Raw genomic sequence first — 56,100 nt, 5'->3', positions numbered from 1 at the left:
GCCCGTCCAAAAAGGACGGGCGGGACGCCCATCCCACTTTCAAGAGTGGAAGTTATTTAATTCTCATTCCTAAACTGTATCTCACTCGACCTCTCTAGATTAGCTATATATTCACCTATAGGCCATCAAACATTTTTTGACTCTAAGCTGTATCTCACCCCTAATTCGGACGATCGCCCGTAACACCCCTGACAAGCGAATTTCAAAGGTGGTACAAGCCCCCCGGATTTATCCGTGGAATCAATCCCAAATCTCAAATCTCAAATCCTCAAGCCCCCGCATTTATCCGTGGGGTCAATCTAAAATCTCAAATCGAAAATCTCAAATCGATTGACCGATCGCGCTACAATTATGGATCGGGATAAAAACGGCTGATTACGAAAGTAGAGGAGTAGGTGCTATGGCTACAAGTCGTCGCATTGAGCGTGTAGCTTCAATGGTTAAACGGGAAGTCAGCCTGATGTTGCTGAATGGAATCAAGGACGACCGGGTAGGTGCCGGTATGGTTAGCGTTACCGATGTAATTGTTTCGGGAGACCTTCAGCATACAAAAATTTTTGTCAGCATCTACGGTACTGATGAGGCAAAGGCAGAGACTATGGAGGGTTTGAAATCTGCAACTAGCTACGTCCGCAGCCAGTTGGGCCAACGATTGCAACTGCGTCGGACGCCGGAAGTGATTTTTCTCGAAGACCATTCTTTGGAACGGGGCGATAAAATGCTGATACTGCTGAATCAGCTTTCGGCCGATCGCAAACCGGATCTTCTAGATGCGGAGGAAGAATTTGCTGACGATGAAATTGACGAAACAGATGAGGATTAGTGTCTCAAGCCAGTCAACAGTCAACAGTCATTAGTTAACAGTCATTAGTTAACAGTCATTAGTCATCAGTCATTAGTCAACAGTCATTAGTCATTAGTTAACAGTCAACACTCAACAATTACCAAGACGATGAAATTGACGAAGCAGATGAGGATTAGTGTCTGAAGCCAGTTAACAGTCAACACTCAACACTCAACAGTTAACAGTCAACAATTACCAATTACCCATGATTGACAATCTTTCCTTACCAGAACTGGTGGCCCAGATGTTTGTGGTGCGCGCTTCAGGCTACTTGTTCGACCACCAAATTCGGTATCCCGAATGGGAACCAACTGCTAGCAAACTCCGCTATTATCTGGAAAAGTTAGGCGTCGGCGGTGTGATTTTGGTGGGGGGAAGTGCTGCGGAGTTGGCGGTTCGATCGCACCAATTGCAGTCTTGGGCTAAGTTTCCGCTGCTGCTGGCGGCTGATATTGAGGAAGGTGTCGGCCAGCGGTTCGCGGGGGCGACTTGGTTCGGGCCGCCGATGGCAATTGCCCAAGTGGCGCAGCATGATTTAGAAGCGGCCGATCGATATGCTGAACAAATGGGCGCTGTCACTGCGATCGAAGCTAGGGCGATCGGTCTCAATTGGATTCTGGCACCAGTGGTTGATGTTAACAACAATCCCGACAATCCTGTGATTAATGTGCGCGCTTTTGGCGAGACACCGTTCATAGTCGGGAAATTAGCCGCTGCTTTTATTCGCGGCGCAGCCCTACACCCGGTTTTGACTACAGCTAAGCATTTTCCCGGCCACGGAGACACGGCGGTTGATTCTCACTTGGAATTGCCGGTTTTGCCGCATTCGCCAGCGAGATTGGCAAAGGTTGAGTTGCCTCCTTTTGTTGAGGCAATCGCCGCCCGGGCCGATGCTGTGATGAGTGCTCACTTGCTGATTCCGGCTTGGGATGCCGAGTTTCCTGCTACTCTTTCTCGCAAAATTTTGATCGGGAAGCTGCGACAAGAGTTGGGATTTGAAGGTTTGATCGTGACTGATGCTTTGGTGATGGGGGCGATCGCCAATAAGTACGGCCCTAATGAAGCTGCTGTTTTGGCGGCCCAGGCTGGTGCTGATGTTTTGCTGATGCCGCTTGACCCGGAAGGGGCGATTCTCGCTGTCTGCGAAGCTGTCACTCAAGGGCGGCTCTCCATAGCACAAATCAAGGAATCTGTCAAGCGAATTTGGTCGGCTAAAGCTAAAGTCGGTTTGCCGATTTCTGACCCCCCCCAACCCCCCCAAGCTTCGGGGGCGAGCAGGAATCTAGAATCGATAGACTTAAGTTTGCTGGCAAATCCACAGGCAAGGTCAACTGCTGCTGATATTTTGCGAGATTCTTTGAAATTTGGAGGTTCTCTGCCTTTAATGGCGAAAAAGCCCCCAGAAAACCAGCTTTTGCGGAATTTGATTATTGTAGATGATGTTTTGGGGTGCGAGTTTTTGGGCAAGCACACTCCGGCGATTGCCCTTCCCGAACAGTTTGGTTACGAATTGCAACTGATTGACGATCGCACAGGGGCGATCGCTGATAATACAGGTGCAGAGAATTTTTCTCCGACACTGCTGCAAATTTTCATTCGCGGCAATTGCTTCCGAGGCAGTGCAGGTTTGACCCAAGCAGCTCAAGATTGGTTTAAGAAATTATTAAACACGGGAGAACTGCAAGCTTTGTTAATTTACGGCAGTCCCTACGTTTTAGAGCAATTTTTGCCACACTTGCCTCCGAGTATTCCTTATGTATTTTGTTTTGGGCAGATGCCGGCCGCGCAATCTCTAGCGATAGAATTGCTATTCGGCATGGACGCAACGGGCAATGCTTGAGCTGGCGGACTCCTGAATCCTTTCTCTGCTGCTGCGTCAGGACTTAAATTTATCAACCCGGTTTCTCGCAAGAAACTTTGCCTTTGGGAGGGAAGCATCCAGAAACCGAAAATCGGGCTCTGGTGCCTAAGTCCTGAAGTGATACCAGTTTCAAAAAAGAATGCAACTGTAGGCCCATGCTGCAAACCCATATCCAGTCAGTCATTCCCAATTCTCAAATCTAAAATCCTTCGACGGGCGCGCGACTCGACGGCTGTGTGCTCGCGCTCGCCGAAGGTCTCACGCCGAAGTCGAAAATCTAAAATGCTATGAGCTTTGCAACAGATTTGTCTGTTAGCCGGGAAAATGGGTCGCGTCTCTCAATCTTTAGACGGAGCCGCTCCCTTACTCATCATTGCTAGAATTTTTAACTTAAGCGTAATGAATTGTATACCTATATACTGAAAAAATTTAACTTACATATTCGGAAATTTGGATTATATTATTAAACAGGTCATAATTTTTTTTTTACTAAAACCTTGAGGGCGCATTATGATTCAGTCAACTATCAAAATCCAATACTCTTTAGATGTCATCCAAGATGAAGCCCGCCACCTCGTGCACGAGGGCGTGCTGAGCCGGCAACAGCCTATCTACACGCTCTGCCAATTCATTCCGCCCCGGGAATGGGCTTGCGTGGAGTGCGAGTTAGAAAAATGCGACTTCTTGCTGCGCGATCGTATCGCCGACCTGATCGGTTCTGAAAAATGGGACAACGATTAAATTTTGGTTTTCTTAAATAAATTTGCCAGTCAGTTTCCAAGTAAATTCCCGCTGTGTTAAAGACTCTTGATTCTTTAATCCTGGGAATTTTCGGATCGCAAGTTTTCCAACTCGACCCTCAGCGCTGCAATGTGTGCAGTTAATTCTTGAATCTCTAGCTTTACGTCAGGTTGTACAACCGAGTCGGGAGGGTGGTCAGTGGCTGCATCGGATTGCTTGGGCGAGACGGATTCGCTGTCTGCATTCTCCCGATTACCCGGTTGGGAGAAAATAGTATCTACAAAATTTCGGGCTTCTCGATCGGTCATTTCTCCTTTTTCCAGCAGCTCCGATGCTAGCTGACCCAAATCCGACTTCAGTTTGTGAAGATTTTCTTCTCGCTTTAGCGGATCTTGCAATGTCTCAATTAAAAAGGAAGTTGCACCTAAAGTTAGGTGAAATCCTGTTTGCAGCATTTGAGGCAGGTTGTCGGGATTCATCTAAAAATGCCGCTAGAAGTTTTTCTAAGTTTTTGGTTCGCCAGTTGCTCCCCTGTCGGCGCGTCAGGCCGCTTGGGAGCGGGAAGATGCCCAGTTGTGGGTCGCGCTCGCGCGCCCGCCAGGAACGATCGACCTTTGAGAGAATACTTTTTTTTGGGCGAATACTAATTTTATCATTACTTCGTAAATAGAAATAGATAAAAGTCAACTGTAAATTTTTGTAACTATAAATAGAAACCTCCCCACTCGAAAAGTCAGTCGATTTTAGATTTTAGATTGAATAGGAATTACGCACTGCCACCCTGAGAAACCGGTTTTTTTACCGAGACTTGGCTGCTGCAACGAAATATTGCTGTCAAAAAACCGGGTTTCGGGGCACCAGTGCGTCTAGAAATAATGTTGAATCCGGTTAGGGATACAGCGCCTCGCCTGTGGATGGGTCAAATATAAATAGTCGATCGAAGTCAAGCTTTACCCTCAGCCGATCGCCCGATCGCCAGCGAACACTCGCAGGTACTTGCACCTGTACAGTAGTTTCAGCGCTCGATAAAGGCAAACTCGCCCGGATTAAAGTTTCTCGCCCCAGAGGTTCCACTACTTTTACCTCTAAATCGAGAGGGACTTTTTCTAATGCCCAAACATCGGCCTTCAAATCATCATCTTCTGCTGTTTGTGGCCTAAAGATTTCTATATTTTCTGGACGGATGCCCAATTCTAATCCTTGTCCTTCTCTCGGCTGCAATTTTTTATGAATCGAGGGAGGACAGGCTAAATGTTGATTTCCCACTTGAAAAGATTCGTTAGTATAAATTGCCGGTAAAATGTTCATGGCGGGATTGCCTAAAAATGTGGCAACCATGCGGTTAGCTGGTTTCGCATAAATGCTTTGCGGGTCTCCAATTTGTTGAATTTTTCCCTTATTTAAGACTACAATCTTATCAGCTAAAGTCATCGCTTCCACTTGGTCGTGGGTGACGTAAACTGTGGTAATTCCCAGCCGTTGATGCAGTTGTTTTAGTTCGGCTCTGGTGTCGTCTCGCAGTTGAGCATCGAGGTTAGAAAGCGGTTCATCTAAAAGGAATACTTTCGGTTCGCGGGCGATCGCCCTTCCCAGTGCTACCCGCTGCTGCTGTCCGCCTGATAGCTGTTTGGGCTTACGCTTGAGGAGGTGGTCGATCGAGAGCGATCGGGCTACTGTTTCAACTCGTTCTTGAATTTTAGTCTGGTCAACATTCCGCATCCGCAATCCAAAAGCCAGATTTTCCGCGACAGTCATGTGCGGGTAAAGCGCGTAATTTTGAAACACCATGGCAACGTCCCGCTGTCTCGCCGGAATGTTGTTAACTAAATTATCTCCAATGTAAAGATTACCGGAAGTTGCTGTTTCTAAACCTGCAATTGTCCGCATAATTGTCGATTTTCCGCAGCCGGAGGGCCCGACTAATACCCAAAATTCCCCGTCCGGGATTTTGAAGCTGATGTTTTCGATCGCGGTGACGTTTTGGTAGCGTCGGGTAATATTTTCTAAGCGAACATTTGCCATTTTGTGACTGTAATTAGTAATTGATAATTAGTGATTTTTACCTTCAGTCTTCAGCCTTCAGAAAACTGTTCCAATTCTAAAAATGTGCGGTCTAATTCTTCAACTATAGGCGTTAACTCAGCTTGGCGGAATGCTTCTACTAAAGAACGATAATACCAGAGAGAACCGTCTTTGCCACCTTTGAAGCGTTCCCAAACACAGTCGCCCAATTGACGGTAATCTTTCACGATCGATCGAACATTATAAAGTTTATCAGCAGCCGAGACTAATCTCACAGAGCCAGAAGCTGTAGAAATGCGATCGATATAAGCTTGTTTTCGCTGTCGCCAAGGGGGTTTCGGCGTCTCGTCACTGTCGGTACAGCCGTCTACAATCGCTGTGACGGTATCGCCTGCATCGGCGGCGGATGGCTTCGGGGGTGGTGGCGCCGCCTCGATCTTCGATCGCCCGAGTGAAGCAAAGCGGAGATCGCCTCATCTTCATTTGCCCCCTATTCTAAAGCTATACTAGCAGTCCCCAACAAATGGGCAATGTAGGGAACCCCGGAACCTTTGCGGACTTGGGTAGCGTGCAATTGGGCGCCATAGGTGAGGGCTTCAGAAAAACGGTTTGAGAGAATCATGAAAGTCACCTTTCTGAATTGCTATGATATATAAATTGTCTGGCTAACTTGAAAAAACCCAATCTACCAAGTTCAATAAGCTCGTAAAGATGCGACCGAGAGCGATCGTGTGTAAACTTAAAATCATCAAATACAAATAGAGGTTGTGCTTGTGACAGTTACTACAATTTCACCCAAAAATACCGACAAAAAATTAGAGCCAGAATCACAGCCAAAATTAGAAGTTATAGCAGAAATACACCCCGAACCTGAGCAAGGAAAAGTCATACCTCTTGAAGAGTTTTTAGTCAAGCCTGCTGATAGAATGGAATGGGTTGACGGCAACTTAGTGGAGAAAACAGGAATGACATTCAAGCATGGTCTCGCTCAAGTTAATCTAGCTACTTCCTGGAAAACTTACAAAAATTCCAGCGGACAGAGAGGAGAAGTTGTTACAGAAGTCCTTTGCCGCACTAGCAAGCAAGGTCGCCGTCCCGATGTTGCTTACATTACTCCTGAACTGCTTCCAGAATCAGGCAATTTTACAGCATTTTCCCAAAGTTTTCCTTTGATAGCGGAAGTTGCTTCCCCCGAAGATAGCGGCGAAGAGTTATTTGCGAAAGCTCAGGAATATTTGGAATCGGGATGTTTAGAAGTTTGGTTGCTATTTCCTGAAGCGAGATTAATATTTGTGAATGCAGGGCAACGTTGGCTGTTGTTTAATGCGGATGAAGTTGTTAACACTCAAACTGTACTTGCAGGCTTTAGCGTAGCCGTCAGTGAACTGTTGGCTTGAGGAATTTGTTAAACTAATTTATTAAAACCATAAAAATTAAATAAAAAAATAAATTTCAGGGTTAACTTTCTAGGTTAAGAGTTGGTTGAATGAGAAGGTGGGAGGGTTTAAGATAGCTCAAACTACAGGTAACGAAAGAAGTATTGATACAGTCGATCGCGCTCGATATAGCCATCCTAAATCATTTGTCAATTTCTTACTCCCTCCCCGCGGTTTCGGGGAGGGTTGGGGTGGGATAAAAAAAATACGACTCCTGCAATGATTGCTATATATAAATTTCCGCTTTTGCCAATCAACGTCAAAGACATTTTTATGGATTTGAATGAGGCGGCAACTCGGGTTCATGATAATGGACAGGTAATCAAGTTTTCTTCGTCTGTTACCCGTTTGATTTTGTCGAGTTATGGCCTTTACTCAGGAACCAAAGCAGCGGTATAGTTGTTAACAGGGGTGTTTGCAAAAGAAGTCGGAGCGCGGGGCATCACAGTTAAAAATTTTTCTCCACAACCTACAAATACTGACTTGTTTCTAGAGGGTAAAGTGGTTTAATACCGTACCCACTATAATTAAGGTATCTCTAAGGGTGCTATCTATCCATGCCCGAGCCCGATGTATTTATTACGTTTGGCGTCACTCAAGAAGAAAAAAATTTACTAAATAAATATTGCCAGCCAGAAGTGAGAAATCAAACCTGTTGTGCTAAGAGCTCGGATTAGGGAACTGACGCGTAGACTTTAACAAACTGACCCTTTATGGTCAGCAGATTCCTCCCAGGACTAGAAGCCCTGGGCTTTCTATCCGATTTTCTACAAGCGGTAGTCTTCGAGGGGAATGGGGTGTAGAGATTTTTGGTGGAATGCGATCGCCTTTAAATTTGAGCCAGAACGATCGCCCGATTGACTAAAAAAAAACACTCCGCTAACAGCTCGCCCGCCGATGGCAGTCTCCGGGCCACTCCACCAACCAAGGGAACATCAACCAACTCAGCAATTGTTGCACTTCCGCGAACAAGAGAAAACCACTCGCAACTTGCTAATGCGACTGCTTGTTGGAGGTACGACATTAATTGTTAGCGTCGGTGTGTAGCCAGGAATTTAAGCGCCTTGAAAGCTCTACCGAGGTTGATTGAACATCAAGCTAGCAATTCCTCAAGTCTATTTTCCATACAAGCCACTAGCATTTCTATGTCAAGCTCATCCCTGAATCTATCTAAACCTAAGTACAAACTTTCCCTGCGATCGCTCTTGATTGTCCCGTTTGTACTACAAATCTTCGTAGCAGTGGGACTAACGGGATATATTTCCCTCCGGAATGGACAGAAGGCAGTCAATGATGTTGCCAGTCACTTACGTCAAGAAATGAGCGATCGCCTCAACCTGCAAGTTCTAAACTATTTGGAAAAACCTTATATTGCCGGACAAGTGATCGTAGCTGCGGCCCAAGAGGGTCAGCTTGATTTAACAGATTTCACCAAACTGGAACGAACGTTGTGGCGGTTAGTCAGCCAAAATACCCTCGAAGACGTGCAAATTGGTTTTGAGGACGGCATGAATATTGCCCTTGATACAACAATCAATGACGGCATCGTTTCTCGCCTCAGTGACAAAGCGCGTCTACCTCAACGCCAATTCTACAAACTTGATAATCGAGGTCAACGGGTGGCACTGCTCAAAACTCAGGCAGACTTTGACCCCCGGATTCGACCCTGGTATCAAGTTGTACAGAAAGCCGGAAAACCAGCATGGACATCTGTACCCTACGTTAGCAGTTCGTATCAATCGGCTACCATGGCTCTATCCCAGCCGATTTACAAAAGCGATGGAACGTTACTAGGGGTGCAAAAAAGCACCTTTCGGCTGGACAAGATTCATCGTTTTCTGAGCGAGTTGAAGGTGGGTCAAACCGGACAAACGTTTATCGTCGATCGATCGGGCAATCTGATTGCTAGTTCAACGATCGGCCAGCCTTACATTATGGATCTTAAAAATGAGGAGTTGCAACAAATTCCTGCCGTCAAGTCTGAAAGTTCTGTAATTCGTGGGACAGCGCAAGCCATCGTCGATCGATTTGGCAACTTCAACGCTATTGCACAGAATCAACAGCTTGATTTTATGCTGGCAAACCAACGGCAGTTCGTGCAGGTTTCCGCCATTCGAGACGGACGAGGTATCGATTGGTTCAGCGTCGTTGTGGTGCCTGAATCAGATTTCATGGAACAAATCAATGCCAATACTCGCACCACAATTTTGCTGTGTCTAGGGGCTTTGGCAGTGACGACTATACTGGGTCTTTTTACTTCGCGTTGGATTACCAAACCGATTTTGCAGCTACAAAAAGCCAGTCAGGCGATTAGTTCCGGACAGTTGGATCAAACACTTCAGGTGCAAGGCATTAGTGAATTAGAATCGCTGGCAGATTCCTTTAACCAGATGGCAGCGCAACTCAAAACCTCCTTCATCGAACTCGAAAGCCGTGTTGAGGAACGCACGGCCGAACTGCAAGAAGCAAAACTTGTAGCCGATGGCGCAAACCAGGCAAAGAGTGAATTTCTTGCCAACATGAGCCACGAACTCCGCACTCCCCTCAACGGTATTTTGGGCTACGCTCAAATCCTCAACCGCAGCAGCGCATTGCCAGCGAAGGAACGTCATGGGGTAGAAATCATTCACCAGTGTGGTTATCATTTGCTGACGCTGATTAACGATGTGTTGGACTTGTCTAAAATTGAAGCCGGTAAATTAGAACTCACACCTCAAGCGATTCACTTTCCCTCATTCCTCCAAGGTGTCGCTGAAATCTGCCGCATTCGTGCCGACCAAAAAAACATTGACTTCGTTTACAATCCCGATCCACATTTGCCTGAAGGGATTTTTGCCGATGAAAAACGGCTGCGTCAGGTGTTACTCAACTTGGTGGGAAATGCGATTAAATTCACCGACAAAGGTTCTGTCACGCTCAAGGTTGCCCTAGTTGAGAATCATCCCAATCCGTCCACTCGCTCTTTCAAATTTCAAGTTGAGGATACGGGTGTAGGAATTGCGCCAGATGATTTGGATAAAATTTTCCAGGCTTTTGAACAAGTGGGCGATCGCCAGCGCCAAGCTGAGGGCACCGGTTTAGGACTGGCGATCAGCCAAAGGATTGTCCAACTCATGAACGGACAAATCCAAGTTAACAGCCAGCCCGGAGTCGGGAGTGAGTTCTTTTTTGAGGTGGAACTGGCGATCGCCACCGATTGGGTGCAGCAAAACTCCTTCACAACAGGAAAACAAATTATTGGTTACGAAGGACAACGACGCAGCATACTTGTGATAGACGATCGTTGGGAAAACCGAGCCGTTCTCGTCAACTTGTTAGAGCCACTAGGATTCCAAGTTAGTGATGCCGAAAATGGACAAGCAGGATTGGAAAAAATACGCCAGTCTCAACCTGACTTAGTGATTACAGACTTGGCAATGCCAGTCATGGACGGCTTTGAACTGCTCAAACAAGTTCGCAGTGCAAAGGATTTGCAACACCTGAAGATCGTGGTCTCTTCTGCATCCGTGGCACAAGCCTATCGAGAGATGAGTTTAGATGCAGGGGGAAATGATTTCCTGGCAAAGCCAGTGGAAGTCAGTGAATTATTTAACCTCTTAGCCACTCATTTGGAATTGGAATGGAAATATGAAATGATAGGCTCAAACGACTCTGAACCATCCACTCCAACGACTGGATTAGAGGACCCAGAAGGGATGATGATTCCTGACTATGTAGAGTTAAAAACCTTACTAGAATTGGCACAGCAAGGCAACTTAAAACGGCTCCGCTCGCACACAGAGCATCTTGCTCACTCTAACCCTCGCTACGCTAATTTTGCCTCACAAATTCTTCAGTTAGCCAAGCAATTTAAAGCCGAAGAGATTGAAGAGTTGCTACAACAACACCTCACAGAGAAGAAAGCCGATGTCTAGTCCTGAATTAATTCTGGTGGTGGATGATACCCCTGCGAATTTAGAAGTGGTTTGTGAAACCTTAAGTGATGCAGGGTACGAAGTAGCAACCGCAATCAACGGCGATCGCGCTCTTAAGAGAGTCCAAGCTTATCCTCCCGATCTGATCTTGCTCGATGTTCAAATGCCAGGAATTGACGGCTTTGAAACCTGCAAACGTCTGAAGGCAGAGCCGAAAACAGCCAGTATTCCAATCATTTTTATGACCGCTCTCTCCGATGCTCAGAGTAAGGAGAAAGGATTTGACTTGGGTGCTGTGGACTACATCACCAAACCCTTTCAAGAAAAGGAGATGCTAGCACGGGTGAAAACTCATTTGCAGCTACGACAGTTAACTAAAAATCTCGAACAGCGTGTAGCTGAGCAAACGGCTGATTTAGAAGCAGCACTTACACAACTGCAACTGTCTCAGCTTCATTTAGTCCACAGGGAAAAAATGTCGGCTTTGGGCAATTTAGTGGCGGGTGTCGCCCACGAGATTAATAATCCGCTTGGCTTTATTGCTGCCAATCTGAAACCAGCTCAAAACTATATTAAAGACCTCTTTCAAGTGATAGCTCTCTACCAAAAAGAACTCGCAGATCCAAGTGCCACGCTACAGGAATTCCTGGAGGAAGTAGACTTGGATTTTTTACAAGAGGATTTACCTAAGTTAATCGATTCGATGCAAAAAGGAGTCGCTCGCATTAACACAATCAGCACCAGTTTAAGAACTTTCTCGCGTTCGGATTGCGATCGCCCCATTCCTTGCAATATCCACGACGGCATTGACAGCACGATCTTGATTCTCAAGCATCGCCTCAAAGCCAACGAATATCGCCCAGAAATTCAAGTCATCACAGACTATGGCGATCTGCCACAGGTAGAATGCTTTGCCGGACAGTTGAATCAGGTATTTATGAATCTGCTGGCAAATGCGATCGATGCCCTTGAGGAATCAAATACTGGACGCAGTTTTGCTCAGATCAAAGCCAAACCCAACCAGATTACTGTCAAAACCCAATTGTCCCAATCTCAGGCAGTGATCCGAATTCACGATAATGGGATTGGCATGACGGATGCCGTGAAACAAAAAATCTTTAAGCATCTGTTTACCACCAAAGGCGTGGGGCAAGGAACAGGGCTCGGATTGGCGATCGCTCGTCAAATCGTAGTCCAGAAACACTCTGGAACTCTAGAAGTTAACTCAACTTTGGGTGAAGGTACAGAGTTTGTGATTTCAATTCCGGTAAAGGCGATCGCTGTAAAAGATATTCAGGCAAAGATCTGCGTTGATGCAATATAACAAATCGTTGCAGCGACGGCATAAAGATGATGGGTGATACTGCAAAGGCGATCTGTCGCCACTTAACTCAACCGTTGTTATCCATACCATTAACGGAACAATCCCAGTATGCCAGAGGAATCATCGCCTCCTTTCTTCCCCAAGCTGTTTAAATTGCCATTACAGGCGATCCTAATTGTCCCATTTGTTGTTCAAACGGTGGGGACAGTGGGTATTGTCGGTTATCTTTCCTTTAGGAATGGACAGAAGGCAGTGAACGATGTAGCTACTCAGTTACGCAACGAGACGAGCTCGCGCATCGCCCAAAATCTAACTCAGTTGGTTGCCAGTCCTTTTCAAGCGTTTGAAAGTTATGAAGCTGCACTCAGCCAAAACCGGATCGACGTTAATAACGGAAGGGATATAGAGAAGTTCCTGTGGCGACAACTTCCTGCCTTTAGGAATCTCAGCCTGACAGCGTTGATTACAACCAACCAAGAATTTTTTGGTGCTGAGCGGCAAGATGATGGTGCGATCGTGATCCGCACTTCTTCCGTAGAAAATAACCGTGCGCTGACAACCTACCGTACTAACTCAAGTGGCTCACGACTCGAAGTCATCAACGCTGGCAAGCCGAACTTTGACCCGCGCAAACGGCCCTACTACCAAATTCCAGTCCAGCAGAGGGAAGCAACCTGGGGAAAAGTGTTTCCGCACATCACGGGCAAAACGATGTATATTGCCCCTGGTAAACCCATATACAACTGGGCAGGCGAGCTGCAAGGCGTGTGGATGGCGAGCTTAAACTTGTCAATGATTGGGGATTTTCTCAGAACCCTCAACATAGGAAAAACCGGACAAAGTTTTATTCTAGAGCGCTCTGGAAAATTGATTGCCACCTCTACAGGCGAAAAACCGTTCCGATATTATGCAGACAAAGTTGTGCAACTGCCAGAAGAGCGGGTTGAACGACTCAATGCGATCGATAGCGAAAATTCCACTACTCAGAAAACCAGCCAGTTTTTGCTAGAGAAGTTTCAAGATTTCGACCAGATCCAGGGATTTCAGCAGCTTGAGTTTTGCATTAACGGTACACGCCACTTAGTGCAAGTTACTCGTTTTCAAGATGGCAGGGGCATTGACTGGCTGGTGGTTGTCACTGTTCCAGAATCAGACTTTATGGCACAAATTAATGCCAATACTCAAAGTACGATTTTGTTAAGTCTACTGGCCCTAGCTATTTCTCTAGGAATTGGCATACTCACCAGTCGCTGGATTACTCAACCGATTTTGCAGCTAAATCAAGCATCTTCGGCAATGGCTGCCGGATCTCTGAGCCAAGGGGTGACAGAATCATCGGTGTATGAGTTGCAACAACTCACCCAGTCCTTTAACCGTATGGCTCAACAGTTACAGGAATCATTTAACACGCTGGAACAAGCCAATGAACAATTAGAGCATCGAGTCGAAGAACGCACGGCCGAGCTAAAAGTGGCAAAGCATGAAGTTGAAACTGCCCTCAGAGAACTACAACTGGCCCAGACTAAACTGATTCAAAGCGAGAAAATGTCGAGTTTGGGGCTGCTAGTTGCCGGAGTTGCCCATGAAATCAATAACCCAGTGAATTTCATCTATGGCAATCTCGGTTATGCCGATGAATACGCTCAAGAACTCTTAAAACTCGTGCAAGCCTACCAGACTTATTACCCCGATCCTCCAGCAGCGATCGCACAGCAGTCAGAGGCGATGGATTTAGATTTTATGGTTAACGATCTATCTAAGCTGATCGAATCCATGAAAGAGGGGGCGCGACGAATTCGACAAATTGTCTTAGCATTACGAACATTCTCTCGACTGGATGAAGCAGAAGTTAAATCAATCAACATCCATGATGGCATTGATAGCACCCTGGTTATTCTGGGCAACCGTCTGAAGCCCAAGCCGAATCATCCACAAATAGAAATCCTGCGAAACTATGGTTCTCTTCCCCTGGTGGAGTGCTATCCGGGACCGCTAAATCAGGTTTTTATGAACATCTTATCTAACGCCATTGACGCTACTGAAATCGCGATCGAGCAGGGAAAACAAATGACTCCCGCAATCTCCATTCATACGGCCCTCATCGACGAGAGTCGGGCCCAGATCCGAATTAGGGATAACGGCAACGGCATTCCAGAAGCTATCAAACAGCAAATCTTTGACCCCTTCTTTACAACCAAGCCGATTGGAAGTGGCACTGGCATGGGGCTGGCAATTAGTTATCAAATCATCAGCGATCGGCATCAGGGCGCTTTAAGTTGCAGCTCACAATCTGGAGAAGGTACGGAGTTTGTAATTGAAATTCCGCTCACACAGAAGTTGAGACATTAGATGAAGTTGTTAACACTCCAAGGGTACTTGTCGGTTTTAGCGTAGCTGTCAACGAATTGTTGGCTTGAGAAATTTGTTAAAATAATTTATTAAAATCCGAAACTTTAGCTGAGGATAGGGTTTAATGAGAATGCGGGAGCGATATAATCGAGTTTAAGAGCGAGAACAGGTAATTTTCAAGTATTGCTACCGATGTAAATTTACGCATCACGCAGGACATGACTAATTTGGCAGCTTGGTATTTCGATGAATTAAAAATGGCTGGTGTGGACTTTGAAGATGTAGCACAGGTTGAAGCTTTTGACCTCAAGCAACTATCCAGCACACCAGAAAAAGAACAGGCTTTGGTGTCTCGATTGGGCATTTCTTCAGGACATACAGTTATCGATTTAGGAGCGGGAACAGGAACATTTGCAATCCAAACTACACTCGCTGGAGCATTTGCACACGCAGTTGACATTTCTCATGCAATGTTGGCTTATGCTCGAAACAAAGCTCAAAAAGCTGGCGCGACTAATATTCATTTTCATCGTGCAGGCTTTTTAACTTACGAACACACCAGCAGTTTGGCTGATTTTGTCGTTACCAAATCAGCGCTGCATATTCTGCCTGATTTTTGGAAAATGGTAGCATTTCTGCGAATTTCCTCGATGTTGAAACCGGGCGGACACTTCTATTTACGAGATGTAATATTTTCATTTCCACCTGCTGAGTATGAGATGTCTATCAACAAATGGATTGAACGCGCTGCTAAACCTGAAGGTGAGGGTTGGACAGCTAAAGATTATGAGATGCACGTGCGGCAGGAGTACAGCACTTTTGCGTGGATTGTTGAAGGTATGCTGCAACAAGCAGGGTTTGACATTCTAGAAGTTAATTATCTTTCACCCGTTACTGCCGAGTATTTGTGCAAAAACACCGCATAACAACTGCGGTGCAGCGGACTTTTGCAAGCCGCTAGTAGTGTTGGGCTCGTTAGCGTAGCCCGGGCGAGACGATCGCTCCTTCAAACTATCCAAACTATTGATATAGTAGTACGCGGTGCAAAAAACGGTAAACCATGACAGCCACAAATCTAGTCAATAAATTTGAGTACAAACCCCTATACAAACCAAATCAATTAATTTGCGGAACGGGGCAAACAGCTATTGTCAGCGGTTGGACAGTAAAAAGTGCGATCGGCAAAAAATTACAGCCCAACGAATTTGCTGTCATCGGACAACTGTACTCTCCTACTCGCGGCATCAACTTCTTAATTAGAAACTTGCTGTGCAATCCCCACGTCCGCTTTTTAGTAATTCTCAACGCTACCAAAGAAGATAGCAACTCCGGTGCATCAGCGTGCTTGCTCGACTTTTTTCGCAACGGCTTTGAAGCCGGCAAAAGCGATACTGGCAGAGATTGCTGGCTAATTAAATCTTCAATATTTGGCTACATCGATATTGAAATAGCAGCAGAAGCCTTAGAACTATTGCGTCATTCCATCGAATGGAAAGAAGCCAATAAAATAGCAGAAACAGTGACCTTTGTCAAGTCTTTTGCCCAAAAAGAATCTGTTGAACCTTGGGGAGAACCCGTAACTTTTCCGCTAGTAGAAATCGTCCCGACTGTACTCCCCGGTCAGAAATACGGACACAGAATTGAAGGCAAAACTATCGCCGAAACTTGGGTAAAAATCATCCACCGAATTAAGACCACCGGCACCCTGCGGCCGACTGGTTACGACGGACAGTGGCAAGAATTAATCGACTTAATGGCAGTGATTACAGATGAACCTGCGGAGTTCTATTTTCCTGAACCGAATTACTTACCAATAGACCGTGATTTCCTCGAACAGTACAAACCGCAAATGCTCGAAGATGCCCCGTATAGCGAAGGCATTAAATATACCTACGCACAGCGGATGAGGTCGTGGTTTGGACGCGATCAAATCGAAGAAGTTATTACCAAACTAATTAAGGAAATTGACGCGGCAAGTGCTGTAATTAGTTTGTGGGATGCCGGGGGAAATATTAACAGAAGGCCAGACGGTTCCTCAGACCACCAGCACAGTGGCAGTCCTTGTTTGAATCATATTTGGGTGCGTGTTGTGGACGGTGAAATATCGCTAACCGCAACTCTCCGCAGTAACGATATGTTTGCGGCTTGGCCGGCAAATGCCATGGGTTTGCGGGCTTTGCAGCAGCACATTCGAGATGAAATTGCGAGGCGTTCCGATTATAATTTGACGATGGGCCCGTTGGTAACGCTGAGTCAATCGGCTCACTTGTATGACGATACCTTTGAAAATGCCGATCGACTAATTCAAACCCAATATGCTAAAATCTGCGAAGAGCGAGACTTTTTCGATGCAGCGGGCAATTTTTTAGTTGAAGTAGCGGACAATCAGATAGTAGTCACGCAAACCACCCCGGGCAGCGGCGAAGTTGTCACCTGTTATTCTGGAAAAAACCCTCTCAAGTTAGTGCGAGAAATTTGTGCGGCTTCCCCGGCCATCCAACCCGAGCATATTGGTTATTTAGGAATAGAATTGCAGAAGGCGGCCGAGTGTCTGAAAACCAGCGAGCAATACATTCAGGATCGAAGATGAATTTAGAAGAAGACAGACCGACTTGGGATGAATACTTTTTAATGTTGGCAAAATTGGCTGCTACTCGATCGACTTGTCTGGCTTTTCCTGTAGGCGCGGTGATAACTAAAAACAGGCAAGTTTTAGCAACGGGTTACAACGGTTCGCCGTCAGGTTCGGCACACTGTACAACTCAAGGCTTCTGCTATCCTGGTTTGAGCAGTTGCGACGCCAGTAAAATTTTGCCATCAAGGGCGGTTCACGCCGAAGCAAATGCGATCGCCAAAGCCGCCAAACATGGTATAGCTACTGCTGGATCTACCATTTACGTCACCCTAGAACCCTGCATTTATTGTTTGAAATTAGTCATTGCTGCTGGTATTCGAGAAGTGTTTTACGAAACGACTTTTAATAGCGGAGAAAAAGCTGCTTTGAGAGATACTTTTATCAGTGAAGGTATTGTTGAACTTAAACAAATTAAGCTATCTGAAGATACAGCAAAAAAGGCCGCTCTATTTTTGTTGAATCCTACTTCTGTGCTCAAAGATACTGTAACAGGAATTGTAGGCCCAGGCAAACAATAAAACCGAACCCCCCCAACCGCTCTTCGGAACAGGAGAGGGGTTGGGTAAAGGTTTGTTAAAGGCTCAGGAATTACGCAGGCACGGTATATTGTGCTTGCATAATTCCTGATTGTGCTAATTAATAATAGCGAAATTTATATTTAGAAAATACCAAGTGCTCATTCCTTAAACTTCTGTTTTATAGGCTATGGGATTACCGTCATCATCTGAGGTTATAACATATAATTGACAACCTTGCAGGGGCTGAGGAGCAAGAGGATATCGGTTTTTAGTTTTGTACTGTTTGGACCCAATTTCCTCAGTGTAGAATTCCCCTATCCAATTAACTACGGCTGCCTCAAAGTTTATCATCTCATCCATAAGTTGATTTTTGTTAGACGTTTTCGTTTGCTTAAAAAACTTTCTAGATATCTTCTTATCAACTTGGGCAAACGCAAAATAAGCTCCCTTACTTGGATCTATACTCACCATGAATATTGCGTCCCATATCCTTGATGCTCGTTCTCTAGCCCGAGTATATGTGTGGTGTATTTTGGGATGATAAGGCTTGTCTCGTTTCGGTCGGTAACAAAATACCTCAAATCCAGAGGAAACTGTGGTAGGGTCCTTATTATCAAGATCGAGATTTTTCAGCATTTCTGTAAGTCCTGAATCCTTAAAGTCGATCATCTCAACATAGGTTACCTCAGTCTCGAAATCAACTTTGTGGATTTTCACCATCATGATACCCTGATGTTGCCAAACAATAAGCCCTATTTCGTCACTTCTGAGTATTTCACCAACAAATAAGCCAAGGATATTAATGAATCCTGCCCTAGGATTAGAGTCTAGTTTTTTGCTGTAAGCCCATTTAATATCAGATACTTTGATTGTTTTAGTCACAGTTCACTTTCTCATTAAAGCAATTACGGTAACGTGATAACACTGAAAACGTATTATTATAGTTTGGGATAGATAACCTGATTATGCTGTACGCTTAAAGGCAGTGAACGCAGGTTAAACTGAAAAAAAGTTGGCCGCCATCTTCATGTCTACCCCACCGACTCCACCTAGATATCCTCCATCCAAGATACCACTTACACCACGCGAAAAGGCAGAGAAAGCCCTGGCAGCAGTCTTTGACCCGGTAGATGTCATCGGCAAGGCTTTCATGGGGGACCTATGGAAGACTTTTTACGACTCTGTACGGGATGCAATCGCACTTAGTCTGTTACTCCAGATTCCTGGCTTAATTGGAACATGGATTTTGGGTAAAGAGTTTTCAGGGTTTGATGCTTGTATGCAGGAAAATCCTTTTGGGGTCAATCGTTTCGCCTGTTTCATTATTGTTGCGTCCGACTTTTGCCTTTGGATCGTTCTAGCAGGTCGGATCATTAGCCGCTTCCTGCAAGATATTAACCAACTTTTTGCAAAGAAGGGAGGTAAACGTGCCGGCAATCCCTAATCCATCAATGCTTGCAGGGCTTAAAGCCAGCTTGAAATCATTAGTCAACCAGGTGTCGTTAGTTTTCTTGGGGTTCGTAGTTTTGCTGCTAGTAACCGGAGGTCATCTGCCATCCTCTTGGTTGGCTACGTATATTGTCATGGGAGTTATTTTTGTTGCCTGGGATGAGTACAGACGAAATTTTCACTATTCAGAACCAACTGAGAAACTTGTTGAGCTAACTGAAAAAGATTTTCAACTGGCAATACTGCGGCGAAGCATCCGTGAATGGAATGCCTGGAGACAAGAAGCATCGATAGAGATCCATCTCAGCGGAGCGAACCTTCGTCAAGCTAACCTTTCTGGGGCTGACCTCTCTGGGGCTGACTTTCGCAGAGCGAACCTTCGTGAGGCTAACCTTTCTGGGGCTGACCTCCAAGATGCCGATCTTCGAGATGCCCCCCTAAGCAGAGCTAACTTTCACGCTGCCAACCTCTTTGGTGCCAACTTTAGCCGAGCTAATCTTAGCGAAGCCAACTTTAGCGGAGCTAATCTTACTGAAGCCAACTTCAGCCGAGCGCATCTTGGCGGAGCTGATTTTAGCGAAGCCCATCTCAGCGAGGTCAACTTCAGCAGAGCCCATCTCAGCGAGGTCAACCTCAGCAGAGCCCATCTCAATGAGTCGAATCTTATCGGGGCTGACCTCAGTGGGGCTGACCTCAGCGGGGCTGACCTCAGTGGGGCCAACTTTCTTGGGGCTGACCTCAGCCGAGCTAACCTCCATGAGGCTAAGCTTAGTGGAGCCAACCTTTACAGGGCTGATCTTTGTGGGAGTAATCTTCTGAATACCATCCTTAGCTACGCTAACCTTATCGGAGCTAACCTTAGCGAGGCTGACTTCACGAGCACTGTTGTAGACAGTACTATCTTTGGGGACAACCGTGGCTTAACAGAAGAAGATAAAGCTGATTTACGTGCCCGTGGAGCTATTTTTCGGAACTCTCCTGACTCAAACGTTTCCGTCCCTGTAAGAACGTAACACCAACGTCACCGCCCTCGCTCACAACATCTCGATAGTTTAAAAGTCAACAGTTAACCGTCAACCGTCAACATTTAATCAAACTCATTCACAGCTTGCAAATAGTCGATCGCCGCATCTATCCTCGAAGAATACTTAAAAGCAAACTGATCGAACCAATATCCCTCATCGGAATTTTTATCCAACTTTTTCAGCCAAACCTGAGCTTGCCTAACTTTCTGTCTGTGCGTTTCTACGTCCAACTGCGGCGCCGCGACTTTTTCTGCTGGCTGCGGTTCCAGTGAAGCCACTTCCTGAACTTTACTTTGTGCTTCGTACTCAGCCTTAATAGGATTTACGCAGGTGGGTGCAGAAACCGGGTTTTTTGCCGAATCTGCGGGCGCGAGCGAAGTATTTTCGTAAAACAACCCGGTTTCTTTGGTCGGAGTGCGTAACTCCTGCTTAATTTCAGCTAAATCCTTGTCCAAAGCATCAGCATACAAATCTATATCTAATGTTTTAAATGTGGGATTTGACGGCACTGCTGCTGGTTTCAAAGGCGCGTGTGCTGGCACCAGCGGCTGACTTTTCAAATCATCAGCTTGTTTTTGAGATGCTTGATACTCTGCCTTAAGTTCAGCTAACAGGCGATCGATCGACTCCATAACTTAAACCCCCCTAAAAAATGCTGCTCAGCCAACTGGCACAAATATAATCGCATGAACTTCGCCCGCCCCTTAATCAGTTATTGCATTCACCAATACCTCTGTCAGGGTCATTCCTTCCATATCATCCATCGTGACAGTATCAACGATATCGAATTTAGCCCCGGCGCTTTGCAGTTCGTCATCCAATATTTTGAGAAACTTAGTAGCTTCCGGCGCATTCCCTACTTGAATGAAAGAAATCGCCAACTCTTCATCTCGATCGAGCTTCCGCGAAGCTTCTATAATCGTTTTCATCACTTCTTTGCGCTCGTCCGGTTCCCCGTCCGTCACCACTAATATTGTTTCCCCATTTTGCTTAGTCTTACCGGATGCTTTGCGCTGAAAAAAATTGTTCAGAGCGTCTTGCAGGACAGCAGCTAAATTCGTAGTCCCAGAAGGTTCGTTTTCTTGGAAAATTTGCACGACTTTAGCGGATGTTACGTTGTCGTAGCGCTTGAAGCGACCGGAAAACAAATAAACTGTTATGCCATCGGGATCGAGTTCTTCGCATTTATTCGCCAATGCGATCGTCGATTCTTGCATGAGCGCCCACCGACTTTTACCGCCCACATGGTCTTTCGTGTACATACTGCCGCTTTTGTCAATAATGATGGTATAATCCCGGTTCTGAAGCATATGATTTTTCCTGTTAATTAAGTTTTTCCCAAAAAGAGCAAAACCAGCGAGCAGAAGCTGTTGAGCTTTAGTTGCTCGCTGCGTTTTTTAGTTGATTTGCGATCGCAAATACCGGAATTTAAGCTGCAACTAAAGCATCTTTAAGTGGCTTCCAGCTAAAAGCTCGATCGCCCCCCATCTCCACTGCTATTTTAACTCGCGGTTCTAAGGTCGGCAAAACAGTCAAATACTCAATCTCCTGACTCGACAAAATGTGCCCTTCAATAATCCACAGCACCAGTCCTTTTGCTTTCGGCGGCAAATTGTCTAATTGAGTTTGCAAAATCGGCGGCACGTAGTACGTATAACCCACAGCCGATTCATTGCCAGTAGTTTTTTTGCCCAAATGCGGCGGCCGCACCCCGTGAACCCCTGTCAAATACATCGCCAAATCACCCAAACCCCGGGCAGAAATCGTGTGTGCACCGTAACCGGCAGCCCTCAGCCGCCGCAGGTAGCGCCCCTCAAATCCTCCCTCTAAAGGAACGTACAGGGCCAGCGACCCCGACTTTTCCAAATCCCGAATCACATCCGATCCCGTCGTAATCAGTCCCATAAATTTGTGTTGCCTGCTATGTTAAATTTGGTCGATCGCTGCTTGCGAGCTTGAGATATTATAAATCCTCGTTTCTGAGGCGATAAAGTTATCTTCGCGGCCTTGACAAAGAAAGAACACTTCATGTACCATAGTGAATTGTCGCCGTAAAGGATACTGAGTGGTTTGCTGCTCAAGTCCTGGCACAAACAAGCAAGACCGAGATAAAACTCGGAGATCGAACAGGTAAAAAGCCACGAATCTCAACCCTTGCAAGACTTCCACAAGCTAGCTCCCAAATTTAAAACTCAAATTTTAAACACCGAGGAAGGCTGTTGGTTGATAACAGTTAATTGCAGGAACACTGAAATAAATGTTTCTGCACAAGAGCAAGCGGATTGACGTAAATTTCGCAATCCGAAACCTCTTGCGTAAATAAAAGGAAAAAAATCCGTGTCTGTAGGCATTCTTGGCACCAAACTAGGCATGACTCAAGTGTTTGACGCCGAAGGGAGAGCCATCCCCGTCACCGTCATACAAGCAGGGCCTTGTACAGTAACTCAAATCAAAACAAAACAAACTGACGGCTACGGTGCCGTTCAAGTTGGATACGGCGATGTTAAGCCGAAGGCTCTCAACAAGCCAGAATTGGGACACCTGGGCAAGTCGGGGGCGACACCATTGCGCCACTTGCAGGAATACCGATTGGAAGATACCAGTTCCTTTGAATTAGGCCAACAACTAAAAGCAGATACCTTTACACCGGGACAAATAGTAGATGTCATCGGTACGAGCATCGGTAAAGGTTTTGCAGGCTTCCAAAAGCGCCACAACTTTAAACGAGGCCCCATGTCTCACGGTTCCAAGAACCACCGCGAGCCAGGCTCGATCGGACCTGGAACTACTCCGGGTCGCGTTTATCCCGGGAAAAGAATGGCGGGACGCATGGGCAACGTTCAAGTCACCGTCCGCAAACTAACAATTGTCCGGGTGGATACAGAGCAGAATTTGCTGCTAATTAAGGGAGCAGTTCCCGGCAAAGCTGGCGCCTTAGTCAATGTTGTGCCTGAGAAAAAAGTAGGACGTTAGTCAGTAGTTATGAGTCAGTAGTCAGCAGTCAGTAGATAGTCGTTGGCCGTTAGTAGCAAGCAAGAACTAAGAGCCAAAAACTAAGACCTGAGAACAGACAACAGACAACAGACAACAGACAACAGACAACTAACAACAGACAACTAACAACAGACAAAGGACAAAAGATATGGTTAATTGTGTAGTGCGAAATTGGCAAGGCGAAGAAGTTGGGGAAACAACTTTAGAACTGCGCGTAGCCAAAGAAGAAAATGCGTCTCACATCGTTCACAGAGCATTGACGCGGCAAATGAATAACGCCCGTCAAGGAAATGCTTCCACCAAAACTCGATCGGAAGTCAGAGGCGGTGGCCGCAAACCTTGGCGTCAAAAAGGCACCGGCCGAGCCAGAGCAGGTTCGATCCGTTCTCCGCTGTGGCGGGGCGGCGGTGTCATCTTCGGACCAAAACCGAGAGACTTTGAAGTCAAAATGAACAAAAAGGAACGCCGTCTCGCTTTGCGGACAGCATTCCAAAGTCGCACCGAAGACATGATTGTGGTTGAAGAATTTGCAGAGCAATTTCCGAGACCCAAAAGCAAAGAATTGCTGAGTGCGATCGCCCGCTGGGGCATCGAACCAGATACAAAAGTTCTGTTAATCTTGCCAGAACCGCAACTAAACGTCTACTTATCAGGACGCAACATCGAATTAGTAAACGTCATCTTGGCAAGTTCCCTGAATGTTTACGACGTTCTCGCGGCTGACAAAATTATCGTCACATCTACAGCCCTAGCTAAAATTCAGGAGATTTACGGTGAGTAAAATCGACCCCCGCGACTACGCAGATTTGATCCAGCGTCCGATTCTCACCGAGAAAGCTACCCGAATGATGGAATTAAATCAATTCACATTCGACGTAGCCCCCAAAGCGACCAAGCCTCAAATCAAAGCTGCAATCGAAGAACTATTTAAGGTTAAAGTCATCGGCGTCAACACCCAAAACCCGCCGCGCAAAAAGCGTCGAGTTGGCAAATTCGTCGGCTTTAAACCTTCTTACAAGCGAGCAACCGTAACTCTGACCGACGGAGACTCGATCCGCAAACTCCTATTCCCAGAAGTCTAGACGATTTTGGATTTTAGATTTTAGATTTTAGATTTTAAATTGCGGTTAACTGGTGGAAATTCTCAAACCAGAAAACTCGTAAGTTAACCAAAGATCGCCAATCTTCAACCTAAAATCTAAAATCGATAAACGTCAAATCCAAAATCCAAAATCCAAAATCTAAAATAGATCGATTATGGGCATCCGTTCTTACCGACCTTATACCTCCAGCACCCGGGAACAGACAGTCTCGGACTTCGCTGAAATTACCAGATCAGAACCAGAAAAGTCTCTCACCAGCAACAAGCACACCAAACAAGGCCGCAACAACCGAGGCGTCATCACCTGTCGCCACCGCGGAGGCGGTCACAAACGGCTGTATAGAGACATCGACTTCCGCCGCGACAAACACAGCATTCCCGCTACTGTCAAGGCGATCGAATACGACCCCAATCGCAACGCCCGCATCGCCCTGCTGTTCTACAAAGACGGCGAAAAACGGTACATCCTGCACCCGCTCAACTTAAACGTCGGTACAGTAATTATCTCAGGCCCCGACGCGCCGATCGAAATCGGCAACGCCCTCCCCCTGAAGAACATTCCCCTCGGTACCAGCATCCACAACGTCGAGCTAGTACCAGGTAAAGGCGGACAAATCGTTCGTTCAGCAGGTTCCAGCGCTCAGCTAATGGCAAAAGAAGGTAGCTACGTCACCCTCAAACTGCCCTCCGGCGAACAGCGCAAAGTCCGCGCCGACTGCTACGCCACCATCGGTCAAGTCGGCAACACAGACGCCAGAAACATCAGCCTCGGTAAAGCAGGCCGCACCCGATGGAAAGGTCGCAGACCCACCGTTCGCGGTAGCGTCATGAACCCGGTAGACCACCCGCACGGCGGCGGCGAAGGCAGAGCTCCTATTGGACGTCCGGGGCCTGTCACTCCTTGGGGTAAACCAGCATTGGGTGCAAAAACTCGACGCAAAAACAAGCGCAGCGACGCTTTAATCGTCCGGCGCCGCCGCAAAGCTTCCAAGCGCGGCAAGGGCGGCAGACAAAGTTAAGGAAGAAGGAAGAAGGAAGAAGGAAGAAGGAAGAAGGAAGAAGGAACAACAAAAAAGTTTTCCGCGCTCTTTTATTCCTCCGACTTTCTTCCCAATTCAATTCCAACTGCTAATTACTAATTACCAAAATCATGTCTCGATCTCTAAAAAAAGGTCCGTTTGTCGCAGATAATCTGATGACAAAAATCGAAAAACTCAACGCCGCCGGCCAAAAACAAGTAATTAAAACTTGGTCGCGCTCTTCCACAATCCTGCCCCAAATGGTAGGCCACACGATCGCCGTTCACAACGGCAGACAGCACGTACCAGTCTACCTCACAGACCAAATGGTAGGCCACAAACTCGGAGAATTTTCCCCCACTCGTACCTTTAGAGGTCACGCTAAAAGTGGTGATAAAAAGGCAAAAAGATAGCCTAATTAGGTGACAGGTAAGAGGTAGTCGGAAAAAAAAAATTACCACTTACCAATTACCAATTACCCAATTACCAATTACCAATTACCAAAATCTTCATGGCTATAGATACCACATCCGAAATTAAGGCGATCGCCCGCTACATCAGAACATCCCCGTTCAAAGTGCGCCGCGTCCTCGACCAAATTCGCGGCAAAAGCTACCAAGAAGCGCTGATTTTACTAGAATTCATGCCCTACCGCGCCTGCGAACCAATCGTCAAAGTTTTGCGGTCGGCAGTAGCAAACGCCGAACACAACGCAGGATTAGATAAAGCCAAGCTGGTAGTTTCTCAAGCTTACGCAGACCAAGGCCCAGTCCTCAAACGATTCAGACCTCGCGCTCAAGGTCGTGCCTACCAAATCCGCAAGCCAACTTGTCACATTACCGTAGTAGTGGCTCCGATCGTAGAAAACTAACCAGGGAAAACGTAATAGGTAATAAACAGCTTAAAGTTGAAAAAAACAGGTAATCACCAATTACCAATTACCAATTACCAATTACCAATTACCAATTAACTCATCAACTATTATGGGCCAAAAAATACATCCAATTGGTTTTCGCCTCGGCATTACCCAAGAGCACCGCTCTCGCTGGTTTGCCGACCCGAGAAACTATCCAGAACTCTTGCAAGAAGACTATAAAATTCGCAAGTACGTCCGCAAAACCCTCAGCAATGCTGGCATTTCCTCAGTCAAAATTGAGCGCAAAGCCGATCAAATCGACCTAGAAGTGTTCACCGCCAGACCGGGCGTTGTCGTCGGCCGCGGCGGAGCAGGCATCGAAACATTGCGCGTCGGTTTGCAGCAGCAACTCGGCAGCAACCGCCAAATCCGCATCAACGTCGTCGAAGTCCAGCGAGTAGATGCCGATGCCACACTGATCGCCGAATACATCGCTCAGCAACTAGAACGGCGCGTATCATTCCGCCGAGTAGTCCGCCAAGCAATCACCCGCGCCCAAAAAGTAGGCATCCAAGGCATCAAAATTCAAGTCAGCGGACGCCTCAACGGCGCAGAAATCGCACGTACCGAATGGACGCGCGAAGGAAGAGTCCCCTTGCACACGCTGCGGGCCGACATCGACTACTCCTACTGCACCGCTCAAACCATCTACGGTATTCTGGGCATTAAAGTTTGGGTTTTCAAAGGCGAAATTATTCCCGGACAGGAACAGCAGGAGGCTGCACCAAATGCAGCAGTACCCCGCACCAAACAAAAGCGCCGCCGCCAGAACTTTGAAGATCGATCGAACGAAGGCTAGCTAATTGTTAACTGTTAGTTGTCACTTGTTAAGTGTCAGTGGTTCCAAACCAATTAGCAATTAACAATCACCAATTACCAATTACCAATTACCAATTACCCAACTCCCTTTCGCCATGTTAAGCCCTAAAAGAACCAAATTCCGCAAACAACAGCGCGGGCGAATGAGCGGTGTTGCTACCCGCGGCAACACAGTTAGCTTTGGCGACTTCGCGCTCCAAGCCGTCGAACCCGCCTGGATAACTTCCCGCCAAATAGAAGCCGGACGGCGCGCCATGACCCGCTATATCCGTCGGGGCGGCAAAATCTGGATTCGCATTTTTCCCGACAAACCAGTCACCCAGCGCGCAGCAGAAACCCGGATGGGTTCCGGTAAAGGCGCACCTGAGTTTTGGGTTGCCGTAGTCAAACCCGGTCGGGTAATGTTTGAAATTGGTGGCGTAAGTGAAGAAACTGCGCGCGAAGCAATGCGTTTGGCATCTTTCAAATTACCAATTAAAACCAAGTTCATCACCCGCGAAGAAGACCAGTCATAGCGATAATCGAAGGTAGAACTAGGTCGGCATTGGTCAAAATTTTAAACTGCTACAGTAATTTAAAATCTGCCATTCATAACTTTTCTTTCCTTCGACATTCAGCATTTAGACAATTCTGTCTTCTGTCATACCGCTCGCTAACGAGAAAGCACACAATTATGTCTTTGCCCAAGATTAAAGAAGCTAGAGAATTAAGCGATGCAGCACTAGCAGAGCAAATTTTAGCCGCCAAGCGCCAATTAATGGAATTGCGGCTCCAGCAAGCTACCGGCCGCATGGAAAAGCCTCACCTGTTCAAGCACGTCAAGCACCGCGTCGCTCAATTGATGACAGTTGAACGCGAGCGCCAAATCGCTGCTGATGCAGAAGCGGCAGAAAAATTAGCCGCATCTAAAGACGCAGCACAGCCTGCTACAACCGCAGCAGTCTCCCAAGAGTCAGAAGCAGCCTCCCCGACGATCGCACAGTAGCTAAAAAAACTCAATTGAACAATAAAAATAGGTAGCTATGGCAATTAAAGAACGAGTGGGCGTAGTAGTCAGCGACAAGATGGATAAAACCGTCGTGGTAGCAATCGAAAACCGCTCCTCTCACACCAAGTACGGCAAAATCGTAGTCCGCACCAAGCGCTACAAAGCTCACGACGAAGAAAATCAGTGCAAATCGGGCGATCGTGTCCGCATCACTGAAACTCGCCCACTGAGCAAAACCAAACGCTGGACGGTTGCTGAGATTTTTGGGACAAAAAACGGCTAACAGTTAATTGCGATCTTGCGATCGCCCGATCGAAAATTAACAATCAACTAGCAGTCAACAGTCAACAGTCAACAGTTAACACTCAACAGTTAACACTCAACAATCACCATGATTCAACCCCAGACATACCTCAATGTCGCCGACAATAGCGGAGCCCGCAAACTGATGTGCATCCGCGTATTGGGAGGCGGCAACCGCCGCTACGGCGGAGTCGGCGATGTGATCATTGCCGTCGTCAAAGACGCCATCCCCAATATGGCCGTCAAAAAATCAGATGTCGTCCGGGCCGTCATAGTCAGAACCCGCAAAGGCCTGCGCCGCGACAGCGGCATGAGCATTCGTTTTGACGATAACGCCGCCGTTATTATCAACGTAGACGGCAACCCCAAAGGTACTCGCGTGTTCGGTCCCGTAGCCCGCGAACTGCGCGACAAAAACTTTACTAAAATCGTTTCCTTAGCCCCGGAGGTACTTTAAAATGTACGGAAAAAAGGGTAAAGCAACTAGCGAACTGCAGCGCTACAGAATGCACGTCAAAGCAGGCGACACCGTGCAAATAATTACTGGCAAAGAGAAAGGAAAAGTCGGACAAATCTTAAAGACATATCCTAAAGTCAGCAAAGTAGTTGTTAAAGGTGTAAATATCAGAACCAAGCACGTCAAGCCCCAGCAAGAGGGAGAATCAGGCAAAATAGTCACGTTTGAGGCTCCCATACACAGCTCAAATGTCATGCACTATTCCGAAAAAGAGAAAATAGCGAGTCGCGTTTGCTATACATTTAGCGAAGATGGTCGGAAACTGCGACAGCTCAAAAAAACCGGAGAAATCATCGATTAATAGTGATTGGTTATCAGTCATAGCGTCATTAGTCCGCCTTCTGACAATTGATTTCTCAACTCATAACTAACAGCTAACATCGGTGGAACACACAATCGACAAATTCCCTGACCAAGCCCAGGGACAGTTAACGAAAGACAAAAACTATGCCGGACAAACTCAAGGTTGTTTATCAAGAAAAAATCGTTCCGACACTGATGGATCAGTTTAAATATACTAATATCCATCAGGTTCCCAAACTCGTCAAAGTCACAGTGAACCGCGGTTTGGGAGAAGCATCTCAAAACGCTAAGGCACTGGATTCGTCGATCAACGAAATTGCCATCATCACCGGGCAAAAACCAGTAGTGACGCGGGCGAAAAAAGCGATCGCCGGCTTCAAAATCCGCAAAGGAGTACCCGTCGGCGTTATGGTGACGCTGCGCGCCGATCGGATGTACGATTTTCTCGATCGGCTGATCAACCTCGCACTCCCCCGAATCCGCGACTTCCGCGGCATCAGCCCCAAAAGCTTTGACGGGCGCGGCAACTACAGCTTGGGTCTGAGAGAACAGCTAATTTTTCCAGAAATAGAATATGACCGCATCGATCAAATTCGAGGCATGGACATTTCAATTATCACCACAGCAAACACCGACGAAGAAGGACGCGCCTTGCTTAAAGAAATGGGAATGCCGTTCCGGGACAACTAAGCACTAGAGTAAGAAGCAAAACATGGCAGCTAACGATACCATAGCAGATATGTTGACGCGCATTCGCAATTCTTGCATGGCGCGCCACCAAACAACGCAAATTCCATCTACAAAAATGACCCGCAGCATCGCCCAAGTCCTCAAAAGTGAAGGCTTTATCGGCGAATTTGAAGAAGCAGAAGCAGAAGGGATCAACCGATATTTAGTGCTTTCTCTAAAGTACAAAGGTAAAACTCGCAAGCCCATTATCACGGCACTTAAGCGAGTTAGCAAACCAGGACTGCGCGTTTACTCAAACCGTAAAGAATTGCCCAGAGTGTTAGGCGGAATTGGCATAGCCATTATTTCTACCTCCAGTGGCATTATGACGGATAGAGAAGCTCGACGCCAAGGTTTGGGCGGTGAAGTGCTTTGTTATGTTTGGTAGTCATTAGTCATTAGTCATTAGTCAGTCGATTTTAGATTTTAGATTTTAGATTTTAGATTGACTTTCAGAATTAAATCTGAAAGCTTGAACTTCGGTCTAAACATTGGTGGAGTATCCACTCAGTTCATTAGTGTAGGCGGCTTGTACCAGTTTCTTGCGGATCATTAGTCACCTTTCATAACAAACCCAAAAATCGATCGCTAAAGACTAATAACTAAAGACTAATAATCAAGGACTAATAACTAAAAACAAAGGACAAAAACTATGTCGCGAATTGGCAAGCGTCCGATTAGCATTCCCAATAAAGTCACCATCACCCTAGACGGTCAAAAAGTAGCCGTCAAAGGTCCTAAAGGTGAACTTTCCCGAGTTATCCCAGCCGAAATCGTCATGGGACTCGAAGGCGAGACTTTACTCGTTAACCGCCGAGACGAATCTCGCGTCGCCAGACAACTGCACGGCTTGTGCCGCACCCTAGTCGCCAACATGGTCGAAGGTGTATCTCAAGGTTTTCAGCGGCGTCTGGAAATTATCGGCACAGGTTATCGGGCACAGGTTCAAGGACGGAACCTGATTTTAAACGTCGGTTACAGCAAGCCGGTGGAAATGCCTCCTCCAGAAGGCATCACAATGGCAGTTGAAGGCAACACCAACGTCATTGTCTCCGGCATTGACAAAGAACTCGTAGGCAATACAGCAGCCCGCATACGCGCGGTGCGTCCGCCCGAAGTCTATAAGGGCAAAGGCATTCGCTACAGTGGCGAAGTTGTCCGCCGCAAAGCTGGTAAAACAGGCAAAACAGGTAAGAAGTAACAGTCAGTAACCCAGGTCTAAAGACACTGGGCTTGTAGGGGCAATTCCCGCAAGCCATACTGACCAGCCTAAGACTTTCGAGGTCTACGTTTTTGGAGTCACGACACCGGGAGAATGCGTAGCTAGTTCCCTGCTCTGTCATTTGCAACTAAACAGTCTTAAGGTCACTGAGATAGTGTTGCAAGTCTAAAAAGCTCTTAAAACATTGGCGAAGCTAACATCACCCCGCAAGGGAGGCTCCGAGGAGCAAATCCGAAGTGTCATTTCTCTCTCAGGTCTAAAGACTCTGAGTTTCCCATTTACCGAGTATTTATATGAAGCTTACTCGCAAAGAATCAGTCCACCGCAGACACCGCCGGGTGCGACGCAAGGTGTTTGGCACCTCCGAACGTCCCAGACTAGCGGTATTTCGATCGGATCAGCACATCTACGCCCAAGTAATCGACGACACGAAACAGCACACTTTAGCTGCTGCGTCAACCCTCGATCCCGAATTGAAGTCAACTCTCAGTTCTGGTGCCAACTGCTCCGCGAGCGTGCAAGTAGGTCAGTTGATTGCCAAACGCTGTTCCAGCGCTGGCATAGTCAAAGTCGTATTCGATCGCGGAGGCAACCTCTATCACGGTCGTGTCAAAGCCCTTGCAGAAGCAGCTCGTGAAGCCGGGTTAGACTTTTAGAGGAGGTAATGGGTAGCGGGTAATGAGTAATTAAAAAGTCAAAAGTTGAAAGTTGAAAGTTAAAAGGCAAAATCCAGATTTCTTCTATTTTTACTTTTTACTCAAACAATTACCACTTGCCGATCGCCTTTCACCAATTACTAATTCCCACAGGACAAAACTATGGCAGAACAAAAAGAACAGCGCACCAAGAAAAAAAGCAGCAGCAACAAAACGCGCGAAAAAGAATCCGAATGGCAAGAGCGGGTCGTTCAGATCCGGCGCGTTACCAAAGTAGTCAAAGGCGGTAAAAAACTCAGCTTCCGCGCCATAGTCATTATCGGCAACGAACGCGGTCAAGTTGGAGTGGGAGTCGGCAAAGCTAGCGACGTAATCGGTGCCGTTAAAAAAGGCGTCGCTGACGGCAAAAAGCACCTAATTGAAGTCCCCCTCACCAAAGCTAACTCCATCCCTCACCCCATCAACGGTGACGGTGGCGGAGCTAAAGTCATGATGCGTCCGGCCGCACCCGGAACCGGGGTAATTGCAGGGGGAGCAGTGCGAACAGTTCTCGAACTAGCAGGAGTCCGCAACATCTTAGCCAAACAGCTAGGTTCCGGAAATCCCTTAAACAACGCCCGAGCAGCAGTCAACGCCCTCTCCACCCTCCGCACATTGTCCGAAGTAGCTCAAGAACGCGGAATTCCAGTAGAAAACCTCTACGGTTAGGGGAGGCGAGAATGGGAAACTGTAAGTTTTGAGTGTTAAGTGCTGGCGTTGAGAATAAAAAAATCCGCAACTCAAAACTCACGCACTCAAAACTACTCGGCACCCGCTCTCTAAATACCAATTACCAATTACCAATTACTAAAACTATGAGATTGCAAGACGCCCGACCCAAAGCAGGCTCCCAAAAGCGCCCCCGACGCTTGGGCAGAGGTATTTCTGCCGGTCAAGGCGCGAGCTCCGGCAAAGGGATGCGCGGTCAAAAATCTAGAGCAGGTAGCGGCACTAGACCCGGTTTTGAAGGTGGTCAAAATCCTCTTTACCGCCGCCTGCCCAAGCTCAAAAGCTTCCCGATCGTCAACCGCAAAGAGTACACTACCATTAATGTAAGTAAATTAGCATCGCTGCCAGCAAACACAGAAGTTACTCTCACTTCTTTGATCCAAGCAAAAATTGTCACCACAGACAACGGACCGCTGAAAATCTTAGGAGATGGCGAACTGAATGTGCCTTTGCAAGTGCGCGCCTCGGCTTTTACCGCAGGTGCTCGCACCAAAATTGAAGCCGCAGGCGGAAGTTGCGAATTAGTTGCGTGAAGATTTGAGGTTTGAGAGTATGTCCTTTTCTCAAATCCTCAAGCTTGCTATCAGAAAATGATTTAGTCGAAAATCCCAAATCTAAAATCCCAAATCGTAACTATGGACGTTAGTAGAGAAAAAGCGCCAACTGCACAAGAGACGTTCATGCAGATGGCTCAAGCTGCGGGTTTACGAGGCCGCATCCTCGTAACCATTGGCTTACTGATTTTAGTCCGCCTGGGTGTCCACTTGCCAGTCCCCGGCATCGATCGAGTCGCCTTTGCCGAAAACGTCCAAAATAGCCCTTTAATTGGCTTTCTGGATTTGTTCTCAGGAGGCGGCTTGTCAGCTTTGGGGATTTTCGCACTGGGGATTTTGCCCTACATTAATGCTTCAATTATTGTGCAACTTCTAACTGCGGCTCTGCCAAGCTTAGAAGAGTTGCAGAAAAATGAAGGAGAAGCAGGGCGACGCAAAATTTCTCAAATTACTCGCTACGTTTCTTTAGGCTGGGCAATTCTGCAAAGTGTTGGCATTGCGATTTGGGTCAGCCCTTTTGCTCAATCTCCAGCGCCTTTATTCATAGCACAAACTGCTTTGGCTCTGACGGCAGGCTCAATGTTTGTAATGTGGATATCGGAAGTGGTGACGGAGCGGGGCATCGGGAACGGAGCGTCGCTGCTGATCTTTATCAACATTGTGTCGGTTTTGCCGCGTTCTTTGGGGCAAACTTTTGAATTGGCTCAAAGTGGGGACACGCAGGTTGTCGGCCGTGTAGTCGTTCTGCTGCTGGTCTTTTTGGTGACGATTGTCGGGATTGTTTTTGTTCAGGAAGGTACTCGCCGCATTCCGATTATTTCGGCCCGCCGCCAAGTCGGCCGCAAAGTTTATCGGGAGAGCCGGAGCTATCTGCCCCTGCGCTTAAATCAAGGTGGAGTGATGCCGATTATTTTTGCATCTTCGGTTTTGATTGTGCCTTCTTTCCTCGCTCAGTCTCTCAATAACCCGTTTTTGGTTCAAGTTGCTAATGTTTTAAGTCCGAACGGACCGACTCCTTGGGCTTACGCGCTGTTTTATCTGACTTTGATTCTGTTCTTCAGCTATTTCTACGCTTCGTTGATTGTCAACCCCGTAGATATGTCTCAGAACTTGAAGAAAATGGGCGCCAGCATTCCTGGAATTCGTCCGGGTCAGAAAACCAGCGATTATGTGGAAAAGGTTTTGAACCGTTTGACTTTCTTGGGAGCGATATTTCTCGGTCTGGTCGCCATTGTACCAACTGCTGTAGAAAGCGCGATCGGCGTGCAAACTTTTAGAGGGTTTGGTGCAACTTCCCTACTGATTCTAGTAGGTGTGGCGATCGAAACTGCCAAGCAAATTCAAACTTACGTCATCTCCCAGCGATATGAAGGAATGGTGAAGTAATCGCAATGCAATTGATTTTTATGGGGCCTCCGGGGGCGGGAAAGGGAACTCAGGCTCAGATCTTAGCCGCTCTCTGGAAAATACCCCACATTTCGACGGGTGACATCCTCCGCGCCTGCGTGGTGGCGAAAACTGCCTTGGGTCTAAAGGCGAAAGCCTACATGGATGCTGGTGAGTTGGTTCCCGACGAGTTATTGATGGATATCGTCCAAGAACGCATGAATGAACCAGATGCTAGTGCAGGCTGGATTCTGGATGGCTTTCCCCGTACTGTGGCACAGGCAGCGTTTTTTGACAAACTGCTTTGTGATGTTGGTACTGAGGGAAGTAAGTCTGGTAATGACTGCGCTATCAGAGCTGTCAATTTGGACGTACCTGACCATGTTTTGGTGACTCGCCTGCTGTCACGCGGCCGCCAAGATGACAATGAGGAGACAATCCGCCGCCGGTTGCAAGTTTATCGCGAGCAAACTGAGCCTTTGATTGAGTTTTACAGATCCCGCGAACAGTTAGTTGCGGTTGATGGCGATCGATCGATGGAATTAGTCACCGCAGAACTGCAACAAACTCTCTCGGGCAACTCTTGAACCCTCTCAATACAGCTTGTTACTCACAAGCTTTTGCTAAGATATGTTAACTAGGAGCTTTTTGTGCTATCAGGTTTTGTGAGGGTTGCTAGAGACCGGATTGAACTCGATACTAATTGCCACAACTTTACTCAAGTAAAGCTAAAGCAAGCAGTTGGTTGAGTCAAAAAGTCGCTCGAGTCGCCCGAATTCTTGACCTTCCGTTTGACCTCTACCAGTAAATAGGTTTTGAGGCCCAGCAGCGGGATACTCCTAGTTAATCAAATGTAGAGTTGAGGTAAATACCAAATTGTCTAAGCAAGATTTAATTGAAATGGAAGGGACAGTGACGGAATCCCTTCCGAATGCGATGTTTCGCGTTGACCTAGATAATGGGTTTAACGTGCTGGCTCACATTTCCGGAAAGATCCGCCGCAACTACATCAAAATTCTGCCTGGCGATCGCGTCAAAGTCGAATTGACTCCCTACGACTTGACCAAAGGCAGGATTACTTATCGCCTTCGGAAAAAATAGGCTTAGATAAAACTTTCTAAAAACTAATTCTAAGTTTAATTAGAGAGAATTTGGTAAAAAGCGTCAATTTTATGCTATAATGCTACGTTTGTAGTGTTGCCGAGAAGGGCGTCAACAACCCACCGGTGTACCGGGTTAAGTCATTGCTACGCCGTAAAAGTATCCCTCGCCAACACTGTGGCGCAGGCGAACTTTACCCCAGCAATGGAAGTGGGTGCAAGCGGGCTCCTTCATGAAACAACCCGCACTTTATACAATTTAATCGAGGAGAGGTCTACACCTTGCCCAGCCTCTCCTCCCACCGCTCTACGGGCAGTCCCAGCGTGCCTGCTCTCCGGTAGAGCGGGGTTCTCCAGGCAGGAAGAAAGATGAAAGTTCGAGCATCTGTCAAAAAAATTTGTGAGAAATGTCGCGTCATCCGCCGTCGCGGTCGAGTGATGGTGATATGCACTAACCCGAAACACAAACAACGCCAAGGTTAGAAAAAAAGAAGATTGGGCACTGCACGCAGGTGCATCCTAATTGAACATTGTAGCCAAACAGGAAAACTAGGGAGACAAAAAGTGTGGCACGGATTGCCGGGGTAGACCTTCCACGCGATAAGCGCGTCGAAATAGGTCTGACATACATTTACGGAATAGGCTTGTCGCGGGCCCAAAAAATTATCGCTGCAACAGGCGTAAATCCTGACACTCGCGTCAAGGATTTAACAGAGGCCGACGTGACAGCTCTGCGGACTCATGTAGAAACCACATACCAAATCGAAGGAGACCTCCGGCGCTGGGAGTCAATGAACATCAAGCGCCTGATGGACATCGGAACTTATCGGGGTCGCCGTCACCGTTTGGGCCTGCCGGTGCGGGGACAACGAACCCGTACCAACGCCAGAACCCGTCGTGGCGTCCGCCGAACAGTTGCGGGCAAGAAAAAGGCACCTTCCAAGAAGTAACATCTTTTTGGGAAAAATACGCTGGGGGCTGCTGGCTCCTAGCGCTTCGGAACATTAGTTGAGAGAAACGTTAAAGAGACTAATATGGCGCGACAACAAACAGGCAAGAAATCTGGTGCAAAAAAGCAGAAACGGAATGTACCCAATGGGGTAGGCTACATCCAGTCTACCTTTAACAACACGATTGTAACTATTACCGACCTCAACGGCGAAGTAATATCCTGGGCCTCGGCAGGTTCGAGCGGTTTTAAAGGAGCTAAGAAGGGGACTCCCTTTGCAGCTCAAACAGCAGCAGAAAGTGCTGCCCGCAGAGCCAACGACCAAGGAATGCGCCAAATAGAAGTAATGGTGAGCGGGCCCGGAGCAGGTCGAGAAACTGCAATTCGCGCGCTGCAAGGGGCGGGACTGGAAATCACCCTGATTAGAGATGTTACCCCAATTCCTCACAACGGCTGTCGCCCTCCCAAGCGACGTAGAGTCTAAAACGATTTGAGATTTTAGATTTTAGATTTTGGATAATGGCTAACTGCTTAAAGTCAAAAACTAATGGTTCTAACTGTTGCCCCGTCCATCCAAAATCCGAAATCCGTTCAGGGGTATGCTCTGCAATCTAAAATCCAAAATCAAAAATCCAAAGTGGAAAAGGGAGGTCACTCCGTGGCGCAGTTTCAAATTGAATGTATAGAGTCTAACACTGACAAAGACCGCAGTCAGTACGGAAAATTTGTCCTGGAACCGCTCGATCGCGGTCAGGGAACAACTGTTGGGAATGCGCTTCGGCGAGTTCTGCTGTCAAATTTGGAAGGAACGGCAGTAACTTCCGTCCGAATCGCGGGCGTCAATCACGAGTTTGCCACGATCGAAGGGGTACGTGAGGATGTTCTAGAAATTCTCCTGAACATGAAAGAGGTCGTCCTCAAAACTCATTCTCAGCAGCCGCAAATCGGCAGGTTGCGGATTGAGGGACCCGTCACCGTTACGGCCGATCGATTCGATTTGCCCTCAGAGGTGGAATTGATCGATCGCTCCCAGTACATTGCAACTCTCTCGCCCGGCTCAGTTCTAGAAATGGAATTCAGAATTGAAAAAGGCATCGGATACCGAGCAGTAGACCGCAGTCGCGATGATGGGTCGGCTTTGGATTTTCTCCAAATTGACGCCATCTTTATGCCGATTCGCAGAGTCAACTACAGCGTGGAAGATGCTCGGGTAGGCGGGACGGTCGAGAAAGACCGGCTGATTATGGAAATCTGGACTGATGGCAGCGTGACTCCTCAAGAAGCTTTGAGTCAATCTGCCCACATCCTGGTAGATTTATTTGCACCTCTCAAAGACATCACGCAAGATTCTCTCAAACCAGAGTATCCCGGTGAAGCCGATCCTACCAGCCAAATTCCGATCGAAGAATTGCAGTTGTCCGTCCGGGCTTACAACTGTCTCAAGCGGGCTCAGATCAACTCAGTCGCAGACTTATTGGATTATACCCAAGAAGACTTGCTCGAGATCAAGAATTTCGGGCAGAAGTCCGCAGAAGAAGTGATTGAAGCTTTACAAAAACGCTTGGGCATTACCTTGCCACAGGAAAAATCAGCTAAAAGTTAATCAACGGGTAACGGGTAAAAAAGTTCTGAATTTTAAGTAGGTGAGTTTTTAAGTTAAAGAATTCACCCCCCGAGTTCGCAGACTATCTATCCCGGCGCCCAATTACCAATTACCAATTACCAACTGCTATGCGTCACCGCTGTCGCGTTCCCCAACTCAGCAAACCGGCTGACCAGCGCCGCGCCCTACTGCGCTCGCTGACCACCGAATTAATCCGCCACGGTAAAATCACGACCACTCTCGCCCGCGCCAAAGCGCTGCGCTCAGAGGCGGACAGGATGATTACCCTGGCCAAAGATGGCTCGTTGGCCGCTCGCCGCCAAGCTATGGGCTATATCTACGATAAACAGTTAGTACACGCCTTGTTTGAGGGGGCACAAGAACGGTACGGCTCGCGCAACGGGGGCTACACCCGCGTAGTACGAACTGTCCCCCGTCAAGGAGACAATTCCTCCATGGCGATCGTTGAACTGGTTTAATTCAATTTTGGGTTGGAGATTTGTGATTTATGACTGACAATCCAAAATCCCCAACCGACAATCCCCAATCGATACAGCGCGTTGCTCTGGTGATCCAATACCTCGGCACTAACTTTCACGGTTGGCAGCGACAGCCGAACCAGCGTACAGTACAAGAAGAAATTGAAACAGCAATATCGACTGTTCTGGAACGCCCGGTAACGCTGCACGCTGCCGGGAGAACTGACGCGGGAGTTCACGCCGCTGCTCAAGTAGCCCATTTTGACGCCCCGGGTCCAATTCCGGCTCACCGCTGGGCAAGCGTTCTCAACTCTCGACTGGCAAAAGATATTTTAATTCGAGCTTCGGCAAAGGTGGAACCTACCTGGCACGCTCGGTTCTCAGCCAGTTGGCGGCGCTATCGCTACACCCTTTATACAGACCCGACCCCTAATTTATTTGTGCGTCCTTTTGCATGGCACTGCTACCGGGCCCCTGTGGATGAATCTTTGATTCAGACAGCTTTGACACCGCTAATCGGGCGGCATCACCTGGCTGCTTTCCACCGCGCGGGTTCTGCCCGCCCCCATTCCTGGGTGGACGTGCAAGCGGCCGAGTGTCAGCGTTCTGGGCCTCTTATCTATATTGAGGTTCAGGCGAGCGGGTTTCTGTACGGGATGATGCGGCTGCTGGTGGGGTTGCTGGTGCAGGTGGGTTGCGGGGAAAGGCCGATCGACAATTTCACAGATATCTGGGTCAACGAACGCCGAGAAATGGTAAAATATGCCGCTCCCGCTCAAGGTTTGTGTCTGCTGCGGGTTGGCTATTCAGAATTTCCCTTTCCCCCAGATGTCTGGTACGACACTCAGCCAAAATTAGTCATTAGTCATTAGTCATTAGTCATTAGTCATTAGTCATTAGGTAACTACTAATAAAAAACTAAGGACAACTAACAATTAAAAACTGACAACTGACAACTGACAACTGACAACTAACAACAGTTAACAGTTAATAGACAACTAAGAACAAACAATGAACAAAACTTACGTCCCTACTCAAGACTCCCTAGAGCACAAGTGGTACGTGGTCGATGCCGCCGACCAGCGGCTGGGCCGTCTGGCAACTGAAGTTGCCATGTACCTCCGGGGGAAACACAAACCGACTTACACTCCTTCTATGGATACCGGCGACTTCGTAATAGTCATCAATGCTGACAAAATCGCTGTTACTGGCAAAAAACGCACCCAGAAAATCTACCGCCGCCATTCTGGAAGACCGGGCGGCATGAAAACAGAAACTTTTGCAAAATTGCAAGCACGTTTGCCCGAAAGAATTGTGGAAGAAGCTATACGAGGAATGCTGCCTCACACTTCTTTGGGCAGACAACTGTTTACTAAACTGAAGGTGTACGCTGGCCCCAACCACCCGCACCAAGCTCAAAAACCAGAAGAATTAATTGTTCACACGATTCCGGGAGGAAATGAGTAATGCAAGCAACAGATACATCCGGTCGCGCTGTGTACTGGGGTACAGGCCGCCGCAAGCGTTCCGTAGCGCGGGTGCGCTTGGTTCCCGGCACTGGCATACTGACTGTCAATGGTAAAGAGGGGGATTTGTACCTGCAATTCAACCCTACTTATTTGGCTCTCGCTAAGGCCCCTCTGGAAACTTTGGGTCTGGAAAATGAGTACGACATTTTGGTAAAAGTCGAAGGCGGTGGCTTGACAGGTCAGGCTGACTCGATTCGCTTGGGTGTCGCTAGAGCTCTTTGTCAATTAGACCCGGACAACCGCAAGCCTCTGAAGACTGAGGGCTATTTGACTCGCGACCCGCGGGCAAAAGAACGGAAAAAGTACGGTTTGCGGAAAGCTCGCAAAGCTCCTCAATACTCTAAGCGGTAATCGAGGGAAGAAGGAAGAAGGAAGAAGGAAGAAGGAACCAGGAAAAGGCAAAAATTATCTATCCAGATTTTACCTGCCTTTTTTTTGAAGTTTATTTCCGATTCCTGATTCCTGGTTCCAACAGATATAAGGCAAAATTCGTGCTGTTGTTGGTATACAAGTCCTGCGGCAGCTAAAATGGTTGTAAAGTCAAAAATTAGAGAGTAAAAAACAATGGCAAAAGATGGAATTCACCCTGAGTGGTATCCCGAATCTCAGGTTTATTGCAACGGGGAACTTGTGATGACTGTGGGTTCAACTAGACCAAAGCTTCAAGTTGATGTCTGGTCGGGAAATCATCCTTTTTATACTGGCACTCAGAAGATTATTGATACTGAAGGTCGTGTGGAGCGCTTTATGCGGAAATATGGCATGAGCGAGGTAGAAATGCCGAAGGCAGATGCTTCCTCTGGACCGCTGAAAATGGAAGATCCGAAAGCAGATGCTTCTAAGGCTGCTGCTAAAGGCAAAAAGAAGAAGTAGCCGGATTGTCATTTGTCCGCAGTTTGTTGAGAGTAGTTCTTTCTACTGGCAACTTACCGCCCTCGGATTTTAGATTTTAGATTGAAGAATTGCTGCGGCTGGCAGTAGAGTTCGATCGACATTCTATGCTAACTGCTCTTGAGTTCTAAAATCTAAAATCTAAAATCTAAAATCGATCCGCCCTCGGATTGGAGAGTTTAGATTGAAGAATTGCTACGGCTGGCAGTTGAGATCGATAGAGATTCTATCCCAACTGTTCTTCAAATCTAAAATCTAAAATCTAAAATCTAAAATCTAAAATCGATTGACAAAGGACAACTGACAATGGCTGAATCTTATTTGCTGGATAAATTGAAGTCGGTAGAGCAAACTTTTAATGAGTTGACTCGCCGCATGGCTGACCCGGATGTGGCTAGGGACAATCAAGAGTTTCAACGGGTAGCGAAAGCTCGATCGTCCTTGGAGGAAGTGGTCGATACTTTTGCTCTGTGGAAAACCACTCAGGAAGATTTGGTGGGCGCGCGACAGGTTCTCAAGGAAGCCGCGGGCGATCGAGATATGCAAGAAATGGCTGCGCTGGAAGTTCAGGAACTTGAGGCGAAGCTGGAGAATTTGGAAAGTCGTTTGAAGGTTTTGCTGCTCCCCCGCGACCCGAACGATGACAAGAATATTATGCTGGAAATTCGGGCGGGTACTGGCGGAGATGAGGCTAGTATTTGGGCGGGAGATTTGCTGCGGCTGTATACCCGTTACGCTCAAACTCAAGGCTGGCAGGTGAAGTTGGTGAGCGAGTCGCTGGCAGAAATGGGCGGCTTTAAAGAGGTGATTCTGGAAATTACAGGCGACAGCGTTTACAGCAAGCTGAAGTTTGAGGCTGGAGTACACCGGGTGCAGCGAGTGCCTGTGACTGAGGCTGGCGGCCGGGTGCATACTTCGACGGCGACGGTGGCTGTGATGCCCGAGGTGGATGATGTGGAGATTCACATCGATCCGAAGGATATTGAGATGAGCACGGCTCGATCGGGCGGCGCTGGCGGTCAAAACGTGAACAAGGTGGAAACTGCTGCGGATTTGTTTCACAAGCCGACGGGAATTAGGATTTTCTGTACTGAGGAGCGCAGTCAGTTGCAGAATAAGGAGCGGGCGATGCAGATTTTGCGGGCTAAGCTCTATGAGATGAAGTTGCGGGAGCAGCAGGATGAGGTGAAGTCGCGGCGTTTGGCTCAGGTTGGTACTGGTTCGCGATCGGAGAAGATCCGCACCTACAACTATAAGGACAATCGGGCTACGGACCACCGTTTGGGGGAGAATTTCTCGCTCAATAGTGTTTTGGAAGGGGATATTGAGGGGATTATTCAAACTTGCATTTCTCAGGACCAGCAGGAACGTTTGGCTGAGTTGGCTGCTTCTACTAATTGATGGAGTGATGGGGGGCTAGGCGCATTGTTTGCTCAGCCTCAGTTCCCTTGTTACGCGGGAGATATGGTTGAGTAGGGCTTCCCAAATTGCATCGGCGATCGCCACTGGATATTTGAAATGTTCGAGGTCGTATTGTACAATGACTTCTAGGGGTGCTAGGATTTGCTGGTTTCGACAACTGGCAATTGCTGCGATCGCCTCTTGTTGCCATCTGGCAAATAGTCGGTAGCTGAAAAAGGAACTGCATTTTTGTCCTTTCTTGTTCAGGTAAACAACTATTACCTGATGTTGTTTGGGGTAGACTTTGACTATGCGGTTGACGGGCATTCTTAGGGCTTCGGCTGCTTCTTTTTTGGAGATTTGCCAGCATAGGGGTTTTAGCCAACCGGAGGCTGTAAGGCTTTGACGTGTATGGCGTGTCTTGCGAGTCATTTGGCTCTCCCCGAGGGATGATAAATAGAATTAGAACTATAAAAGTATTTACAGAATAACTGGTAAATTTTTAGCTGTCAAGCACGAAAGACAAATTTGTTGGTAGATAAGTAAACTAGGAGTTGTGTTTATCTGGTGACTAATACTGTGGACTCAGAAGCTAAGAAAAAACTGAGCGAAGTTGTGAAGCTAGCCCGTGGCGACCTGAGTTTTAGCGCTTTTGGTAGGCTATTGGGAGTCTCTGGTGCTGCTGTTCAGTATTGGGAAAAAGGACAGGTTCTCCCGGATACGAAAAATTTGACTCAGATTGCGGCAAGAGCGGGCTTTACGATGGAAGAGTTAATGGCTCATCTCGAAGGTAAGCCAATGCCGGAACCTATTAATACCAATGAGTTGCTTAAGAAAATTCAATGTATGCCGATTAGTGAGTTAGCAGTGATTGGTAGAGCCGTGATGGATAGGCTCGCTGCTGCTGCTGAGTCTTCTGGGTAAGGACAGTTGATGTACAGAGACCTGTTTACTTGTAGGTAAGGTCGAGTAGCTTGTAAGTCGTGAACATCCAAAATAGACAAAAACTTAGTGAAATCATCAAAACTGCTCGTGGAACAATGAGTCAGCGAGCGTTTGGTAGGCTTTTGGGCGTTTCCGCTACTGCTGTTCAGCTTTGGGAAAGGGGCGATACGGTTCCTGATACTGAAAACTTGGCTAAGCTCGCTGCCAGAGCTGGTTATTCGATGGAAGAACTTCTGAGATTTTTGGATGGGAAGCCAGTTTCAGCTCCCTTAGATATTCAAGATATTGTCAATAAAATTAGGTTCTTGCCTCTGAGTCAGGTGGCGCTAATTGGCAAAGCTGTCGCGGAGAGATTCGCTGCGTCGGCTGAGGCTGCTGGGGAATGAGTTAGGATCGATCGCGATCGCCCGTTTTGCAGAAGTAGATCCCGATCGCCCTTAAAAATTTCCACAACTCGTGCATATCACAAATCGAGTAATTTGTCAAGGCAAAATCTACTTTGTTACGAAGTGCGATCGCCCTTATGCAGTTACGCACTCCAAGCAAAGAAACCGGGTTTTTTACCGAATCTGCGGGATACAACGCGTCTTATCGTAAAAAACCCGGTTTCTGGGCGCCTATGCGATCGCCCTTATGAAAAAACCACTCGCCCTATCCCTGACTCAATATGTCTAAAAACTCTTGGACAATGCGATCGGGTTCTTCTGTGCATCTGTTAGCGTCGCAGTAGTGGATGATGCTGATACCGTGAGATGCAAACAGGCGATCGCGCGTTTCATCCTTTTCTGTATCGGGATGCGATATTTCCAGAATACCCCATTTGCCTTGGTGGAATATGAGGAAATCTGGTTCTTGGTTTTGTCTACCTGCGGGTGTTGTGAGGCGGGCTTTGGAGTTGGGGAAAAAGAGGGTGTTTGTGCGATCGAGGGCTTCGGCTATTTTTACTTGTTCTTGGCTGTGAAAGCGCAAATCATTCCAGTGATAAATCCGTTCTTCTATGCTCGACAAAGTTCCCTCGTTATCTGCGTCTTCAGCCTTGATAATTTCATCGGATACTGTATGATAATCAGATAAAATTGCACCGTGTAAATCTGCTGATGAATCTGATTCACTTAAGTTGGCGAATGATAGTTTTGCTCCGCTTAAGTTAGCACCGCTGAGATTAACTCCAATAACTTGAGTTCGATGTAATGTCACTTGATGTCGCCGCAAGTATCGTTTTATAACTGCTTTAATATTGTTTTTTTTTACTTTTTCGTCAAAAGCTTCTGAGAGTAACTTCCAGAGTTTATAGCCAGCGGCTTTAATATATTCATCATCATATTTAGAAAATTTAGCAATTTCCTCATAAGACTGCCTGCCTTCCCAGCACTGTTTGAAGATTAGCTCTTGCACGTCGTTTAACTGTTCGTCGTCCTCTAGGACTGTTTCGACAATGGCGAGAGCTTCATCCACAGTCATGGGTTAAATCCTCTTAAAGGTAGTGTCCGAATTGAGGTTGTGCTGGTAGGGATTGTGGCATTTTGCCTGTGTGTTCACCTTACTCTGGGTAGATTTTAGCACATTTTTTAAGAGGTTGCTACTTTTGATCACTATTTATTACTTTTTGTCACTGTAAATGTCATCCAGAGTTGGTAAGCTGATTTCAATAAAAAACACTCAACAAAAGGGATATAAGGAGAACGATTGTGGAACAGTGGATTAACTTCGAGCAATCTTTAAATCAGCGATTAAATTGCGAAGATTTAGACGAACAACAGAATAAAGCCAAAAATTTCTCGCTTAAAGGTCATTCTTTAGTTCGAGGCGTTGCAGGTTCTGGTAAGTCATTAGTATTGCGAAATCGTCTTGAAAAACTAATTGATGAGGGTTATAAGGATATTTTGGTATTGTGTTACAATCGCTTTATGAATCAATGGATTGATTCAATAATACGACAAAAAGGCTGGAGTTCAAACGTAGAGAGTCTAACTTTTCATAGGTGGGCTTATCGCATAGGGTATACTTATGAGTGGGATGAAAAGCCTGCAATGCGACGGCAAATTATTGATTTAGTTCAAAAGAACGCCAAAAATCGTTATCAAGCCATTTTAATTGATGAAGCTCAAGATTTTTATGATGAATGGTTTGTGGCGATGTTAGATGCCGTAAATCCCGATACAAACTCTATCTTTTTTGTCTATGACAACACTCAGTCAGTGTACGAAGGTCAGCAACATCGAACAAAGGAAAAATGGACTTGGAAGAATCTTGGATTTGAAGTCACGGGTCGTTCGCAAATATTTGATTTAAACTATAGAAACGCGCCAGAAATTATAGAATTAGCTTGGCAGTTTATATATCCTTATTTAGCTAGTGCTAATATGAAGATAGCTAAACGCTCAGAAGCTGGTGGTAAAATCGGTCATATTGTCGAACCACTCAAAAAGTCTTCTCGCAGTTCATCTATTAAGCCAATGCTTGTAAAAAGTGATATGTCTCCAGACAATATAGCTAAACAGGTTAAACTGGCATTGAGCAGTCATCCAGAATCTTCAATCGGAGTTTTATTGCATCCACAAGAGCTAAAATCCTTTAAATCAGAAATTAGTGAATGCTTGCGGAAATTGGGTGTTCCCAATCACGCTCCAATGCGTGCTCAAGACCGAGCTTATAACGTTGTAAACCGACCTTTCGTAATTGTAGATTCTTGGAATGCGCTGAAAGGAGTTGAGTTTGATGCTGTTATTATTGCTGGCGTTTACCAAGTGGAAAACTTGCCAGATGCTGATAAAGATTTTCAAGAAAAAGCAGGACTTTATACAGCAATAACAAGAGCAAAAGATCACGTAGTTATGTTATACCAAGATGAAACTCAAGTTGTGCAGCAACTTCAAAACATTTTGACAGCACCCGATGTTTTGGAGAGTGACTCAATGGTGAATGCTCAGGTTGCTTAGTGTGCAACATTAAGTCCTATGATAGTAGGACATTTCTTAACTTCATCTGATAACTTTTAAGTCCGCGCTCACTTCATTAACTGTACCTCGAAAGACCTTTCGAGATTGATAGTCTTGTTTTCCTTGTGCAATGTTAGCAGCAATTTCGGTGCGACGGCGATCGCTAAGTCTCCGGTGCATGATGACAAGTAAAGCAGTTTGTTCGTCTATAGACAATGTTTCGATCTCGTCTAAAATACTGTCAAATGTTGAGGTGTGCATGGTGAGTTAGGTTTTGTGGGGATGATGGCTGTCTTATTTTACTTGAGTTTAAGGGAATTTACTGAAGGGGATCACGAGTGCTTTATCAAGGGTTATGGATGACGTTCGTTCAACCAAATTGAACAATCATACTGTATCTACTTATAAATCCTCGCCCTCCAATTCAAATCCCTTCCACTCCATCATACTTTCAAAGATTCTCGCTGCTGCTCCCTAGTAGGCACTCCATAAGCAGTATAAGGCCTAACATCAGGCGGTTGAAGCCCCAAAACAATTGATTCGGCAGGAATTCCCGCTGCAACTAACTCCTCAGCAATCAGGCGATCGGTATTATTTGCTTGAATCCACACCTGACCGTCAATAATATCAATATGAATCACGCAATGGTGAATGCGCTGCTCGTTAAACCAACCTATATTTATTAACATATAACGGTCATTTTCCAAATCAAAAATTATTTATTTTGGATACCACTGTCAAAAACCGGAATCTCAGCGTATTCACTAAGGAGCGGCTTAACAAGTTGGCGATAATTATTTAAGCTATCCATTGTACTATTTCCTCTATTTTTTGCTTGAAAACAACCAAATTTAGGCGGTTATTATCTAGCAATATCTGACCAAAACTTTCTACTTCAAAAAGCTCTGTAAAAGCATTTAGTGGAATTGCCAGATACAGTTGTCTTTCTGATTCCGTCCGTTTTAAGATGTCATAGTAAAGAGTATATTGACCCAAAGCTTGCTCTAAATCTGCAATTCTAGACTCTCCGATCAAACTTTTAACTTCAACGGCTATCTTGCGATCGTTGTTCTCAGCAGCTAATAGCTGTTCGGCACCAAGATCGATAGGTTTCTATTCGTCCAAACCAAGGGATACGGATCGTAAGTAGTTGTCCAGCCAGCCTTAATCAGAGCCTGTTTGACAACTTGATGATAAATGTCTCTTGCTGGCACGATCGCTCTCTTTTGCTATCGAGGTTGACACTCACTATTATAATGTGCAGAAGTCTCAACCATTATTCGAGAAATTCAATCAGAAACAACACGATCGCCCGTTAGCGAAGCCCTCGAAGAGGATCGGCCCACCCAAATAGTCCTCAACCCACATCGAGGCCAGAAACCGGGTTTCTTCCTATATCTCTAGCCCAGAATCTGCGATTTTTCAGAGAAACCCGGTTTCTTCGCGTAACTCCTACCAAATCAAAATCTGGCAAGACGCTAAATATAATTAAAATTTGTTAAGATTAACTCGACCTCAGCGCCGGCATCCCATCCGCCGCTAAACCAGCCCTTCCCCAGTCCCCACAACAATGCTGCGACTCGAACACATCAGTAAAATTTACCCCACAGGCGTCGTACTCAAAGATGTCACCTGGGAAGTCAAGCCAGGCGATCGCATCGGCTTAGTAGGCGTCAACGGTGCCGGCAAATCCACCCAACTCAAAATCATCGCCGGCGAAATCGAACCCACCGCAGGCGAAGTCATTCGCCCCGCCAGCCTCCACATCGCCTACCTCTCCCAAGAATTTGAAGTAGATCCGACTCGCACCGTCAGAGAAGAATTTTGGCGCGCCTTCAGCGAAGCCAACGAAGTCCACGAATCCCTGATGCAAGTGCATCGAGACTTGGAAACCTCCACCCCAGAAAATCTCGACGAACTGATCCACAAAATGGACCGGCTGCAACGGCAATTTGAAGGCTTAAACGGCTACGGTTTAGAAGCCCAAATCGAGAAAATTCTGCCCGAAATCGGCTTTGAACCCGAAGACGGCGATCGATTAGTCAGCGCCTTCAGCGGCGGCTGGCAAATGCGGATGAGTTTGGGCAAAATTCTCCTCCAAAAACCCGACATCCTGCTGCTAGACGAACCTACCAACCACCTCGACTTAGAAACCATCGAATGGCTGGAAGTTTACCTCAAAGGGCTGACAACCCCAATGGTAATCGTATCCCATGACCGGGAATTTCTCGATCGGCTTTGCACCCAAATCGTCGAAACCGAACGCGGCGTTTCCACCACCTACCTCGGCAACTACTCCTCCTACCTGCTGCAAAAAGCAGAAGCCAGAGAAGCCCAACTCAGCGCCTACGAAAGCCAGCAAAAAGAACTCGAAAAACAGCAAGCATTCGTAGAAAAATTCCGCGCCAGCGCCACTCGCAGCACCCAAGCCAAAAGCCGCGAGAAACAGTTAGATAAAATCGAACGCATCGAAGCCCCCACCGGCGGATTAAAAACTTTGCATTTCCGCTTTCCCCCCGCACCCCGCAGCGGCCGCGAAGTAGCAATAATTGAAGATTTGGTGCACACCTACGGCGAAAAAATCCTATTTTTGGGAGCAGACTTATTAATTGAAAGGGGCGATCGCATAGCCTTTCTCGGCCCCAACGGCGCGGGCAAATCCACCCTGCTGCGGATGATTATGGGCTTGGAAAAGCCGACTGAAGGTACAGTCAAATTGGGAGGCCACAACGTCATCCCCGGTTACTTTGAACAGAATCAGGCAGAAGCCTTAGATTTGAATAAAAGCGTGATGCAAACGATTCACGACGAAGTACCCGACTGGAAAAATGAAGAAGTTCGGACTTTGTTGGGGCGATTCTTGTTTACCGGCGAAACAGTATTCAAACAAGTCGGCGCTTTGAGCGGCGGAGAAAAAGCCCGTCTGGCTTTAGCAAAGATGCTGTTGACTCCCGTGAATTTGCTAATTTTGGACGAACCGACAAATCACCTCGACATTCCGGCGAAAGAGATGATGGAAGAAGCGATTCAGAATTATGACGGTACCGTAATTATCGTTTCGCACGATCGCTATTTCATCTCCCAAGTCGCCAACAAAATAGTCGAAATCCGGGATGGAGAGTTTCGCACTTATTTGGGAGATTACCACTACTATCTGGATAAAATAGCCGAAGAAAAAGAGCTAGCAAGAATCGCCAAACTTGAAGCTGAAAAAGCGGCTAAAAAAGCCGAAAAAGAAGCCAAGAAAAAAGCAACAGCTAAGCAAAAATAAAGCGGCAGCGGTCGCAGATAAACCTTACATCTGCGTTTATCTGCGTTCATCTGCGGTTAGAAATAAAAAATCCCTATTTCTAACCCAAGACTCTATTAATCATCTGATTCGCCTGCGACTCATAACTTCCACCAAACAAATTAAAATGATTCAAAATGTGATATAAATTATATAAACTTTTCCGTCGCTCGTAGCCTCCATCCAATGACCAAACCTGATTATATCCCCGATAAAACAGCGCCGGAAACCCGCCAAACAACTCCGTCATCGCGATATCAACTTCTCTATCTCCAAAATAAGTTGCCGGGTCAAAAATCACCGGTTCCCCCGCAGATGTCACCCCCGCATTTCCCCCCCACAAATCCCCGTGAACTAGCGAGGGTTGAGGTTCATAACCAGCTAACAATTCAGGAATCATCTCTAATAAACGTTCCCCTTGCGGAAAATGACCGCCCCGACGCTTAGCCAATTTTAACTGATAACCAATCCGATGTTCTGCCCAAAATTCTGCCCAATTTGCCGTCCAATTATTAATTTGCACCGTTGAGCCGATCGTATTATTAATATCCCAACCAAAAACCTTCCCAAGCAAGGTAGAATTACGCTCTTCTCCCCCCCTTAGCAAGGGGGGGTTGGGGGGGGTATATTTGTGCATTGCCGCCAGTTTCCGCCCCATTTCTTCCCAAGCTCTCTCGCCCCCGCGGCTTCCCAAATCCAGCCATTCCAGCACAATATAAGCTGAATTCCCATCAGTTCCCCAGCAAATCGGCTCAGGTACTCGAATCGTCTGCGTTGCCCGCATTTGCTGCAAACCCAAAGCCTCGGCTTCAAACATCGCAATTTGGGAAGCTTGATTGATTTTCGCGAAGTAAGCGCGGGAACTGCTGCTAATAGAATAGCCTTGATTGATGCAGCCGCCGCTGACAGAATGGCGATGGTCAAGAGAAAATGTTTCTCCGGTTGTTTCAGAGATGTGCGCGGCAATTTTGTCCCACATAGCATCAAATCGTTTTGAGGGCGATCAAAATTAGTTTATATGACTGCCGACACTTTACTGTTCATATTTTTAGTTAATTTGCAGATATAATTTTCGCTCCGGGAACCAATAACTCACGCCACCCTCAAGTATTATATGGGTGGAACAGGGGTTAAGGGCGATCGTACAGGCTAAAGATTCAGCAATCTAAATTAGTCGGGAGACAACTCCTGCTCAGTCTCATCTCATGTGCAGTTAATTCATTCTGTGAGCAGCGAAAATCTCCCAAGGGCCGGTTGACGCCCGATCTTTGATTTCCCGCCATCAGCGGCGTAAACCCGCTCTGCCGACACAAAGAATGCGATCGGAAATACCCCTCTTCTGTCACTTAAAGCCGAGTATAATAGAACAAAATCTCTCAAACCTGAGCTGGGTCTATGGTTAAGCCTCGCCAAGCTGATTCAACCTTGAAATTGATTGATGAGTATTGTCGGTATTACAGAAATCTGTTTTCAGAAGTCAGAAGCTTTGAAGCTTTTACACACCTTCATGCGGGTATAATTTCTGATATTAAACGTAAGACACTACCAGCCATTGCAGAGATAATGGGGCTAGAAAATGCTCAAGGGCTGCATCACTTTCTTACCCAATCACCCTGGGAGGCTCAAGCCTTGAGAAGGCAAAGACTTGAATTAATTTTAAGAATTGTTAAAGATCGAAAAATCGTTATCATCATTGATGAAACAGGAGAGTAAAAAAAGGGAAAAGCTACCGATTATGTAGCTAGACAATATTTAGGGCGACTTGGAAAAATTGACAATGGCATAGTGGCTGTGGTGAGCTATGGTCTAGTAGATGGGTTAACTTTCCCATTAACATTTGAAATTTATAAACCTAAAGAACGACTTAAACTAAAGGATAGTTACCTAAGCAAACCCCAGATAGCCAGCCAGATGATTAGAGAAATTAAAGCGATGGGATTTGAAATAGACTGTGTTTTGGCTGATAGCTTGTATGGAGAAAGTACAAGTACATTCATTCGCTGTTTACAAGGATTAAATCTTCTATTTGCGCTCTGCGATTCGGAGTAATCACAGTGTGCGGTTGCTTCCAGAGCAAAGGGTTAGACCTAATAAAGGGTGTAAATTTGAGCGGAGCTTGGACGATGGGAACCGAGAAGTCCGCTATATTCGAGAAATTATTTATGGAAAAAAGAGAGCATTGCGTTACTGGGAAATCACAACAGATATAGAGACCCTTCCCGAAAACTCAACCTGGTATGTGATGACACAAATTCCGGGAGTCTTAGCTAAAGAAGTTGGGAATTTGTATGGAAATAGGACTTGGATTGAATATGGTTTTCGACAAAGTAAGAGTGAATTAGGATGGGCAGATTTCCGAGTTACGCAATATTCACAGATTGAAAAATGGTGGGAAATCGTTTGTAGTGCTTACCTGATGATCGGCCTCTATACTAGGGCTTGCTGAATAATCGATCGCATATTGCGTGGTCTGGGTTTCGATAGCGCGAGCGAGAAAAAAGTGCAAGATAAACAGGTAAAATAGGTCAAAACCCGTGCATCACCACCTGCGAACGTGTACAGAAAAGCTGAGCTTGCTACCCCCGCACCTTCCGACTTTGAACTCCCCTCCTGTGGAAAATTGTCACCAGATAACCGTTGGGTAAAAATGGCAGAACTTATCCCGTGGTCAGAATTTGAAGCAGAATATGCTAAAAACTTCCCCGAGCGAAATGGGCGCACCGGCGAAATCCTTTCGGATGGCGTTGGGGGCATTAATCATCAAAGAAAAACTCGGAATTAGCGATCGTCCAAGATTCGAACAAATCCGTGAAAACCCCTATCTGCAATACTTCATCGGTCAATCAAGCTACAGCAACGAACTCGCATTTGACCCATCACTCTTAGTACACTTTCGACGGGCTTATTAGTCCCAACCTAATTAATCAAGTGAACGAACGCATGGTCAAAAAAATGCGAGAAATCACTAAGCGTCAAACCCGAAAAAAAAATAATTCGGACGCCCAAAATGAGTTATCCAATAGATGCAAATTGATCGTAGATGCTCCCTCTGCCCCAGCCGACATTAGTTATCCGACCGACTTAGGACTATTAAACAGACCCAGAGTTCATACAGAAAAAATCATAGACATTCTGTATAAACAAATTAAATAAAAAACCACTACAAAACCAAGAACCTACCGTAATAAGGCCAGGAAAGACTACTTAGCAGTAGCCAAACAACGACGACCGACAAAAAAAAAATAAAGACAAGCAATTAAAAAACAACTTCAATACATCAAAAGAAACCTAGCTCATATTGAACAGCTAATCGATTCAGGTGCGAGCCGAGAAGGTCTGAATAAAAAGCAATATAAAACCAGGCTAGTTCTCACAGAAGTACCTCGTCAACAACAGTGGCTGTTTGACAACGTTCAACATAGTATTAAGGATAGAATAGTAAGTTTAAGTCAACCCCATATTCGTCCCATAGTCAGAGGAAAAACAGGGAAAAGCGTAGAATTGGGAGCCAAACTATCAGCCAGTGGTTTTGAAGGATATGTATTTTTAGACCGGATTAGCTGGGATAACTTTAACGCATCAGGGGACTTAAAAACATAAGTAGAAGCATATCATAAGTTCACAGGATACTATCGGTGAATCAGTTCATGTAGAGCGCATTTACCGTACAAGGGAAAACCGAGCATGGTGTCATGAAAAAGGAATTAGGCTGAGTGGACCGCCCCTAGGAAGACCGCCAGCAAACGTCAGTAAAGAAAAAAAGAAACAAGCCGCATATGATGAAAGAGTTAGAAATGCGATAGAGGGAAAGTTTGGGCAAAGCAAACGAAGATTCGGTCTGAACCCTTGTGATGGCAAAACTTGATAATACATCTGGTACAGTTATTGCAATTACTTTTTGACGTTGCTGAATTGAGGTATGATTAGGAAGCTTGCCGCTGGCAGTTCAGGTCGAATAGCCTTCAAATCAGAGTATCTAAATGATTACTTGAATATGGAATGGGAACGTCCGAGAATTTGAAATAGTAAATTAGTAAACGAATTGAATGTTTGAGCATTTCTTCGGATGCAAGAATAACAAAGAGTTTTTCTCTTCAATCGAGCCAGATCATGTCTGAGTCTTGTATTTTCACCTTCCACTCTGGTCATATAAGTTTTACAAATGATTTGGTCACCATCTGGAATAAACATGGGGTAAACTTTCCAACCGTCCGTTACATAAAAATAGCATCTCCATTGCTCAACCAGCTCCCATAAAGGTTTAAATGTTTGGGCACTATGGTCTCCTAAAACCCATCCTAAAATACCTGGTTTGAAGTGGTCTACTGCTGTCCATAACCACATTTTGTTTTTTTTTGACCCAATAAATGTTTCTAATTCATCTAGTTCTCCGACTTCGGGAATTGTGTCTGGTTCGTAAGCCTGTGGTAGAAGTCCTCCCACCTGTTTGACCCAATTAATTATTGTCGTATGATGAAGACCTTTGATTCTCTCTATCGCTCGAAAACCCATACCATTGACATACATTCTTAGACATTCATGCTTAACTCCTTGAGAGTAACCCTTATGGGGTTGGTAGCATTCTATGAATTGCCTACCACACTCAACACAAATATAATTCTGTTTGCCTTTTTTGTGTCCATTTTTATTTACATGAGTTGATTTACATTCAAGACATTTCATAGATTTAGATTTTTAGTTAATTGTTTTTGCAAATTTCTCTTTGAACTAATCATACCTTGTTTCAGCAACGCCAAAGTAGGCGTTGCTGAATTAGGGCTTGCTGAATAAGTGATCGCTTTCCCAAGAACAGGAGCGATCGATATATTCAAGCTCGATTTAAGATAAGGTTTTCCGGCGTTAAGACCCTCCCAATATAATTGGAGATTATCTTTAATCCAAAAACAGGTGTTGTTTTGCCCGTTCGACATAAAAACACACAAAAAACCTGGCGCAACCAGGTAGAAAGGTTCATTACTAAAAAAGTAATAGCAATAACTATTTCAGCAGTATTATCAAATTTTGCCATCACTCTATCCAGACTGAATCTTCGTTTACGCAAGTCCCAAATTTACCCTCAATTGCATTTCTAATTCTCTCATCTGACAAGGCTTGCTTCTTTTTTTCTTTACTGATTGTTGCTAGGGGTCTTCCCAAGGGCGGACCACTGATTCTAATACCTTTTTCTTTACACCATGCTCGGTTTTCTCTTGTACGATAAATACGATCGGCATGAACTGACTCTGGATAATATCCGGTGAACCTATGATATGCTTCTACTTGTGCTTTTAAGTCTCCTGATTCGTTGAAACAATTCCCATCACTCGGTGTAAGAACACATATCCCTCAAAGCAACTGGCTGATAGTTTAGCTCCAAACTCTACTTTTTTCCCTGTTTTTCCTTTGAGTATGGGACGGATATGGGGTTAACTTAAACTTACTATTCTCTGCTCAATACTCTGTTTATTGTTATCAAATAACCATTGCTGTTGGCGATATACTTCTGTGAGGAATAGTAGGGTTTTATATTGCTTTTTATTCAAACTTGTTCATGTCGCACCTAATTCTATTAGCTGTCCAAGATGAGCTAAATTTCTTTTGATATATTGGAGTTGTTTTTTAAGGCCTTGTCTTTTTTCTTTTGGGTGGCTCGTCTTTGTTTGCCTACTGCTAAGTAGTCTTTTCTCACTAGATTCCGGTAGGTTATTGGCTTTTTTTTGGCTTTGTATTTTAGAGATTTATAGAGAATATATAAAAATTTTTCTGTGTGAACTCGGGCTTCGTTTAATAGTCCTAAGTCAGTCGGATAGGTAATATCGGCGGGGGCGCAGGTCGCATCTACGAGCAACTTTCCTCGATTTTGTGACTCATTTTTGGAGTCCGAATCCTTTTTTTTTTCGGCTTTGTCTGCGGCGGTTTCTCGTATTTTTTTGACCATTCCTTCGTTCACTTTGTTAATTAAATTCCGACTAATCCGTTGTCTAAAGTGAACTAATAGTGATGGGTCAAATGGCAGCTCGTTACTGTAGCTTAATTGACCGATGAAGTATTGCAGATAGGGGTTTTAACGAATTTGTTCTACAGTTTCCCGATCGCTAATTCCGAGTTTTTCTTTGATAATTAATGCCCCCAACGCCATCCGAAAGGATTTGGCTGGTGCACCCATTTCGCTCGGGGAAGTTTTGAGCATATTCTGATTCAAATTCTGACCACGGTAATACTTGGGCCATCTTTACCCAACAATTATCTGGTGACAAGCTGCCTCCGAAGGGCAGTTCAAAGTCGGATGGGGGGCTTGGGGCAACCTCAGCTTTTTTGTACACGATCGCAGGTGTTAATGCACGGCTTTTGATCTATTTTAGCAGTTTTTCTTGCACCCTTCCACCTTTTTAGGGTCAGACAACTCATACAGTATTTACTTTTGCAACTGCTTCAGCAAGCCCGAATTAGGGTATGATAAATTTATAGTGCGAGCGCCAAAAAATAACACTTCAAAAAACCAAAAGCTTATGAAATGTCCTGAATGTCAGTCAACTCATGTCAATAAAAATGGTCAGAAGAAAGGTAAACAGAATTATATT

63 protein-coding genes and 5 pseudogenes are annotated in these 56,100 nt (G+C 46.1%); 50 read left to right on the top strand and 18 right to left on the bottom strand.

The genetic code is table 11. From position 1 onward, the window contains the following. Positions 1 to 400 precede the first annotated feature (400 nt). The 3 genes from rbfA to QUB56_RS23110 all read left to right on the top strand — a co-directional run bounded on the left by rbfA (position 401) and on the right by QUB56_RS23110 (position 3,446). Positions 401 to 823 carry a 30S ribosome-binding factor RbfA gene (rbfA, locus tag QUB56_RS23120; RefSeq protein ID WP_332958425.1) on the top strand — a complete coding sequence of 141 codons (423 nt, stop codon included), beginning with the start codon at positions 401 to 403 and terminating at the stop codon, positions 821 to 823. A gap of 226 nt (positions 824 to 1,049) precedes the next feature. Further along, a complete protein-coding gene (locus tag QUB56_RS23115; protein ID WP_332958424.1) occupies positions 1,050 to 2,684 on the top strand; it encodes a glycoside hydrolase family 3 N-terminal domain-containing protein in 1,635 nt (544 codons plus the stop codon). Between the two features lie 531 nt (positions 2,685 to 3,215). Continuing rightward, complete coding sequence (locus tag QUB56_RS23110; protein WP_332958422.1) at positions 3,216 to 3,446, top strand: DUF4327 family protein; 231 nt, start codon at positions 3,216 to 3,218, stop codon at positions 3,444 to 3,446. A 74-nt stretch (positions 3,447 to 3,520) separates the two neighbouring features. Here the strand turns inward: QUB56_RS23110 and QUB56_RS23105 are convergent, their stop codons facing one another. The 3 genes and pseudogenes from QUB56_RS23105 to QUB56_RS23095 form a co-directional block, all read right to left on the bottom strand. After that, positions 3,521 to 3,925, bottom strand: coding sequence for a hypothetical protein (locus tag QUB56_RS23105; RefSeq protein WP_332958420.1), 405 nt, complete (start codon positions 3,923 to 3,925; stop codon positions 3,521 to 3,523). Positions 3,926 to 4,334: 409 nt separating this feature from the next. Beyond that, positions 4,335 to 5,468: an ABC transporter ATP-binding protein gene (locus QUB56_RS23100; RefSeq protein ID WP_332958419.1), complete on the bottom strand. Its 1,134-nt coding sequence runs from the start codon at positions 5,466 to 5,468 to the stop codon at positions 4,335 to 4,337. Between the two features lie 50 nt (positions 5,469 to 5,518). Continuing rightward, positions 5,519 to 6,090, bottom strand: a pseudogene (locus tag QUB56_RS23095) (HD domain-containing protein). A gap of 151 nt (positions 6,091 to 6,241) precedes the next feature. Between QUB56_RS23095 and QUB56_RS23090 the strand changes: the two are divergent. Beyond that, positions 6,242 to 6,865 (top strand): Uma2 family endonuclease, encoded by a 624-nt coding sequence (locus QUB56_RS23090; protein ID WP_332958418.1) that lies wholly within the window; start codon positions 6,242 to 6,244, stop codon positions 6,863 to 6,865. 868 nt (positions 6,866 to 7,733) lie between these two features. On the opposite strand, the gene QUB56_RS23085 is transcribed toward QUB56_RS23090, so the two are convergent. Then, positions 7,734 to 7,928, bottom strand: coding sequence for a hypothetical protein (locus QUB56_RS23085; protein ID WP_332958416.1), 195 nt, complete (start codon positions 7,926 to 7,928; stop codon positions 7,734 to 7,736). Positions 7,929 to 8,049: 121 nt separating this feature from the next. On the opposite strand from QUB56_RS23085, the gene QUB56_RS23080 reads away from it, so the two are divergent. The 6 genes from QUB56_RS23080 to QUB56_RS23055 all read left to right on the top strand — a co-directional run bounded on the left by QUB56_RS23080 (position 8,050) and on the right by QUB56_RS23055 (position 17,644). Further along, positions 8,050 to 10,818: an ATP-binding protein gene (locus tag QUB56_RS23080; protein ID WP_332958415.1), complete on the top strand. Its 2,769-nt coding sequence runs from the start codon at positions 8,050 to 8,052 to the stop codon at positions 10,816 to 10,818. Then, positions 10,811 to 12,142, top strand: coding sequence for a response regulator (locus tag QUB56_RS23075; RefSeq protein ID WP_332958414.1), 1,332 nt, complete (start codon positions 10,811 to 10,813; stop codon positions 12,140 to 12,142). The genes QUB56_RS23080 and QUB56_RS23075 overlap by 8 nt, the downstream gene beginning before the upstream one ends. A gap of 108 nt (positions 12,143 to 12,250) precedes the next feature. Then, positions 12,251 to 14,491: an ATP-binding protein gene (locus tag QUB56_RS23070; protein ID WP_332958413.1), complete on the top strand. Its 2,241-nt coding sequence runs from the start codon at positions 12,251 to 12,253 to the stop codon at positions 14,489 to 14,491. Between the two features lie 218 nt (positions 14,492 to 14,709). Continuing rightward, entirely contained in the window at positions 14,710 to 15,417 is a 708-nt protein-coding gene (locus QUB56_RS23065; protein WP_332958412.1) for a class I SAM-dependent methyltransferase, read from the top strand. A gap of 134 nt (positions 15,418 to 15,551) precedes the next feature. After that, entirely contained in the window at positions 15,552 to 17,081 is a 1,530-nt protein-coding gene (locus QUB56_RS23060) for a thymidylate synthase (protein WP_332958411.1), read from the top strand. Next, on the top strand, positions 17,078 to 17,644 hold the full coding sequence (locus QUB56_RS23055) for a dCMP deaminase family protein (RefSeq protein ID WP_332958409.1): 567 nt from the start codon (positions 17,078 to 17,080) through the stop codon (positions 17,642 to 17,644). The genes QUB56_RS23060 and QUB56_RS23055 overlap by 4 nt, the downstream gene beginning before the upstream one ends. A 165-nt stretch (positions 17,645 to 17,809) precedes the next feature. Here QUB56_RS23055 and QUB56_RS23050 read toward each other — a convergent pair whose 3' ends face one another. After that, positions 17,810 to 18,526: a hypothetical protein gene (locus tag QUB56_RS23050; RefSeq protein ID WP_332958408.1), complete on the bottom strand. Its 717-nt coding sequence runs from the start codon at positions 18,524 to 18,526 to the stop codon at positions 17,810 to 17,812. 130 nt (positions 18,527 to 18,656) lie between these two features. Between QUB56_RS23050 and QUB56_RS23045 the strand changes: the two genes are divergently transcribed. Further along, positions 18,657 to 19,088 carry a hypothetical protein gene (locus QUB56_RS23045; RefSeq protein ID WP_332958406.1) on the top strand — a complete coding sequence of 144 codons (432 nt, stop codon included), beginning with the start codon at positions 18,657 to 18,659 and terminating at the stop codon, positions 19,086 to 19,088. Beyond that, on the top strand, positions 19,072 to 20,106 hold the full coding sequence (locus QUB56_RS23040) for a pentapeptide repeat-containing protein (RefSeq protein WP_332958405.1): 1,035 nt from the start codon (positions 19,072 to 19,074) through the stop codon (positions 20,104 to 20,106). The genes QUB56_RS23045 and QUB56_RS23040 overlap by 17 nt, the downstream gene beginning before the upstream one ends. Positions 20,107 to 20,180: 74 nt before the next feature. Here QUB56_RS23040 and QUB56_RS23035 read toward each other — a convergent pair whose 3' ends face one another. From QUB56_RS23035 to QUB56_RS23020, 4 genes are all read right to left on the bottom strand, one after another. After that, complete coding sequence (locus QUB56_RS23035; protein ID WP_332958403.1) at positions 20,181 to 20,750, bottom strand: salt stress protein, Slr1339 family; 570 nt, start codon at positions 20,748 to 20,750, stop codon at positions 20,181 to 20,183. A gap of 72 nt (positions 20,751 to 20,822) precedes the next feature. Next, the gene (locus QUB56_RS23030) at positions 20,823 to 21,428 is read right to left on the bottom strand and encodes a VWA domain-containing protein (RefSeq protein ID WP_332958402.1); all 606 of its coding nucleotides are present in this window, start codon (positions 21,426 to 21,428) and stop codon (positions 20,823 to 20,825) included. Positions 21,429 to 21,546: 118 nt separating this feature from the next. Next, entirely contained in the window at positions 21,547 to 22,023 is a 477-nt protein-coding gene (locus QUB56_RS23025; RefSeq protein ID WP_332958400.1) for an NAD(P)H-quinone oxidoreductase subunit N, read from the bottom strand. 21 nt (positions 22,024 to 22,044) lie between these two features. Beyond that, positions 22,045 to 22,287, bottom strand: a complete 243-nt coding sequence (locus QUB56_RS23020; protein WP_332958399.1) for a hypothetical protein — start codon at positions 22,285 to 22,287, stop codon at positions 22,045 to 22,047. A gap of 168 nt (positions 22,288 to 22,455) precedes the next feature. Between QUB56_RS23020 and rplC the strand changes: the two genes are divergently transcribed. From rplC to prfA, 31 genes are all read left to right on the top strand, one after another. Then, a complete protein-coding gene (rplC, locus tag QUB56_RS23015) occupies positions 22,456 to 23,091 on the top strand; it encodes a 50S ribosomal protein L3 (protein ID WP_332958397.1) in 636 nt (211 codons plus the stop codon). Positions 23,092 to 23,260: 169 nt separating this feature from the next. Then, positions 23,261 to 23,893: a 50S ribosomal protein L4 gene (rplD, locus tag QUB56_RS23010; protein ID WP_332958396.1), complete on the top strand. Its 633-nt coding sequence runs from the start codon at positions 23,261 to 23,263 to the stop codon at positions 23,891 to 23,893. Continuing rightward, complete coding sequence (locus tag QUB56_RS23005; RefSeq protein WP_332958394.1) at positions 23,886 to 24,194, top strand: 50S ribosomal protein L23; 309 nt, start codon at positions 23,886 to 23,888, stop codon at positions 24,192 to 24,194. The genes rplD and QUB56_RS23005 overlap by 8 nt, the downstream gene beginning before the upstream one ends. Before the next feature lie 175 nt (positions 24,195 to 24,369). Further along, positions 24,370 to 25,233 carry a 50S ribosomal protein L2 gene (rplB, locus tag QUB56_RS23000; RefSeq protein WP_332958393.1) on the top strand — a complete coding sequence of 288 codons (864 nt, stop codon included), beginning with the start codon at positions 24,370 to 24,372 and terminating at the stop codon, positions 25,231 to 25,233. Positions 25,234 to 25,364: 131 nt separating this feature from the next. Further along, positions 25,365 to 25,646 (top strand): 30S ribosomal protein S19, encoded by a 282-nt coding sequence (gene rpsS, locus QUB56_RS22995; RefSeq protein ID WP_242719699.1) that lies wholly within the window; start codon positions 25,365 to 25,367, stop codon positions 25,644 to 25,646. Between the two features lie 98 nt (positions 25,647 to 25,744). Next, complete coding sequence (rplV, locus tag QUB56_RS22990; protein WP_332958392.1) at positions 25,745 to 26,104, top strand: 50S ribosomal protein L22; 360 nt, start codon at positions 25,745 to 25,747, stop codon at positions 26,102 to 26,104. 112 nt (positions 26,105 to 26,216) lie between these two features. Further along, a complete protein-coding gene (rpsC, locus tag QUB56_RS22985) occupies positions 26,217 to 26,948 on the top strand; it encodes a 30S ribosomal protein S3 (RefSeq protein WP_332958391.1) in 732 nt (243 codons plus the stop codon). A gap of 115 nt (positions 26,949 to 27,063) precedes the next feature. Then, positions 27,064 to 27,483 (top strand): 50S ribosomal protein L16, encoded by a 420-nt coding sequence (gene rplP / locus QUB56_RS22980; RefSeq protein WP_332958390.1) that lies wholly within the window; start codon positions 27,064 to 27,066, stop codon positions 27,481 to 27,483. 158 nt (positions 27,484 to 27,641) lie between these two features. Further along, complete coding sequence (gene rpmC, locus QUB56_RS22975) at positions 27,642 to 27,953, top strand: 50S ribosomal protein L29 (RefSeq protein WP_332958389.1); 312 nt, start codon at positions 27,642 to 27,644, stop codon at positions 27,951 to 27,953. Positions 27,954 to 27,990: 37 nt separating this feature from the next. Beyond that, positions 27,991 to 28,239, top strand: a complete 249-nt coding sequence (rpsQ, locus tag QUB56_RS22970) for a 30S ribosomal protein S17 (RefSeq protein ID WP_006634992.1) — start codon at positions 27,991 to 27,993, stop codon at positions 28,237 to 28,239. A 108-nt stretch (positions 28,240 to 28,347) separates the two neighbouring features. Further along, a complete protein-coding gene (gene rplN, locus QUB56_RS22965; RefSeq protein ID WP_006634991.1) occupies positions 28,348 to 28,716 on the top strand; it encodes a 50S ribosomal protein L14 in 369 nt (122 codons plus the stop codon). Between the two features lies 1 nt (position 28,717). Further along, on the top strand, positions 28,718 to 29,077 hold the full coding sequence (gene rplX, locus QUB56_RS22960) for a 50S ribosomal protein L24 (RefSeq protein ID WP_332958386.1): 360 nt from the start codon (positions 28,718 to 28,720) through the stop codon (positions 29,075 to 29,077). 146 nt (positions 29,078 to 29,223) lie between these two features. Next, positions 29,224 to 29,769 (top strand): 50S ribosomal protein L5, encoded by a 546-nt coding sequence (gene rplE / locus QUB56_RS22955; protein WP_332958385.1) that lies wholly within the window; start codon positions 29,224 to 29,226, stop codon positions 29,767 to 29,769. A gap of 22 nt (positions 29,770 to 29,791) precedes the next feature. Further along, positions 29,792 to 30,196: a 30S ribosomal protein S8 gene (gene rpsH / locus QUB56_RS22950; RefSeq protein WP_332958384.1), complete on the top strand. Its 405-nt coding sequence runs from the start codon at positions 29,792 to 29,794 to the stop codon at positions 30,194 to 30,196. Between the two features lie 264 nt (positions 30,197 to 30,460). After that, complete coding sequence (gene rplF, locus QUB56_RS22945; protein ID WP_332958382.1) at positions 30,461 to 31,009, top strand: 50S ribosomal protein L6; 549 nt, start codon at positions 30,461 to 30,463, stop codon at positions 31,007 to 31,009. A 314-nt stretch (positions 31,010 to 31,323) separates the two neighbouring features. Continuing rightward, positions 31,324 to 31,686: a 50S ribosomal protein L18 gene (gene rplR / locus QUB56_RS22940; protein WP_332958381.1), complete on the top strand. Its 363-nt coding sequence runs from the start codon at positions 31,324 to 31,326 to the stop codon at positions 31,684 to 31,686. 162 nt (positions 31,687 to 31,848) lie between these two features. Then, positions 31,849 to 32,394 (top strand): 30S ribosomal protein S5, encoded by a 546-nt coding sequence (rpsE, locus tag QUB56_RS22935; RefSeq protein WP_332958379.1) that lies wholly within the window; start codon positions 31,849 to 31,851, stop codon positions 32,392 to 32,394. 146 nt (positions 32,395 to 32,540) lie between these two features. Continuing rightward, positions 32,541 to 32,987, top strand: a complete 447-nt coding sequence (gene rplO / locus QUB56_RS22930) for a 50S ribosomal protein L15 (protein ID WP_332958378.1) — start codon at positions 32,541 to 32,543, stop codon at positions 32,985 to 32,987. A 102-nt stretch (positions 32,988 to 33,089) separates the two neighbouring features. Then, on the top strand, positions 33,090 to 34,394 hold the full coding sequence (secY, locus tag QUB56_RS22925) for a preprotein translocase subunit SecY (RefSeq protein ID WP_332958375.1): 1,305 nt from the start codon (positions 33,090 to 33,092) through the stop codon (positions 34,392 to 34,394). Between the two features lie 5 nt (positions 34,395 to 34,399). Further along, complete coding sequence (locus QUB56_RS22920; RefSeq protein ID WP_332958374.1) at positions 34,400 to 34,981, top strand: adenylate kinase; 582 nt, start codon at positions 34,400 to 34,402, stop codon at positions 34,979 to 34,981. 289 nt (positions 34,982 to 35,270) lie between these two features. Next, the gene (gene infA / locus QUB56_RS22915) at positions 35,271 to 35,495 is read left to right on the top strand and encodes a translation initiation factor IF-1 (RefSeq protein WP_006276978.1); all 225 of its coding nucleotides are present in this window, start codon (positions 35,271 to 35,273) and stop codon (positions 35,493 to 35,495) included. Between the two features lie 368 nt (positions 35,496 to 35,863). Further along, positions 35,864 to 35,977, top strand: coding sequence for a 50S ribosomal protein L36 (gene rpmJ / locus QUB56_RS22910; protein WP_015178722.1), 114 nt, complete (start codon positions 35,864 to 35,866; stop codon positions 35,975 to 35,977). An 83-nt stretch (positions 35,978 to 36,060) separates the two neighbouring features. Further along, the gene (gene rpsM, locus QUB56_RS22905; protein WP_332958372.1) at positions 36,061 to 36,444 is read left to right on the top strand and encodes a 30S ribosomal protein S13; all 384 of its coding nucleotides are present in this window, start codon (positions 36,061 to 36,063) and stop codon (positions 36,442 to 36,444) included. Between the two features lie 84 nt (positions 36,445 to 36,528). After that, on the top strand, positions 36,529 to 36,927 hold the full coding sequence (gene rpsK, locus QUB56_RS22900) for a 30S ribosomal protein S11 (RefSeq protein ID WP_006634980.1): 399 nt from the start codon (positions 36,529 to 36,531) through the stop codon (positions 36,925 to 36,927). A 174-nt stretch (positions 36,928 to 37,101) separates the two neighbouring features. Further along, a complete protein-coding gene (locus QUB56_RS22895; protein ID WP_332958426.1) occupies positions 37,102 to 38,046 on the top strand; it encodes a DNA-directed RNA polymerase subunit alpha in 945 nt (314 codons plus the stop codon). A 128-nt stretch (positions 38,047 to 38,174) separates the two neighbouring features. Then, positions 38,175 to 38,525, top strand: coding sequence for a 50S ribosomal protein L17 (rplQ, locus tag QUB56_RS22890; RefSeq protein ID WP_332958369.1), 351 nt, complete (start codon positions 38,175 to 38,177; stop codon positions 38,523 to 38,525). Between the two features lie 29 nt (positions 38,526 to 38,554). Then, a complete protein-coding gene (gene truA, locus QUB56_RS22885; RefSeq protein WP_332958368.1) occupies positions 38,555 to 39,397 on the top strand; it encodes a tRNA pseudouridine(38-40) synthase TruA in 843 nt (280 codons plus the stop codon). 139 nt (positions 39,398 to 39,536) lie between these two features. Continuing rightward, positions 39,537 to 39,992, top strand: coding sequence for a 50S ribosomal protein L13 (rplM, locus tag QUB56_RS22880; RefSeq protein WP_015178725.1), 456 nt, complete (start codon positions 39,537 to 39,539; stop codon positions 39,990 to 39,992). After that, positions 39,992 to 40,405 (top strand): 30S ribosomal protein S9, encoded by a 414-nt coding sequence (gene rpsI, locus QUB56_RS22875; RefSeq protein ID WP_006634975.1) that lies wholly within the window; start codon positions 39,992 to 39,994, stop codon positions 40,403 to 40,405. Before rplM ends, rpsI begins: the two co-directional genes overlap by 1 nt. A gap of 213 nt (positions 40,406 to 40,618) precedes the next feature. Then, complete coding sequence (gene rpmE, locus QUB56_RS22870) at positions 40,619 to 40,927, top strand: 50S ribosomal protein L31 (RefSeq protein WP_332958366.1); 309 nt, start codon at positions 40,619 to 40,621, stop codon at positions 40,925 to 40,927. 324 nt (positions 40,928 to 41,251) lie between these two features. After that, a complete protein-coding gene (prfA, locus tag QUB56_RS22865; RefSeq protein WP_332958364.1) occupies positions 41,252 to 42,346 on the top strand; it encodes a peptide chain release factor 1 in 1,095 nt (364 codons plus the stop codon). A 15-nt stretch (positions 42,347 to 42,361) separates the two neighbouring features. Here the strand turns inward: prfA and QUB56_RS22860 are convergent, their stop codons facing one another. Beyond that, positions 42,362 to 42,778: a hypothetical protein gene (locus QUB56_RS22860; RefSeq protein WP_332958363.1), complete on the bottom strand. Its 417-nt coding sequence runs from the start codon at positions 42,776 to 42,778 to the stop codon at positions 42,362 to 42,364. A 135-nt stretch (positions 42,779 to 42,913) separates the two neighbouring features. Between QUB56_RS22860 and QUB56_RS22855 the strand changes: the two genes are divergently transcribed. Continuing rightward, positions 42,914 to 43,270, top strand: coding sequence for a helix-turn-helix transcriptional regulator (locus tag QUB56_RS22855; protein ID WP_332958362.1), 357 nt, complete (start codon positions 42,914 to 42,916; stop codon positions 43,268 to 43,270). A 116-nt stretch (positions 43,271 to 43,386) separates the two neighbouring features. Next, the gene (locus QUB56_RS22850) at positions 43,387 to 43,677 is read left to right on the top strand and encodes a helix-turn-helix transcriptional regulator (RefSeq protein WP_332958361.1); all 291 of its coding nucleotides are present in this window, start codon (positions 43,387 to 43,389) and stop codon (positions 43,675 to 43,677) included. A gap of 1 nt (position 43,678) precedes the next feature. On the opposite strand, the gene QUB56_RS22845 is transcribed toward QUB56_RS22850, so the two are convergent. Further along, positions 43,679 to 43,828, bottom strand: a complete 150-nt coding sequence (locus QUB56_RS22845; RefSeq protein WP_332958359.1) for a hypothetical protein — start codon at positions 43,826 to 43,828, stop codon at positions 43,679 to 43,681. Positions 43,829 to 43,942: 114 nt separating this feature from the next. Next, the gene (locus QUB56_RS22840; protein ID WP_332958357.1) at positions 43,943 to 44,752 is read right to left on the bottom strand and encodes a pentapeptide repeat-containing protein; all 810 of its coding nucleotides are present in this window, start codon (positions 44,750 to 44,752) and stop codon (positions 43,943 to 43,945) included. Between the two features lie 227 nt (positions 44,753 to 44,979). On the opposite strand from QUB56_RS22840, the gene QUB56_RS22835 reads away from it, so the two are divergent. Beyond that, positions 44,980 to 46,230, top strand: a complete 1,251-nt coding sequence (locus QUB56_RS22835) for a UvrD-helicase domain-containing protein (RefSeq protein WP_332958356.1) — start codon at positions 44,980 to 44,982, stop codon at positions 46,228 to 46,230. A 42-nt stretch (positions 46,231 to 46,272) separates the two neighbouring features. Here the strand turns inward: QUB56_RS22835 and QUB56_RS22830 are convergent, their stop codons facing one another. The 3 genes and pseudogenes from QUB56_RS22830 to QUB56_RS22820 all read right to left on the bottom strand — a co-directional run bounded on the left by QUB56_RS22830 (position 46,273) and on the right by QUB56_RS22820 (position 47,444). Then, on the bottom strand, positions 46,273 to 46,491 hold the full coding sequence (locus QUB56_RS22830; protein ID WP_332958355.1) for a hypothetical protein: 219 nt from the start codon (positions 46,489 to 46,491) through the stop codon (positions 46,273 to 46,275). 182 nt (positions 46,492 to 46,673) lie between these two features. Then, complete coding sequence (locus tag QUB56_RS22825; RefSeq protein WP_332958354.1) at positions 46,674 to 46,919, bottom strand: XisI protein; 246 nt, start codon at positions 46,917 to 46,919, stop codon at positions 46,674 to 46,676. A 109-nt stretch (positions 46,920 to 47,028) separates the two neighbouring features. Then, positions 47,029 to 47,444: pseudogene (locus tag QUB56_RS22820) on the bottom strand (element excision factor XisH family protein). 356 nt (positions 47,445 to 47,800) lie between these two features. Between QUB56_RS22820 and QUB56_RS22815 the strand changes: the two are divergent. Then, a complete protein-coding gene (locus QUB56_RS22815; RefSeq protein ID WP_332958352.1) occupies positions 47,801 to 49,501 on the top strand; it encodes an ABC-F family ATP-binding cassette domain-containing protein in 1,701 nt (566 codons plus the stop codon). Between the two features lie 79 nt (positions 49,502 to 49,580). On the opposite strand, the gene QUB56_RS22810 is transcribed toward QUB56_RS22815, so the two are convergent. Next, complete coding sequence (locus QUB56_RS22810; protein WP_332958351.1) at positions 49,581 to 50,498, bottom strand: fructosamine kinase family protein; 918 nt, start codon at positions 50,496 to 50,498, stop codon at positions 49,581 to 49,583. 416 nt (positions 50,499 to 50,914) lie between these two features. Between QUB56_RS22810 and QUB56_RS22805 the strand changes: the two are divergent. Together QUB56_RS22805 and QUB56_RS22800 are read left to right on the top strand one after the other, a co-directional pair. Continuing rightward, positions 50,915 to 51,953, top strand: a pseudogene (locus tag QUB56_RS22805) (IS701 family transposase); the annotation flags it as partial. 120 nt (positions 51,954 to 52,073) lie between these two features. Next, a pseudogene (locus tag QUB56_RS22800) lies at positions 52,074 to 53,418 on the top strand (IS5 family transposase); the annotation flags it as partial. Between the two features lie 63 nt (positions 53,419 to 53,481). Here the strand turns inward: QUB56_RS22800 and QUB56_RS22795 are convergent. Both QUB56_RS22795 and QUB56_RS22790 read right to left on the bottom strand, forming a co-directional pair. Beyond that, a protein-coding gene (locus QUB56_RS22795) for an IS1 family transposase (RefSeq protein ID WP_332958350.1) occupies positions 53,482 to 54,202 on the bottom strand; the annotation gives its coding sequence in 2 pieces (ribosomal slippage) (positions 53,482 to 53,589 and positions 53,591 to 54,202; 720 coding nt in all). A 145-nt stretch (positions 54,203 to 54,347) separates the two neighbouring features. After that, positions 54,348 to 55,842 (bottom strand): annotated as a pseudogene (locus tag QUB56_RS22790) (IS5 family transposase). Positions 55,843 to 56,028: 186 nt separating this feature from the next. On the opposite strand from QUB56_RS22790, the gene QUB56_RS37375 reads away from it, so the two are divergent. After that, the coding region (locus QUB56_RS37375) for a transposase-like zinc-binding domain-containing protein (protein WP_445243388.1) at positions 56,029 to 56,100 on the top strand (72 nt) is incomplete at its 3' end.

This window comes from Microcoleus sp. AR_TQ3_B6 (genome assembly GCF_036702785.1).
Classification (GTDB): domain Bacteria; phylum Cyanobacteriota; class Cyanobacteriia; order Cyanobacteriales; family Microcoleaceae; genus Microcoleus.
Note: the sequence above shows the minus strand (reverse complement) of the source record. Positions and strands in the feature narration are given on the sequence as shown.

Excerpts from the sequence above, each read along its gene's own strand:
- rbfA (WP_332958425.1), top strand. The coding sequence starts at position 401 with ATGGCTACAAGTCGTCGCATTGAGCGTGTAGCTTCAATGGTTAAACGG.
- QUB56_RS23115 (WP_332958424.1), top strand. The coding sequence starts at position 1,050 with ATGATTGACAATCTTTCCTTACCAGAACTGGTGGCCCAGATGTTTGTG.
- QUB56_RS23110 (WP_332958422.1), top strand. The coding sequence starts at position 3,216 with ATGATTCAGTCAACTATCAAAATCCAATACTCTTTAGATGTCATCCAA.
- QUB56_RS23105 (WP_332958420.1), bottom strand. The coding sequence starts at position 3,925 with ATGAATCCCGACAACCTGCCTCAAATGCTGCAAACAGGATTTCACCTA.
- QUB56_RS23100 (WP_332958419.1), bottom strand. The coding sequence starts at position 5,468 with ATGGCAAATGTTCGCTTAGAAAATATTACCCGACGCTACCAAAACGTC.
- QUB56_RS23085 (WP_332958416.1), bottom strand. The coding sequence starts at position 7,928 with ATGTCGTACCTCCAACAAGCAGTCGCATTAGCAAGTTGCGAGTGGTTT.
- QUB56_RS23080 (WP_332958415.1), top strand. The coding sequence starts at position 8,050 with ATGTCAAGCTCATCCCTGAATCTATCTAAACCTAAGTACAAACTTTCC.
- QUB56_RS23075 (WP_332958414.1), top strand. The coding sequence starts at position 10,811 with ATGTCTAGTCCTGAATTAATTCTGGTGGTGGATGATACCCCTGCGAAT.
- QUB56_RS23070 (WP_332958413.1), top strand. The coding sequence starts at position 12,251 with ATGCCAGAGGAATCATCGCCTCCTTTCTTCCCCAAGCTGTTTAAATTG.
- QUB56_RS23065 (WP_332958412.1), top strand. The coding sequence starts at position 14,710 with ATGACTAATTTGGCAGCTTGGTATTTCGATGAATTAAAAATGGCTGGT.
- QUB56_RS23060 (WP_332958411.1), top strand. The coding sequence starts at position 15,552 with ATGACAGCCACAAATCTAGTCAATAAATTTGAGTACAAACCCCTATAC.
- QUB56_RS23055 (WP_332958409.1), top strand. The coding sequence starts at position 17,078 with ATGAATTTAGAAGAAGACAGACCGACTTGGGATGAATACTTTTTAATG.
- QUB56_RS23035 (WP_332958403.1), bottom strand. The coding sequence starts at position 20,750 with ATGGAGTCGATCGATCGCCTGTTAGCTGAACTTAAGGCAGAGTATCAA.
- QUB56_RS23030 (WP_332958402.1), bottom strand. The coding sequence starts at position 21,428 with ATGCTTCAGAACCGGGATTATACCATCATTATTGACAAAAGCGGCAGT.
- QUB56_RS23025 (WP_332958400.1), bottom strand. The coding sequence starts at position 22,023 with ATGGGACTGATTACGACGGGATCGGATGTGATTCGGGATTTGGAAAAG.
- rplD (WP_332958396.1), top strand. The coding sequence starts at position 23,261 with ATGGTTAATTGTGTAGTGCGAAATTGGCAAGGCGAAGAAGTTGGGGAA.
- rplB (WP_332958393.1), top strand. The coding sequence starts at position 24,370 with ATGGGCATCCGTTCTTACCGACCTTATACCTCCAGCACCCGGGAACAG.
- rpsS (WP_242719699.1), top strand. The coding sequence starts at position 25,365 with ATGTCTCGATCTCTAAAAAAAGGTCCGTTTGTCGCAGATAATCTGATG.
- rplV (WP_332958392.1), top strand. The coding sequence starts at position 25,745 with ATGGCTATAGATACCACATCCGAAATTAAGGCGATCGCCCGCTACATC.
- rpsC (WP_332958391.1), top strand. The coding sequence starts at position 26,217 with ATGGGCCAAAAAATACATCCAATTGGTTTTCGCCTCGGCATTACCCAA.
- rplP (WP_332958390.1), top strand. The coding sequence starts at position 27,064 with ATGTTAAGCCCTAAAAGAACCAAATTCCGCAAACAACAGCGCGGGCGA.
- rpmC (WP_332958389.1), top strand. The coding sequence starts at position 27,642 with ATGTCTTTGCCCAAGATTAAAGAAGCTAGAGAATTAAGCGATGCAGCA.
- rpsQ (WP_006634992.1), top strand. The coding sequence starts at position 27,991 with ATGGCAATTAAAGAACGAGTGGGCGTAGTAGTCAGCGACAAGATGGAT.
- rplN (WP_006634991.1), top strand. The coding sequence starts at position 28,348 with ATGATTCAACCCCAGACATACCTCAATGTCGCCGACAATAGCGGAGCC.
- rplX (WP_332958386.1), top strand. The coding sequence starts at position 28,718 with ATGTACGGAAAAAAGGGTAAAGCAACTAGCGAACTGCAGCGCTACAGA.
- rplE (WP_332958385.1), top strand. The coding sequence starts at position 29,224 with ATGCCGGACAAACTCAAGGTTGTTTATCAAGAAAAAATCGTTCCGACA.
- rpsH (WP_332958384.1), top strand. The coding sequence starts at position 29,792 with ATGGCAGCTAACGATACCATAGCAGATATGTTGACGCGCATTCGCAAT.
- rplF (WP_332958382.1), top strand. The coding sequence starts at position 30,461 with ATGTCGCGAATTGGCAAGCGTCCGATTAGCATTCCCAATAAAGTCACC.
- rplR (WP_332958381.1), top strand. The coding sequence starts at position 31,324 with ATGAAGCTTACTCGCAAAGAATCAGTCCACCGCAGACACCGCCGGGTG.
- rpsE (WP_332958379.1), top strand. The coding sequence starts at position 31,849 with ATGGCAGAACAAAAAGAACAGCGCACCAAGAAAAAAAGCAGCAGCAAC.
- rplO (WP_332958378.1), top strand. The coding sequence starts at position 32,541 with ATGAGATTGCAAGACGCCCGACCCAAAGCAGGCTCCCAAAAGCGCCCC.
- secY (WP_332958375.1), top strand. The coding sequence starts at position 33,090 with ATGGACGTTAGTAGAGAAAAAGCGCCAACTGCACAAGAGACGTTCATG.
- QUB56_RS22920 (WP_332958374.1), top strand. The coding sequence starts at position 34,400 with ATGCAATTGATTTTTATGGGGCCTCCGGGGGCGGGAAAGGGAACTCAG.
- rpmJ (WP_015178722.1), top strand. The coding sequence starts at position 35,864 with ATGAAAGTTCGAGCATCTGTCAAAAAAATTTGTGAGAAATGTCGCGTC.
- rpsK (WP_006634980.1), top strand. The coding sequence starts at position 36,529 with ATGGCGCGACAACAAACAGGCAAGAAATCTGGTGCAAAAAAGCAGAAA.
- rplQ (WP_332958369.1), top strand. The coding sequence starts at position 38,175 with ATGCGTCACCGCTGTCGCGTTCCCCAACTCAGCAAACCGGCTGACCAG.
- truA (WP_332958368.1), top strand. The coding sequence starts at position 38,555 with ATGACTGACAATCCAAAATCCCCAACCGACAATCCCCAATCGATACAG.
- rplM (WP_015178725.1), top strand. The coding sequence starts at position 39,537 with ATGAACAAAACTTACGTCCCTACTCAAGACTCCCTAGAGCACAAGTGG.
- rpsI (WP_006634975.1), top strand. The coding sequence starts at position 39,992 with ATGCAAGCAACAGATACATCCGGTCGCGCTGTGTACTGGGGTACAGGC.
- rpmE (WP_332958366.1), top strand. The coding sequence starts at position 40,619 with ATGGCAAAAGATGGAATTCACCCTGAGTGGTATCCCGAATCTCAGGTT.
- prfA (WP_332958364.1), top strand. The coding sequence starts at position 41,252 with ATGGCTGAATCTTATTTGCTGGATAAATTGAAGTCGGTAGAGCAAACT.
- QUB56_RS22860 (WP_332958363.1), bottom strand. The coding sequence starts at position 42,778 with ATGACTCGCAAGACACGCCATACACGTCAAAGCCTTACAGCCTCCGGT.
- QUB56_RS22850 (WP_332958361.1), top strand. The coding sequence starts at position 43,387 with ATGAGTCAGCGAGCGTTTGGTAGGCTTTTGGGCGTTTCCGCTACTGCT.
- QUB56_RS22840 (WP_332958357.1), bottom strand. The coding sequence starts at position 44,752 with ATGACTGTGGATGAAGCTCTCGCCATTGTCGAAACAGTCCTAGAGGAC.
- QUB56_RS22830 (WP_332958355.1), bottom strand. The coding sequence starts at position 46,491 with ATGCACACCTCAACATTTGACAGTATTTTAGACGAGATCGAAACATTG.
- QUB56_RS22825 (WP_332958354.1), bottom strand. The coding sequence starts at position 46,919 with ATGTTAATAAATATAGGTTGGTTTAACGAGCAGCGCATTCACCATTGC.
- QUB56_RS22815 (WP_332958352.1), top strand. The coding sequence starts at position 47,801 with ATGCTGCGACTCGAACACATCAGTAAAATTTACCCCACAGGCGTCGTA.
- QUB56_RS22810 (WP_332958351.1), bottom strand. The coding sequence starts at position 50,498 with ATGTGGGACAAAATTGCCGCGCACATCTCTGAAACAACCGGAGAAACA.